This window comes from Novosphingobium sp. BF6, from assembly GCF_058273105.1.
Genome location: NZ_CM177775.1, coordinates 672,497 through 725,524 on the forward strand (window position 1 = coordinate 672,497; position 53,028 = coordinate 725,524).

Sequence of the window (53,028 nt, forward strand, 5' to 3'; positions counted from 1 at the left end):
CAGGGCGGAAAGCGCGGTATCGTCGCGCGGGGTGGTGATGCCGAGCCATTGTTTTAGCTCCGCAAGCGTCGCGGACGGCAGCACCGGCGGCGTGAGAATGACCCGGTTCATGGGGGGCTCTGATCGGGAGAAAGGAAGGCGGATGGCCCGCGCCATTCGGGGGGCAGGAAATGGCGCGGGCCGCTGCTCAAGGCGCGGGGAGCGGAAAGGATGGCACCGCTCCCCGCACGACCTGTGGCGTCAGGCCGTGATCTTGAGCAGCTTGATCGCGTCGGAATCGAGCACCTGCCCGCCGATTCGCTTGGTCGCGTAGAAGTGGACGAAGGGCTTGTTGGTGAAGGGATCGCGCAGGATCGAGGTCGCGCTGCGCTCGGCGATCAGGTAGCCCGCGCGGAAGTTGCCGAAGGCGATCGGCAGGGCGCCCGCGGCGATGTCCGGCATGTCCTCGGCCTCGACCACCGGATAGCCGAGCAGGCGGTTCGGCTGGCCGTCCATCAGGCCCGGCTGCCAGAGGAACGAGCCGTCGGCGGCCTTGAGCTTGCGGACGACGGCCAGGGTCTTCGCGTTCATCACCCAGCTCGCGCCCTGGCGGTGGCCGCTCTTCAGCGCATGGACGAGGTCGATCAGCTTGAGTTCCGGCGCACTGTCGAAGCCGGTGGCATGGCCCGAGGCAAGGAACTGGAGCGTGCCGAAAGCGCGGGTCGCATCCGCCGTCGCGGCATTGGGGGCGGTGAGGAAGCCCTTGGGCTGGTTGGTGCCGCTGCCGCTGACGAAGGCGGCGCCTTCCGCGCGGGCGAACTCCATGGCGATCTCGTCGGCCAGCCACGACTGGATGTCGAAGGCCGCATCGTCGAGCATGGCCTGGCTCGCTGCCGGGTTGGCGTAGAGTTCACCGGCGGGCGGGGCGATCTCGGCGAAGTTCGGGGTGGCGGTTTCGGCGCGGGCGCCGGTCTCGCTCACCCAGCCCGAGGCGGTGCCGCCGGTGGTCACGAGCTTGCGATAGCCCGCCGAGCCGGTCTGCACGATCTGCGCGATCGCGCGGATCGGGCTGATCGACCTCAGGCGCGCCGAGATCAGCGCATCGACCTCGCGCGGGACCGCATAGCCACCGTCCGCGAGCACGGTTCCGGACAGCGACTTGATCTCGGTCTCGCGGCCCAGGCGCAAGTAGCCGTCGACGAAGCCCTTCACTTCGAGACTGGCGGGGGCGGCGCCTTCGATCACCGGACGGGCGGCGGCGCGGCTGACGCGGTCGAGCCGGGCCTTCACGTCGGCGACGTCGCCGCGCAAGCTCTCGACGGCGGCTTCGGTGGCGTCCTGACGGGCGACGAGATCGAACGAGGCGTCGAGCGCTTCGGCGGGAACAGGGGATTCCATCGGGCAGGGACCTTTCGGTTGAAGCCGCCGGTTCGGGCGGCAGGGAAATGGGAGAGCGAGGAAATCAGGAGATCAGGTGCACCCGCGCGCCGTGCTGCATCGGGTTGGTGACGAGGCTGACCTCGAACAGCTCCAGATCGAGCAGTTCGCGGCCCTCGGCGCCGGTGCGGCTGGCGCGGGCGCGGTAGCCGAACGAGAGGCCGGTCACCGTGCCGCGCCGCAGCGCGAGACCAGCGGCGCCGTCCGGGTTGTCCACCGAGGCCACGACGCGCAGGCCGCGCTCATCCTCGGCGGCGGTTTCGATCCAGCCGATCCGTAGGTCGGGCCGGTGCTGCCAGAACAGCGGCAGCGGATCGCGCCGCTCTGCGAGAGTCCGGGCGAAAGCGCCGGGGCGGATCAGGTCGCGCCCGGCGTCGCGCCTGCCGAACAGCGCGGCGTAGCCCGCGAAGCGCAAGGCGTGCTGAGCCTGTCGGAGCATCATCGCAGCAGCTCCCCGACGCCGAGGCGCACCGCGAGGCCGAGCAGCAGCAGCGCCAGCACCCCGCGCACGATCCAGCCGATGGCGGCGGCCTGGGCGCTGGCCTTGGCATCGCGCCAGGCCTGGAGCAGTTCGCGCAGCTCGGAGAGGTCGCCCGGCGCGGTCGCGTCGTCGAGGCCGATCCGCGATAGCATGCGCCGCGCGCCGACTTCGCTGGCTTCCTCGACGATGGCGCGCAAGGTCACGAGTTCACTGCCTTCGCTGGTTGCCTGGGCGAGCAGCCCGGCCAGCATGTCCCTATCGTTCATGATATGTTCCCTTCATCCTTCGAAGCCGGGGCGAGGCCGAGCAGGGCGCGCTTCTCTTCGGCATCGAGGAAGTCGGCGGCGCTCACTTGCGCCCAGAGTCGCTCGCGGTCCTCGGCAAGGGCGGGCACGCGGTCGAGGTCGATCGAAAGGCACGTATCCGGGAACCACGGCGCGAGGCCTTCGCAGAGTCCGGAAAGAATCTTCCCCGCCAGCGGCAGCAGGGTGAGCCGCCAGAGCGCGCGGTTGGCCTCGCGGTAGTTCGCGTAAGTGGCGTCGCCCGGCAGGCCGAGCAGCATCGGCGGCACCCCGAAGGCCAGCGCCACGTCGCGCGCGGCGGCGGCCTTGAGGGTGGCGAAGTCCATGTCCGCCGGGGTCATCGCCATGGCCTGCCACTTGAGGCCGCCTTCCAGCAGCATCGGCCGTCCGGCATTGCCCGCACCGGCATAGGCATTGGCAAGCTCGGCCTTGAGCCGGTCGAACTGGTCGCCGGTCAGGGTCTGGCCGTCGTCCGCCTCGTAGACCAGCGCGCCGGAAGGGCGGGCGGCGTTTTCCAGCAGCTGGCGGTTCCACTGCGCGGCGGCGTTGTGAGTGGCCACGGCCTCGTCGGCGGCGGCGAGGCAGCCCGCGCCGTAGTGGTCGTCGGCCGGGTGGAAGTGGCGGATGTGGATCACGTTGGGGGCGGCGTCCTCGTCCAGCAGCGGGATCGTCAGCCGCCGCCCGGCCACTTCGTAGGCGAAGGCGGCGGGCCAGCCGTCCTCGCCCGCGACGATCGAGACGCGCTCGGGCCGCAGGGCGAAGAGTTCGACCGGACGCCCTCGCGCGTCCTTGAGCACCTGCACATAGGCATTGCCGTGAAGCAGCAGGTGGCAGGCGAGCGTCTCCAGCAGCGACTGCCCGGCGCTGGTCTCGGTGACGAGTACCATGAGCCGGGGATCGGCAGGGCGCAGCGGGGCGCCGCCGATCCCCTCGGCCACCAGACGCACGGCCCGCTGGGCGACGGGGTTTTCGAGATAGGCGCGGCGCACCGCCGAGGCATATTCGAACGGCGCCCGCCCGCCGCCGCTCTCGGCGAAGAACCAGGGCGATGCCGGGCCGCGCGCCAGCGGCACGCGGGCACTCTCGCCCTTGAAGGCGGCGAGGAGGGTATCGATGAAGGACACGGGCGAGGGTTCCTTTCAGGGAATGTCCGGAGCGGTTCGCTCCCTAGGATGCGAAATCAGGCCACCCGCACCCGAGGCGCGCCGCCTTTGCCGAGCATCAGTTCGGTCAAGGCCCAGACCAGCGCATCGGCGCGGTCGGGCGAGCGCCCCGGTCCCTGATAGGACCCTCCGGCGATCAGCCCGCACATCTCGTCTTCCAGCGCCGGGAACAGCCCGGCATGGCGGACCCGCCCGGCTTCGTAGAGCGCGGCGACCGGCTCGGCGCGGGCGACTTTGCCCCGGCTGGCGTGGACCAGCCGCAGCGGCAGCGAAAGCTGCGCCGCGCGCAGGACCGAGCCGACCATCGCGCCGCCCTGGTTGGCTTCGGCCACCACGCGGTCGGCCTGCCAGGCCTCGGCGGCCCCGGCGACGGCGCGCGCCCAGCGTTCGGGACCGGCTTTCTCCACGGAGGCATCGGCGAGGACATGGGCCATGCCGTCGGCGCCGAGGCCGACCACCACGATCCCGCAGGCATCGCCGCCGTCCGAAGCCGGAGGATCGACCCCGACGACGATTCGGGTGCATTCGGGCGCGTGGTCCTCGCGGCAGGTCTCCAGCAGCGCCCGGCTCCAGAGCGCGCCTTCGATCTCGGCGATCAGTTCGCCGTCGATCTCCTGCCGCCCGAGCAGGCTCTGCCCGAAGGAGCCGCGCATCGTGTCGAGGAAGCGGGCAGGCAGGTTGGCGGCATTGTCGAACGTGCTGCCGCGCGTCACCGCCACTTCGCCGCGCTCGCTTTCGGCGAGGAAGCGCATGACCAGTGGCACGCTGCGCGGGGTGGTGGTGGCGACGACACGCGGATCGCGGCCAAGCCGTAAGCCCATGAGCAGGTTGTCCCAGCTTGCCACCGCGCGGGCGGCGGCATTGTCCCACTTGGCGACTTCGTCGCACCAGGCATGGCTGTGCTGGGGGCCGCGCAGTGCTTCCGGCTCGGCGGCCGAATAGAGCGTCGCCTGCGCGCCATTCGGCCAGGTCAGCCGCCGCAGCGAAGGCTCGAAGACCGGCCGCCGCCACGGCGCGCCGACCGAGAGCAGGCCGCTCTCGCCCTCGACCATGACCGCGCGCGCCTCGCCGAGATGGGCGGCGACGAGGGCGATGCGCGCCTCGGGATCGTTTTCGGCGATCTCGTTGACCCATTCGGCGCCGCAGCGGGTCTTGCCGAAGCCGCGCCCGGCCATGACCAGCCAGACCCGCCAGTCGCCCGCCGGGGCCAGCTGCGAAGGCCGCGCCCAGACCCGCCAGTTCCAGCGCCATTCGCGCTGTCCGGTGGGGCCGAGCTGCACCGCGAAGCGCTCCAGTTCGGCCTCGTCGGCCTCGGTCAGCCAGTGCAGGGGATCGGCTTCAGCCATGCTCGGCCTCCTTGCGGGCTTCTGGGCGGGTTTCCGGGCGGGTTTCCAGCGCGCGCCGCGCCGTGACCTGCTCGCGCAGCTGCGCCAGCTTGGCCTGGATCGAGGCGCGGACGGCGGCAAGGTCCTCGTTCTCCCGCGACGCCCTTTCGCGCGCCACGGTCTCGCGGTGGAGGCCGAGCAGGCGCAGCGCGGTGGCGTTGTCGAACTTGACCTCACCGTCCTTGGGATCGCCGAAGCGCAGGCGGTAGAGCAATTCCATCTCCAGGTTCTCGTAGCCCTCCAGCAGGGCGGCGCGCCAGGCGCGGGCGAAATCGGGTTCGGTGCGGCGCAATCGATAGGCCCGGCCCGCGGGAACCCCGGCGGCGGCGCTGGCCGCGCTGACGTTCGAGGTCTCTGCCAGCGCGGCAAGGAACTGCGCGCGCCACTGCCCCTCGGCCGTCCCGCCGCGAGGGCACGGGTCGGCGCCGGGCGAAGCCTGGTCTGGCTCTGCCATGTGGGATCATCCCTGCTGTTGATTTGCGATGCGGTGCGAAGCGAGCCAGCGAATCAATCGCTCTCGATGTTCTTGGTTTGTACCAATTGTGGATCGCAATGTCAAGAGAGATAACCAAATGGGTTATAACTTGCTGGGGCGCTGCGGGCCTACTAAGCAAGCCACACAATTACCCGGAGAACTCGATGCTGCGCCGCCTTTACGACTGGACCATGGCTAAGGCGGCGCACCGCCATGCCGAATGGTGGTTGGCGCTGTTCGCCTTCCTGGAGGCCAGTTTCTTCCCGGTGCCGCCGCATCCGCTGCTGGGCCTGATGTGCCTGGCCGAGCCGAAGAAGGCGATTCGCTTCGCGGTGATCGCCACGCTGGCCTCGGTGACGGGGGGGCTGCTGGGCTATGCGATCGGCCACTTCGCCTACGAGGCTTTCGGCGAGGCGCTGCTGCGGGCGCTGGGGCTGGCGGACAGCTTCCCCAAGGCGGCCTGCTACCTCCGCGAATATGGCGCGGAGATCATCGTGGTGAAGGGCGCGACGCCGATCCCGTTCAAGCTGCTGACGATCACCGCCGGTTTCATCGGCATGAATCTCGCGGTGTTCATCGGTGCCTCGATCGTCTCGCGCTCGATCAGCTTCATGATCGTCGGCGTGCTGTTCCGCCTGTTCGGCGCGCCGATCAAGGCGGTGATCGACAAGCACCTCGGCAAAGTGACGGCGGCGTTCGCGGTGGCGGTGGTTGCCGGTTTCCTCGCGGTGGCCTTCCTCGGCGGCGGCACCAAGGAAGCCAACCAGAAGTGCGATCTGGCCGCCGTTACCCAGGCGGCCTGAGCGTTCCTAGCCTTCAATCACCCGCGCATGCGGGTGATGCTTGTCGATGTGCTTGCGGATGATCCTGAGGTTGCGGCTGTTCGAGCGGAACACGAAGTCGAACAGATCGCCCGCCACGGGGATCGCGCCCAGCAAGGTGTCGAAGCCGACATTGGCGGTCATGCGGGCCAGCTGCCACTTCGACATGCCGAGGTTGCGGGCCTCCCACACGAGGTACATGCCCAGCAGTCCCGCGATCACGTCTCCGGCTACCGGCACCAGACCGATTACCGCGTCGAGACCGATCTTGCGGCGGATGCCGGGCAGGGCGATGGCGCGCTCCAGCACGTATTCGAGCATTTCCACGCGGCGCAGAATCGATACCGGGTCGGTGCCGAGCGGCAGCTCCATGTCCATGCGCCGCGCGGTAGTCTGTCCAGTCGCCAAAGTCCTGCCTCTCCTCTGAAGGGCTTACCGGACTTTACTTGGGGACCCAGGCGAGCGGCATCAAGGGGTGCCAACCCCAGGTGTTCGGCGCGAAACCGGCGACGCTGCCGCGCACCAGCGACCAGCGGATCGGGGTTCCGAAGGGAATGAAGACATTGGCTGCGGTCAGTTCGGCCTCGGCTTCGGTCAGCAGGGCGGCGCGTTCGTCCGGCGTGGCGGCGGAGGCGGCTTCGGCCACCCGCGCGTCGGCATCGGCGGAGCAGAGGCCGCGCCGGGCGCTACACGACAGGCGGTTGAGGAACCAGGCGGCGCGCGGATAGCGGGCGACGTCGTCGACCAGCCGCAGGTCCGCCGTTTCCGCTTTGTCGGTGCGGACGAGGTGGACGCCGATCGCCGCGAAGTCGGCCGTGAGTTTCACCAGCAGGGTATCGGCACCGCTGCCCGAGGGCAGCCAGACGGTCAGGCGCGGCCCGCCCGCGATCGGCGCAGGGGAGGGGGACGGCGCGCCGCGACCGCCGCGAACCACCGGCGACGCGGGGGCCTCACCGGCGCGCGCTGCGCCCGAGGCTCCCGCGGCCCAGCGGCGCACCCGTGCCATGGCGAGGGCGCGGCGTTCGTCCAGCGACTGTTCGCTCCAGCGCTCGCCGATGGTGCCGAGATCGCCGTCGAGGCTGGGGCTGACGATCCGGCTCGTCGCCGACCAGCCGCCGAGGCTGAACGGGGCGATCAGGCCCTCGCGGTCGATGGCCATGGCCAGCGCCTCGCGGTTGGCGGGATCGGCCAGGAAGCCCTTGTCGCTGGCGACCTGAAGCCCGAACAGGCCGACCACCGGATCGACCTGGATCGTCCCGCGCAGGATGCCGACCGAGCGGGTCAGTGGAAAGTCCTGGATCTCGCCGCCCATGACGAGATCGACTTTGCCCGCGTTGAAGGCCTCCACGGCGGCGGGGCCGTCCAGCACCGAAAGGTCGATCCGGCGGGTGCGGCGCGGCCAGTTCTCCACGGCGGGCAGGCCGAGGCTGGCCGGGTCGATCGGCGTCAGCCGCGCCGTCCCCTTGCCACCATCCAGTCGCATCGGCCCGGCACCCCGGTCCTTGAAGCTCAGCCCCAGTTCCGGCTGGGCGAGAAGCTGGAGCAGGTAGGGCATCGGCCGGGTGAGGCGGATTTCGATGACGCGTCCGGCCATCGTACGGATCTCGTCGATCCCGGCGAGGTCGTGGGCCAGCGGGTTGTCGTCCAGCGCCTTGAGCGCAGTATCCAGCGCCTTCTTCGCGGAATCGGCGGTGAGCGGATCGCCCGAGGCCCAGTCCCCGTCGCGCAGGCGGAAGATGTAGCTCTGGCCGTCGTCGGTGACGATCCAGCGATCGGCGAGGGCGGGGATGACGCGGCCCTTCTCGTCGAAGGAGACCAGCCCCTCGACAGTCGAGGCCCTGACGAGCTGGCTTGCCAGAGTAGCGTTCTCGCCGATGTCGAAATTCTCGGGCGGGGAGCCGATGACGGCGACGCCCAGCGCCGAATTGTCGGTGCCCCCGCAGGCGCAGAGAGCCAGCGCGGCCGGAAGGACCATGGCCCGAATGGCTTTGCGCGGCGCGGACATTTCCTAGGCCTAGTCGATTTGCCGCCGGTCGCAAATGGTTCGGGCGGAAGCAGGCGCGATTTTTCCGGGGAGGTCCTGTTCAGAGTTGGTTTGGAAAATGCCCCGTCGGGCATTTTCGTTGCGGCACCGGCCCACGCCCCCACCCGACCTCCCATCAGAATACACTAGTGGGAGGTCGGGTGGGGGCGTGGGCCGGTGCCGCCAAAATCCGCCTGCGGCGGATTTTCAAACAAACTATCAGAGTTTGCGCAGGTTCTTCGGCTCGGTTGTCGCGGGGGAATACTGCGCTTCGTAGTTGCGCACGAAGTTGGGCTTTTCGTCCGGCACCGGGGCCACGGCGCCGCGCGCCAGCTTGGGATCGATTTCCTCGATGAAGGCCACGCCGAAGCGGTTTTCCTGAACCCAGGCGATCGTGCCGGGGACCCAGCCGATATTGCGGATGTTCACCGCGACCGTCGTGCCGCGCACCACCTGGACCCCGCCTTCGCCCATCATCCCGCCGGCGGAGAGGTTGCGGACCTTGATCCGGTACTCGCTGTCCAGCCCGTCGATCCGCAGGTCGGCCATGAGGAACAGGCTGTCACGCGCAATCTGGCGATTTTCGATCTGGGTCATGCGTTCTCGTCCGGCATTCGGTCCGGCAATGATATCACGAAGCCCGGCCTGCGAAAGCCCCGGTTGATGATAAGCACCGCCTCGCGCGCAAGGCACGTTTGCGGTCGATAACTATAAGGAAATGGCAAACAAAACCTTAACGCCCCGAACGACGGAAATGCCGCGCAGCCCGCCGGATCGGGGCGAAAGAATTGAAATGGCGCTTTTCTTATTCTTCGCGCGAGACCTTTTCGCGGCGCTCGTGCGCTTCCTGGGCCTCCACGGTCATGGTGGCGATCGGACGAGCTTCGAGACGGCCGAGGCCGATCGGTTCGCCGGTCACTTCGCAATATCCGTATTCACCTTCCTCGATCCGGCGCAGGGCGGAATCGATCTTGGCGATCAGCTTGCGCTGGCGGTCGCGGGTGCGCAGCTCGATGCCCCAATCGGTCTCGCTGGACGCGCGATCGTTGAGGTCGGGTTCCCGGATCGGGCCGTCCTGAAGTTGTGCCAGCGTACCGGCAGAGGCGTCGAGAATCGATTTTTTCCAGGCGAGCAGAAGCCGCCGGAAGTAGTCTTGCTGAGCCTCGCACATGTAGGCTTCGTTCTCTACGGGAACATAAGAACCGCCAAGCATGCGCTTGGCCTTGGCGAGGACATCAATTTCGTCAGCTAGGGCCGTTGCCATCCAGAGAATCTCCGCACGAATCCCCCCGGCCTGCCTACGCCCTGCGACCCCGGATTTTTCCAGTGGCCTCCCGGCAAACCGCGGTGTCGCGGCCTATAGGGCCGCCCCCTTACCTGCACAAGGCTATAACCATGGCAGTCCACAAAAAACCTGAATGCCGGATGCTGTCCCACCGGCTGATGCACAAGTTTCTTTCCCGATACTGCTGCGTAAACTTACAGGGATTGTTTCGGGTATATGCTTAACGCTTTGTTGACCAACTTGGTGCCAGCTTCCCTCCATCGGACCGTAGGGGCGGCAGACCGGGAGTGAGCCGACTATGAAACAGGCCTGGATCGCAAGCGAGCGTCTCGTCGATATCACGCAACCCGCAGGTAGGGAGGCGGGCGATCTTTTCCTGCCCGAGCGCCTTGCCGCGGCGGCCATGGGCGACGGTTCGGCCTGTTTCGACCTTGGCGTGGTGTTCTCCACCGGCAGTCACGGCGCCGCCTGCGACCTGATAGAGGCGCACAAGTGGTTCAACCTCGCCGCTGTTGCAGGAGACGGGGAAGCCGCGCAGTGCCGCGCCGATGTGGCCGAGGAGATGACCGCGCGCGAGATCGCCGAAGCCCAGCGCCGCGCCCGCCAGTGGCTGGCGGCTTCGGCGCGCGAAGCGGCCTAGGCCTTCCGGAACGGCGTCCTGCCGTCCAGCAGAAGCTGGTCGTCCGCAATGCCCGCACGCTCCTGTTCCAGGTAATCGGCGATGGCGGCGCGCAGGCCCTCGTGGACGATGTAGTGCGCCGAGACCGTCCGCACCGGCTCGTAACCGCGCGCCAGCTTGTGGCCGCCTTGCGCGCCCGCTTCCACTCGCGACAGGCCGAGCGCGATGGCGGCATCGATCGCCTGATAATAGCACAGCTCGAAATGCAGGAAGGGCTTGTCCACCACCGCCCCCCAGTAGCGACCGTATAGCGCCTCGCTGCCGATGAAGTTCAGCGCGCCCGCCACCGGCCGTCCGTCGATATAGGCGAGCACCAGCAGGATGCGGTCGGCCATCGTCTGCCCCAGTAGCGAGAAGGCCTCGCGGGTCAGGTAGGGATGGCCCCATTTGCGCGCGCCGGTGTCCTGATAGAAGGCCCAGAAGGCGTCCCAGTGCTCCTCGCGCAGATCGCTCCCGGTCAAGTGCCGGATGTCGACGCCTTCCTGCGCCTTTTCGCGCTCCTTGCGGATGTCCTTGCGCTTGCGCGAGGAAAGCGCGCCGAGAAAGCCGTCGAAATCGGCATAGCCGCGGTTTTCCCAGTGGAACTGGATATCCTCCCGCAGCAGCCAGCCCGCCGCCTCGAACAGCGGCACTTGCGCCGGTTCGATGAAAGTCGCGTGGGCGGAGGACAGGCCGTTGTCGCGGCAGATCGATTCCGCCGCGGCGATCAGCGCCGGGGCCAGTTCCGGGTGCGGCGTCAGCAGCCGGGGGCCGGTCGCCGGAGTGAAAGGCACGGCGATCTGGAGTTTGGGGTAGTACGACCCGCCCGCGCGGTGCCAGGCGTCGGCCCAGGCGTGGTCGAAGACATATTCGCCCTGGCTGTGCTGCTTGAGATAGGCCGGAAGCGCCGCTGCCAGCCGTCCGTCCGGCCCGGCGACGGTGATCGGCACCGGGGTCCAGCCGGTGCCTTCGCCGACGCTGCCCGATTCCTCCATGGCCGCGAGGAAGGCGTGGCAGACGAAGGGATTGCCGCCGCCGGTCAGGGCGTCCCATTCCGCCGCCGGGAGCCCGCCCACCGCGCCGTGGAGCCGCTCGACGAACGCGCCGTCACTCATGCCGGTTCTTCCGAGGGGCGCTCGAAGATCACTGCATCGGCGTGGAGACCGGCGCGTTCGTGATGGTCCGGGCGACGCACCGTCCAGGTCGCCACCGGCAGCCCGCGCTTGCGCTGGGCGGTGGCGAAGCGGCTGGGCAGGTCGCGGATATCATAGGCCAGAAAGTCCGGCGCGGCCTGCCAGAGCGCCGCGCGGCGCCGGATCTTGCCGGGCAGGGCGCGATCCTCGCCTTCCGAGACGATCAGCCCGCGCACCGTGTGCGGGGAATGGCGGCGAAACCAGCGCGAGACGCGCGGGTCGAAACTCATGACCGCATGGGGGCCGGTATAGCCCTCCAGCACCCGGCGCACGGCCAGGCAGAGCGCGGCGATGCGGGCGCCGCGCGAGGATTTCAGCTCGATCAGCACCGGCTGGCGGCCGTCGATCAGGTTGAGCGCCTGGCGCAGGCTGGGAATGCTCTCGGCGGTTCCGCCCAGCGTCACGACGGCAAGCTGGGCGGCGCTGTGGCGCGCGATCGCGCCGGTCTCGCCGGTCAGGCGGTCCAGCACCGAATCGTGGAAGACCACCGGGGTGCCGTCGCCCGCGCGCTGCACGTCGAGTTCGATGCCATAGCCCTCCTCGATCGCCAGCCGGAAGGCCGCGAGCGAGTTTTCGGGAATGACCGCGCCGTGCAGCCCGCGATGGGCATAGTCGTGCCCGCCGATCCACGCGACCTTGCGCGGATCGGGCGGCGGCGAAAGCCAGCTATCAAGCAGGGCGAACGGCAACGATGGCGTCCACTTCGACGGCGGCGCCGAGCGGCAGCACCGGCACGCCGACGGCGCTGCGGGCATGTTTGCCAGCTTCGCCGAACACCGCGACCATCAGTTCCGACGCGCCGTTGGCGACTTTGGGCTGGTCGGTGAAGTCACCCGTGGAGTTGACGAAGGCGCCCAGCTTGACCACGCGCTCCACGCGGTCGAGCGAGCCGAGCGCGGCCTTGAGCTGGGCCAGGATCATCACCGCGCAGGCCTGCGCCGCCTCGACGCCCGATTCGAGGTCGACGTTCTCGCCCAGGCGGCCGGTCACCAGCTTGCCTTCGACGAAAGGAAGCTGGCCCGAGACATGGGCGAGGCCGCCCGCGACGACCACCGGCACATAAGCCGCGACCGGGGCGGCGGGTTCGGGAAGGGTCAGCCCAAGCTCGGCCAGGCGGGATTCGATTGCGCTCATCTTCGGGATCTTCCTTGTGAGGGACGGAGTCAGGATTCGGTCTTGGTCGCGTCGCTGCGCGTCAGCCAGTCGATCAGCCAAGGCGCGGCGTCCTGCCAGCGGTCGATTCGCGCATGGGCATGACCGGCGACATGGGCGCAGGCGATATGCGGGGCGAGCAGCGGCTCGGCACAGAGATGCAGGCGGCCGATCTCGGGCGCGAAGTCCGCCACCGAGCCGTGGTGCTGGGCCAGATCGTCCACGAAGACCGCGCGCGAGGGTTGGTATTCGTCGAGAATCGCCTTCAGCGCCGGACCTTTCGGTCCCTGGTTGGTGAAGACGCGCACGTCGATGCCGTGCTCCGCCAGTTGCCGGCGGCGGGTTTCCTGGCGGAAATCCATGAGATTGGTGAGCACGACGACATCGGCATGGGCGGCGATCTCGCGCATGGCGGCGACGGCGCCGTCGACCGGGGTCTGGCGGTGCATCTGGCCGTCGAAGAACTTGTTGAGCAGCGACCACATCTCCGCCTGCTCCAGCAGTTCGCCGGATTCGGTGCGGCGCATCGCCCCTGCGAACTCGCCGCGATCGAGCGCGAAAGTGACGCCTTCGTCCTCGGCCAGCCAGTCGCGGAAATGCGTGACCATGTAGAGCAGCACTTCGTCGCAGTCGGTGATGAGCAGGGGGCGGCCCGGGCGATTCGTCATGCGCCGAGCCTTTTCAGTGCGCCAACCAGCGTTTCCGGCGAAACTTCCAGCGCCTCGGCGGCGGCGACGAGGTCCGGCTCGTGCGAGCAGAGGAATTCCAGCACCGCTGCCATCGTCGCGGGCTGGCCCAGCGAGGCGCGCAAGACGTCCGGGGTCAGGCCGGTCAGCGCCAGAAAGCGCTCGGCACGGTCCTGGTCGGTCAACACCCAGCCGAGCGCGGCGAGTGCCAGAGCCTGCGGGTCCTGCGATGGGGATGGCGACTCTCGAAGAATTGTCAGTCTCGCTTGCGTGTCTTAGAGCGGGTGTCCCCGACCTAGATGGTGATCCCGCGTCGAATGGCAAAGCGTATCCTAGTTGTCGAGGACAACGACCTCAATCGGAAGCTCTTTTGCGATGTGCTCAGGAGCCAGGGCTTCGCCGTGGAGCCGGTGGCCGACGGCCTCGACGCGCTGGAGCGCGCGCGCCAGTTCGTGCCCAACCTCGTCATCATGGACATCCAGCTGCCCAATGTCTCGGGCCTGGACCTGATCGAGGCGGCCAAGAAGGACGCGGTCCTGCGCACGATCCCGGTGCTAGCCGTCACTGCCTATGCGGGCAAGGGCGACGAGGAACGCATCCGCGAGGCAGGCGCCGAAGGCTATCTCGCCAAGCCGGTGTCGATCGGGCCGTTCATGCAGGCGGTCCGCGCGCTTCTGTGATAGGGCGAATGCCGCCTGTGCTTGACTTTACCCCTCGCCGCCGCTTTTGCGCCGCAATTATCGGCCAGAGCGCCGCCCGAATATTACCGGAGTTGAAATGACCATGGACCGCGCAGAGACCTCGGCCCGCATCGCCGCGCTGATCGAGCCGTTCAACAAGAAGGGCGTCGAGATTACCGACGCGACCCGTTTCACCGACGATCTCGAATTCGACAGCCTGACCGTCATGGACTTCGTGGCCGAAATCGAAGACGGGTTCGACATCATCATCTCGATGAACCAGCAGGCCGAGATCGAGAACTACGGCCAGCTCGTCGACGCCGTGGTCAAGCTTCAGGGCTGAAGGGCTTCGCGATGACCGACATGCTCAGCGACAACGAAACCCAGGCGCATACGGACCTGTTCAGCAAGTTCGATCCCCTGATCGAAATGCGCCGCGATCTGCTTTCCACAGGCGTCACAGATCCCTTCGGCCTCGTCATGGAAAAGGTGATCTCGCCCACCGTGGCGATGTGCAACGGGCGCGAGACGATCCTGCTCGGCACCTACAACTACATGGGCATGACCTTCGATCCGGACGTGATCGCGGCGGGCAAGCAGGCGCTGGACGACTTCGGTTCGGGCACCACCGGCAGCCGCGTGCTCAACGGCACGTACGCCGGGCACAAGGCGGTCGAGGAAGCGCTATGCGACTTCTACGACATGAAGCACGCCATGGTGTTCTCGACCGGCTATCAGGCCAACCTCGGCATCATCTCGACGATCGCGGGCAAGGGTGACTACATCATCCTCGACATCGACAGCCACGCCTCGATCTGGGACGGCTGCAAGATGGGCGACGCCGAAGTCGTGCCGTTCAAGCACAATGACATCGAGGCGATGGAAAAGCGCCTGCGCCGCATTCCCGAAGGCGCGGGCAAGCTGGTCGTGCTGGAAGGCGTCTACTCGATGCTGGGCGATATCGCCCCCCTCAAGGAGATGATCGCGGTCGCCAAGAAGTACGGCGCCATGGTGCTGGTGGACGAAGCGCACTCGATGGGCTTCATCGGTCCCAACGGCCGCGGCGTGGCCGAGGACCAGGGCTGCCTCGACGATGTGGACTTCGTGATCGGCACGTTCTCCAAGTCGGTCGGCACCGTCGGCGGCTTCTGCGTCTCGAACCACCCCAAGTTCGAGATCATGCGCCTGGTCTGCCGTCCCTACGTTTTCACCGCCAGCCTGCCGCCCAGCGTCGTCGCCACCGCGACCACCTCGATCCGCAAGCTGATGACCGCTGCCGAGAAGCGCGCGCATCTCTGGGAAAGCTCGCGCACCCTGCACAAGGGCCTGACCGATGCGGGCTTCCAGCTCGGCACCGAGGAGCCGCAGAGCGCGATCATCGCCGTCATCATGCCCGATCTCGAACGCGGCGCGATGATGTGGGAAGCGCTGCTGCACGAGGGCCTCTACGTGAACCTCGCGCGTCCCCCGGCGACCCCTGCCAACATGACCCTGCTGCGCTGCTCGCTCTGCGCCGAACATTCGGCCGAGCAGGTCCAGCAGATCATCGGCATGTTCACCCGCGCGGGCAAGACCGCCGGGATTCTGGCTTGATTTGATCCGTCGTCCCGAGGTTCGCCTCGGGACGACGGTTTCCCCTTTTAATCCTTGTGGCGTTCCACCAGCTTGAGGAACGCTTCCAGCCAGCCGCCGACGAACCCGGCGGACTGTTCGCCGATTTCGCCGTCCGGGGTGATCAGGCCGTCCTTCCACTGGATGAAGGCTTCCGGCGCGCCGAGGGTCGGCATGTCGAGATAGCCGAGCACGTTGCGCAGATGCTGCTGCGCCAGCGCCGTGCCCATGGCGCCGATGGAAACCCCAATGGTCCCCGCAGGCTTGCCCGCCCAGGCGCTGTCGCCATAAGGGCGCGAGGCATTGTCGATGGCGTTCTTCAGCACGCCCGGGAACGAGCGGTTGTATTCCGGCGTCACGAAGATCACGCCGTCGCTGCTGCGCACCAGCGCCTTCAGGTCCTTCACCGACTGCGCCTGGTCGCCGTCCTGGTCCTGGTTGTAGAGCGGCAGGTTGCCGATATCGGCGAAGACGAATTCATGCCCCGAGGCGGCGGGCAGGCGAATCAGGGCCTCTGCGAACTGGCGGTTGTACGATTCGGCGCGAAGGCTTCCGACGACGATGACGATCTTCGACATGACGACTCCTCATGGCAGTTGCTGTGGGGGGACCGGTATCGGTGCAAACCGTGTCGGTTGGAAGTCCGGGAAGTCGAAAGGGTTGCGAAGGCGTGTGGCTATGGTGATCCCAGCCGTTTGAGATGGCCACGTTCCTCCGCTATGCAAACGGTATGAGAACCCTCTGCATCCTGTTCGTGATTTTGACGCTGGCAGCTTGCGGCAAGTCCGATCCCGCGCCGGGACCGGGCAGCGTCACGGTCGGCGAAGCGCGGGCACTGGGTGAGGCGGCGGAGATGCTCGACGCGCGGCCGGAGCCGACCGCCTCCCTTGCAGCGGAGAGCGAGTGAGCTTCAGTCGAAGCTGACTTTGCCGCGCCCGGCCTTGACCGAGCCGCGCAGCTTCTTGCCCTTCAGCCGCTGTTCCTTGCCCACCCGGTTGAGGCGGCTCTTGGCGCGCTTTTCGGGCAGCTTGTGGGCATCGCGCAGCATTTCCGCGAGGCGTTCGCGGGCATCGGCGCGGTTGGCTTCCTGGGTGCGGAAGCGGCGGGCGGTGAACATCAGTTCGCCGCCCGAGGTCATGCGGCTACCCGCCAGTTCCTTCAGCCGTGCGAAGACCAGTGGCGCCAGCCGCAGGGCATAGACGTTGATCCGCAGCTGGACCGCCGTCGCTACCTTGTTGACGTTCTGGCCGCCCGGCCCGGAGGCGGCGATGAAGCTCTCGCTCGCCAGGGCCTGGGCGCGGTCTATCGTGGCTTCAACCTCGCTCATTCATCGCTGAAGCCGAGCGCGGCGAAGTCCCTGGGCAGCGGGGCCACGGCAACGATCGGTTCCTTGTCGCCGCGCGGCACGGTGATACCGGCTGCGTGCAGCATCGTGCGCGGCGCGCCCTTGCTGGAGCCGTAGACCGGATCGCCGAGCAGCGCATGGCCGAGGCCGGAGGCGGCATGGACGCGGATCTGGTGGGTACGGCCGGTTTCGGGGCGGAATTCCACGAGGGTCAGCCCGTTCTTCTCGTCCAGCTTGCGCCAGTGGGTGACGGCGGGCTTGCCCTTCTTCGCCGGGATCATGCGCCAGCCGTCCTTGACGGTGCTGACCTTGGAGAGGTTGAGCGCGATCGTGCCTTCCTCTTCGGTCAGCGTACCGGCGACGATGCCGAGGTAGCGCTTCTGGACCTGCTTCTCCTCGAAGGCGGCGGAAAAGCGCTTCAGCGCCTTCGGGTTACGCGCCAGCAGCAGGCAGCCGGAGGTGTCGCGGTCCAGCCGGTGCACCGGCGCGGGCAGGCGCTGGAAGCCCAGTTTCAGCTCGTCCAGCCGGTCTTCGAGGCTCGGCCCACCGGCGCGCGGCGTATCGAGCGGGAGGCCGCCGGGCTTGTCGATGACCAGCGCTTCGCCGTCCTCGAAGAGGATTTCCAGTTCCATGTTACGTCAATGCTTTCTCTATGCGCTGCAGCGCTTCTTCGAGCCGCGCGTCGTCCGCGGCGAAACTGATGCGGAAGCCGTTCTGTCCGCCGAATGCCGAGGCCGGAACCAGCGCCACGCCGTGCTCCAGCAGGTGCAGCGTCAGCTTCACGTCGTCCCCGCCGAAGCGGTCCATGAGCGGAGTCGCGTCGATCATGCAGTAGAACGCGCCATCGGGCGAGGGCGTGGACAGGCCGGGAATCGCGTTGATCGCCGAAACGACGCTGTCGCGCCGCTGGCGGAACCGCTCGCGCCATTCGGTCAGGAAGTCCTGCGGCCCTTCGAAAGCGGCGACGGCAGCGGCCTGGCTGATCGAGCAGGGATTGCCCGAGGAATGCGACTGGAGCTTTTCCATCGCCTTGATGAGCCACTGCGGCCCGGCGGCGACACCGATGCGGAAGCCGGTCATCGCATGGCTCTTGGACACGCCGGAGACGGTCAGCATGCGGTCCGCCAGATCCGGGCAGAGGTTCGCCAGCGTCACATGCGGGCGTCCGGTATAGTTGATCGGCGCGTAGATATCGTCGGACAGCACCATCACCCGCGGGTGGCGACGCAGCACGTCGCCGATGCCGCGCAGCATGTCCTCGGGATAATAGGCACCGGTCGGGTTTCCGGGGCTGTTGAGCAGCACCCAGAGCGTGCGCGGGCCGATCTGCGCTTCCAGATCGGCGGGCGTGAAGCGGAAATTGTCCTTGGGCGAGGTGCGCAGCGGCACGACCTTGCCGCCCGCGAAACGCACGATCTCCGGATAGCTTACCCACCACGGCGAGGGCACGATCACTTCGTCGCCTTCGCCCACGGTCGCCAGCATCGCGTGGAAGATCGCCTGCTTGCCGCCCGCGCTGACCGTCACTTGCGAAGGTGGAACCTCGATGCCGAGATCGCGCCTGAAATGCAGCGCGGCGGCCTGCTTCAGCTGCGAGGTGCCGCCGACCGCCGTGTACTTGGTCTGCCCGGCGTCGAGCGCGGCCTTGGCAGCCTCGATCACATGGGGAGGGGTGTCGAAATCGGGCTCGCCGACCGAGAGCGAGATCACGTCGATGCCGGATTCGCGCAGGGCGATGGCGCGGTCGGTCATCGCGGTCGTCCCGGAGGGGGCGATGCGGGCGAGGGCAGCGGAAGTGTGCATCAGGTGAGCAGCCGTCACTTGAGGAGCTGGGCGGGCATCAGGCCGCGCAGGGCATTGCCGATCAGGAAACCGTCCGAGAGGTCGTCCAGCGTCAGGTCCGCCTCGACCGCGCGACCCTGCTCGATCAGCGAGCGGCGCAGCACGCCGGGCAGCAGGCCCAGCGCGGCGGGCGGGGTCAGCAGCACGCCGTCACGCTCGACGAAGAGACTGGTGAAGCAGCCTTCGGTCAGCAGTCCGTCATCGCGCAGGAACAGCACTTCCTGTGCTCCGGCGTTTTTACCCACGGCCAGACCGGCATTGTAGAAACCGCGATCGCTGGTCTTGTGGCGCAGGCGCCAGTCGCCGCTGTCGACCGGAAGCGGCAGCACGCCGACCGTTACCGGGCCGTCGAACTCTGCGGGTAACTCCGCCAGTTCCAGCGCATAGACGCCGCTGCGGGCAGTGACGAGGCGCAGCCTGGCGGGCGCATCGGCATCGAAGCAGAGCGCCTGGATCGCATTGCGCACGGCATGGCGGTCAAAACTGAAACCCAGCGCCTCCGCACTGGTACGGACCCGCTCCAGATGGAGTTCCAGCAGCGGAATGCCCTCTTCGGGCGTGAAACGCATCGTCTCGACAAGATCGAAACTGGCGGGTGAAGTTGCCCCTGCCGAATCTCGCACGAAACCCCCTTTGACCAGGCATTCCCGCCATTCGGGAAGCGCTTGTGAATCGGCGACCACCGCCGAACCGACACCGAGTATCGCACGGCCCGCCATGCCCTTGGCGTCCGGCGACAGACGCAAGGTGCGGATTGCCACATTGAACGCCGCATCGCCAGTAGGTTCGATGAAACCGATCGAGCCGCAATAAGGTCCGCGCGCGTGGCGTTCGACCTCGGCGATCAGCTCCATCGCCCGGATCTTGGGCGCGCCGGTGATCGATCCGCAGGGGAACAGCGCCCGCAGCAGATCGGCCGCGCCTTTGTCCGGCGAAAGGCGGGCGTGGACGGTGGAGACCATCTGGTGGACCGTCGGGTAACTCTCGATCGCGAAAGGCTGCTCCACGCGGACGCTGCCTGCCTCCGCCACGCGCGACAGATCGTTGCGCATGAGGTCGAGGATCATCAGGTTTTCCGCGCGATCCTTGGTGCTCGTGGCCAGCTCCTCGCGCAGCAGTGCGTCCTCGGCGGCGTCCTGCCCGCGCGGGCGGGTGCCCTTCATCGGGCGGACGGTGACCGTGCGCCCGTCCAGCGCGAAGAACAGTTCGGGCGAGAAGCTGAGCAGCCACTCGGCGCCGTTGCAAATGACAGCGCCATATCCGGCGGCGGCGGCGGGGCGGATCGCGGCGTAGAGCGCCAGCGGATCGCCGTGCCACGGGCCTTCCAGCGGCAGGGTCAGGTTGACCTGATAGATGTCGCCCGCCTCGATGGCACCGTGGATAGCCTCGAAGGCGCGGGTGTAGTCGCCCGTGGAGACCAGCGGGTCGAGCGGGCCGATGCCGAGTGGTCCGGGCGTGGCGTTTTCGGCCAGCCAGCGCGGAATATCGGCGGCGGGGACCGTCTCGAAGCCCGTGAAGGCGCCGAACCAGACCAGCGGGCCTGCGGTCTTGCGCAGCCCGGCAAGGCGCGGCTCCAGCGCCTGCCCCGCTTCGTAGGCGAGGTAGCCCGCCAGATGTAGCCCCTCTGCCGACAGCGCCTCGATCCGGGCGAGGGCGGGCAGCACATCCTCTTCGGTGTGGGCGACGACGATTTCCACCGGGTCGCGGTAGATGCGCGCGTCGGCTGCGCCCTCCGGGCGGGCGTCGTCGAAAAGGAAGAAGGGCTGGGACATGGCTTGGACAGCGCCTTTAGCGCCCGATCCCCGGCGGCACCAGTGCGCTTCGTCGCAAGGCTTCGGGCAAGTTCTTGGGCAAGGTTTCGGCAAAATCCCTCTCGCCCTTGCCGAAGGCGCGTTCTATCACTTTCGCACGGTGCAAGGAGGCATGAATGGAAGAGATTTTCCTGGGACTCGGTGCCAACGGTGAACGGCAGGTTCTGCAGCTGGGGCGCGCCAATCGCCACGGCCTGATCGCGGGGGCGACGGGCACCGGCAAGACGGTGACGCTCCAGACGATTGCAGAACAGTTTTCCGCCGCCGGGGTGCCGGTGTTCCTGGCCGACGTGAAGGGCGATCTTTCCGGCATCTCCATGTCCGGCAGCCCGCAGTTCAGGAACGCCGCCGTGCTGGAGGCGCGGGCGAAGGAAATCGGCCTGACCGATTACGCCTATTCCGACAATCCGGCGATCTTCTGGGACATCTACGGTGAGCAGGGCCATCCCGTCCGCACCACGATCTCGGAAATGGGGCCGCTGCTGCTGTCGCGGCTGATGGACCTCAACGATACGCAGGAAGGCGTGCTCAACGTCGTCTTCCGCTATGCCGACGAGCAGGGGCTGCTGCTGCTCGACTTGCCCGACTTGCAAGCAATGTTGGCCCATGCCGCCGAGAATGCCTCCGAGCTTTCGACGAAGTACGGCAATATCACCAAGGCCAGCGTCGGCACGATCCAGCGCCAGCTTCTGGCACTCGACAGTCAGGGCGCGGCGCAGTTCTTCGGCGAACCGGCGCTGGAAATCGCCGATTTCATCCGCTGCGACGACAAGGGGCGCGGCTACATCAACGTGCTCGCCGCCGACAAGCTGATGCGCAGCCCGAAGCTCTACGCGACGTTCCTGCTCTGGCTGCTGTCCGAATTGTTCGAGGTGCTGCCCGAAGTGGGCGATCCCGAAAAGCCGAAGCTGGTGTTCTTCTTCGACGAGGCCCACCTGCTGTTCGACGATGCCCCCAAGGCCTTGCAGGACAAGGTCGAGCAGGTCGTCCGCCTCGTCCGCTCGAAGGGGGTGGGCGTCTACTTCATCTCGCAGAACCCCATCGATATCCCGGAGGAGATCGCGGGCCAGCTCGGCAACCGCGTGCAGCACGCCCTGCGCGCGTTCACCCCGCGCGACCAGAAGGCGATCAAGGCAGCGGCGGATACCTTCCGCATCAATCCCGAACTCAACGTCGCGGCGGCGATCACCGAGTTGAAGGTCGGCGAGGCGCTGGTTTCCACGCTCGACGATCAGGGCGCGCCCACGGTGGTCCAACGTACCCTGATCGCGCCGCCGCGCTCGCGGCTGGGGCCGGTGGAGCCGAAGGAGCGGGCGATCATCCAGTCGATCAGCCCTTACGAAGGCAAGTACGACACCCCGATCAACCGCGAAAGCGCTGAGGAAGTGCTCGCCGCAAAGGCCGCCGACGCTGCCGCGACCGCACAGGAAGTGGCGGAAAAGGGCGCTTCCGAGGTCGGCAAGCAGGAACGCCGGAGCCCCAGCCTGTGGGACGGCCTGGGCGGCAAGGTCGCCAAGGCGGCGGCAGGCGCGGCGGCGGCGAGTGCCGGGTCGATCCTCGCGCAGTCGGTGCAGGGTAAGAAGAGCCGCGCCAATCCCAAGGCTTCGGCAGCCAGCGCGGCGGCGGGCACGGTGGGCGATGCTTTCGGCAAGGCCATCGGTTTTCCGGGGCTTGGCCGGTTTGCCCGAAACCTGATCGGCGGGCTGATGCGCTGAACGAAGAAGGGGCGGTCCTGTGAGACCGCCCCTTTCCCTAATTCAGAAGCTCTTCACCGCGTAGATCTTCGATAGATCGCCGCCCCATTCGCCGTTGTAGAGGTCGAGCAGGCGCTCGGCGGGAACCTTGCCGCTGGCGACGATCTGCGCGAGCGGTTCGAGGTAGCCGGTCTCGTTGTCCCCGCCCGCATTGAGGAAATTGCGCGCGGCAAGGCCGGAACGCGAGATGTCGATCACTTCCGCAGCGATCTTGCGCAGCGTGCCGCCGCCGGGAAGCGGTGCGTCGAGGCCGAGCTTCGGCACGGAATTGCGCAGCAGTTCGCGCCCTTCCATGTCCCAGTCCTTGACGAGATCCCAGGCCGCGTCGAGCGCGCCCTGGTCGTAGAGCAGGCCGACCCACAGCGCGGGCAGGGCGCAGATCCGGCCCCACGGGCCGCCGTCGGCACCGCGCATTTCGAGGAAGGACTTCAGCCGCACTTCGGGGAAGGCGGTGGAAAGGTGATCGGTCCAGTCCGACAGGCGCGGAAGCTCGCCGGGGAGCACCGCAAGCTCGCCCTTCAGGAAGTCGCGGAAGGAATGCCCGGCGGCGTCGATATACTTGCCGTCGCGGAACACGAAATACATCGGCACGTCGAGCATGTAGTCGACATAGCGCTCGTAGCCGAAACCGTCCTCGAACACGAAAGGCAGCATGCCGGTACGCGCGGGATCGGTGTCCGACCAGATGTGGCTGCGATAGGAAAGGTAGCCGTTGGGCTTGCCCTCGGTGAAGGGCGAATTGGCGAAGAGCGCGGTCGCCAGCGGTTGCAGCGCCAGCGAGCTGCGGAACTTCTTCACCATGTCCGCCTCGCTCGAATAGTCGAGGTTGACCTGGATGGTGCAGGTCCGCAGCATCATGTCGAGGCCCATGGAGCCCACGCGCGGCATGTGCCGCAGCATGATGTCGTAGCGGCCCTTGGGCATGATCGGCAGTTCGGCGCGGGTCTTGTCCGGCCACATGCCAAGGCCGAGGAAGGCCTTGCCGATGCGGTCGCCGATGGTCTTCACCTGCGCGAGGTGGCGCCCGGTCTCGGCACAGGTCTGGTGCAGGTTCTCCAGCGGCGCGCCGGAAAGCTCGAGCTGGCCCGCCGGTTCCAGACTGACGGTGCCGTCGCTGCCCTTCATGGCGATGACGTTTCCGCCCTCGATGATCGGCTCCCAGCCGAACTCGGTCAGGGCCATCAGCAGATCGCGGATGCCCCCTTCCTCGGCATAGGACGGCGCGTGGTGATCGGCCGTGTCATAGACGAACTTTTCGTGCTCTGTACCGATCCGCCACGCCTCGCGCGGCTTTTCGCCCGCAGCCATCGGCGCGGCGAGTTGGTCCAGGCTTTCGATCACCGGATCTTCGCGATCCGAAACCTCACGGGTGCTCATGGCGGCGGAGTTAGTGCGGGCTGCGTTCGGACGCTACAACTTTTTGTACCGAGCGGTTTGTTTTGTTGTGGGACTCAGTCAGAAAGGGAAGATTCCGGGGGATGATCCCCCGGACCCTCGGAATGTCTACCGTGCGCGCCATCTATCCGTCGCGGGCTCCCTGCGGCGCAGCCAATAAGTCTCCCGACGCGGCCATGAGCGCACAACGAATAGGTCGCGCGTGACCTTGACAGTTTGGGGGTGCAGGGGCGATGGCCCCTGCTTATCCTTCTTCCGACCAATCCCCGGCAACCGCCATCCAAAGCGCGGTAGCCCCGATACTCGCGGTCTCCCCGCGCAGAATCCGCGGCCCGAGGGTGATCGCCTGCGCCATAGGATGCGCGCGGACGAGCGCCCGTTCCTCATCGTCGAAGCCGCCTTCCGGGCCGACCAGCAGCGCCGCCGGGCCGGAGTGCGCGGCGAACCGGGCGGCGGCGGGTGCACCGCCGGTTTCATCGGCGAAGAACAGCGCGCGGTCCTCGGGCCAGTCGCGCAGGAGCACTTCCAGTTTCAACGGCTCGGTCACTTCCGGCAGCGCGGTGCGGGCGCATTGCTCGGCGGCTTCGGTGACGATCGTGGCCGCCCGTTCGGCATTGAGCTTGTCGGCCACGCAGCGGCGGGTGACGAGCGGCTGGATCCGGGCCACGCCGAGTTCGGTGGCCTTTTCCAGCACGAGATCGAAGTTCGGCTTCTTGAGCAGTGCGGCGCAGAGCCAGAAGTCGGGCACGGCCTCGCGTTCGCGGAGGCGGTCGCGGACTTCCAGCGTGACGTCGCGCTTGCCTGCGGCGGTGACGGCGCAGGCCCATTCGCCGGTCTGGTCGTCGCAGAGGATCACCGCGTCGCCCGGCGCGACTCGCATGACCTTGGAGAGGTAGTGCGCCTGCCCGCCTTCGATCGCGACGCTGCCGCCTTCGGCCAGGGGGCCGGTGACGAAAAGGCGCGGCGCGCTGCGCGGGGGCCAGGCGGGGGTGGCGGCCATGATCTTGTCGATGCTCCGGAAAATTGACGGCGCCCTTTTCGCGCGAAGCGGTTTTGCGTGCGACCGGACGTAGAGAGCACATGTGCTAGAGCATTTTCTAATCAGGTGGAATCACCTGATGACTCGGAAAATGCGGCAAACCAGAAACGGAGAGCAGGTGATCCGATGCAGTCGGATCACCTGCTCTCATCACGTTCGTTCATGACATCAGGCGTCCAATGGGCTAATCGTTCGGGCGTGAACGACTCTCTTCTCGTCCCCGATACGCAGCATCGCGGAATCGTTGCGGCCCTGCCCAAGACACCGCGCGCTTATGCCATGCTGGCCCGTTTCGATCGCCCGATCGGTTGGTGGCTGCTGTTCTGGCCTTGCGCCTGGGGCGTGCTGTTGGCGGGCGGCGAGGCGCGCTGGGGGCTGATCCTCTGGCTGCTGGTGGGGTCGATCGCGATGCGCGGCGCGGGCTGCGTGCTCAACGACATCGTCGACGCCGATCTCGACCGCAAGGTGGCCCGCACGGCCTCGCGTCCGGTGGCGAGCGGGCAGGTCAGCGTGAAGGCGGCCTGGGCCTGGCTGCTGTCGCTCTGCGCGGTGGGCCTCGTGGTGCTGTTCCAGTTGCGCTGGCAGGCGCAGCTCGTGGCGCTGGGCAGTGTGGCGCTGGTCGCCGCCTATCCGTTCATGAAGCGGATCACCTGGTGGCCGCAGGCCTGGCTGGGCATGGTCTTCACCTGGGGCGCGCTGGTCGGCTGGATCGAGATTCGCGGAGACCAGCTGGCGGTGATCGCCGCGCTCTATGCCGGTTCGATCTTCTGGTGCATCGGCTACGACACGATCTACGCACTTCAGGACCGCGAGGACGACGCCGTCGTTGGCATTCGCTCCTCGGCGCTGCGTCTCGGCAGCCATGTGCGGGGCGGCGTGGCGGGGTTCTACGCGCTGGCCCTGGCGTTCTGGGCGCTGGCGTTCTGGACCCTGCGGCAGGACTGGGTGGCGCTGGTGGCGCTGGTGCCGGTTGCGCTGCATCTCGGTTTCCAGATCGTCACGCTGAATACCGAGGACGGCGACAACGCCCTTGCCCGGTTCCGTTCGAACCGCGACCTTGGGCTGGTCATGGCGCTGGCCTGCTGGGTGGTAGGCAACGCCGGAATCCTATGATTCCGGCGCTCTCAGCCGTTCAATCGTAGCTTACGAGTTCGAATTCGATCCCGTCCCAGTCGAAGAAGTAAAACCGCCGTCCCGGCTCGTAGTCGGCATGGTTGAACGGTTCGAGTCCGGCGGCGATCACCACCTGCTCTGCGGCGTCGAGGTCGCTGACCACCAGACCGACGTGATTGAGCGGCGCACCCTTGCCGAAGCGCTCGCGCGGCTTCCGGTCGGTATAGACGGCGATATAGCTGAAATCCCCGCCGACATGAATCGTCTCGCCGCCATTCAGGGCGGGACCGCGCCAGCGTTCGTGCCAGCCGAGCAGGTTTTGCAGCAGCGTGGAAATCCGGTCGATGTCGCTGACCGTGATGTTGGCATGTTCGAGGCGGCCCTGGGCCATTTTCGCATCTCCTGTGCGTCACCGGACGAATCGCCGGCTTGGCCTTGATGCAACCTCAAGTTAACTTGAGATCAAGCGTCAAAATGCGAGAGATTCGTGATTCAGGACCGTTTCATTTCCATCGGCTATCTGGCGCGGCGCACCGGCGTCGCGGTTTCGGCGATCCGCTTCTACGAGGAGAAGGGCCTGCTGACCGCGCTGCGGACCAGCGGCAACCAGCGTCGCTTCCTGCGCTCCGACATCCGCCGGGTCAGCTTCGTCCTGATCGCCCAGAAGCTGGGACTCGGCCTCGCCGAGATCGAGCGCGAGCTTTCCGCCCTGCCGCAGGGGCGCACGCCAACGCTGGAGGACTGGGAGAACATCAGCCTGTCGATGCGCGAGGCGATCGACGCGAAGATTGCGCTGCTCGAACTGACCCGCCGCAAGCTGGACGAATGCATCGGCTGCGGTTGCCTGAGTCTGGCGAAATGCCGCCTCTACAATTACGGCGACGAGGCCGGAGAGCAGGGGCCGGGGCCGCGCTTCGTGCTCAAGTAGCGCTCAGATGCCGAGCGCCTTGCGCAGTTCGGCATTGATGCGTGACTGCCAGCCCTTGCCGGTGGCGCGGAACCCCTCGATCACTTCGGGGTCGAGGCGCAGCGTAACCTGCTTCTTGGGATTGTCGGAAGGGGGACGGCCGATGGACTTGAGCGTTCCGGATGCCGGACGGACCAACTTTCCGCCTTCGTAGACAGCGGCCTTTGCGAACATCTCTTCGGTCCACTCGACGTCGTCGTCATCGGGATCAATCCAGGGTTCGGATGCGGGCTTCGTGTTCGCCATGGTGTGCGTGCCTCATCGTTATGATGCGCCGGGTTCCTTCGCGCGGCGTCCAGACCAGCGACACGCGCCGACCGCGAAGCTAGCCGAAGACGCGATAACGGATTTCCCCGTAGTCCTTGCGATCGTCCACAATCTGGACGTGCATTCCCGCAAAGACGAGACCGGCGTCGGCAAGATCGAGACCTAGCTACAGAAGAATCTTTGCGCGCTTGTTCGGATCGAAGCTGATCCTTGCCGGATCTGCGCTGGATTCTTCCATGGGCGGTGTGTCTGCTTTCGCGTTTCACACCGGAGAATCGTCCATTTTTCTTCGCCGGACCAATGGAATTTATGTAACTACAAAAAGTCCGGAAGTCAATCTCATTCCGCTGCCAGCAGTTCCTCGGCGCCGACGAGATCGACGCTAACCAGCCGCGAGACGCCCTTTTCCACCATGGTCACGCCGAACAGGCGGTGCATGCGGCTCATCGTCACGGCATTGTGGGTGACGATCAGGTATCGCGTGTCGGTTTCCTGGGTCATCGCTTCGAGGAGGTCGCAGAACCGCTCGATGTTCGCATCGTCGAGCGGGGCGTCGACTTCGTCCAGCACGCAGATCGGCGCGGGATTGGTCAGGAACAGCGCGAAGATCAGGGCGACGGCGGTGAGCGCCTGCTCGCCGCCCGAAAGTAGCGTCAGCGACTGGAGCCGCTTGCCCGGCGGCTGGGCGAAGATTTCGAGGCCCGCTTCGAGCGGATCGTCCGAATCGACGAGCGCGAGGTGGGCCTGGCCGCCCTGAAACAGGCGCGAGAAAAGATGGCGGAAGTGGCCGTCCACCGCTTCGAAGGCGGCGCGCAGGCGCTCGCGGCCCTCGCGGTTGAGATTGCCGATCGAGCCGCGCAGACGGTTCACCGCCTCGGCCAGTTCCGCCTTCTCGGTGATGCTGGTGCCGAGCTGGGCTTCGGCTTCGGCCAGTTCGGTGGCGGCAACGAGGTTGACCGGGCCGATCCTCTCGCGGTCGGCCATGAGGCGCTCCATCGCGGCCATCTCGTCCTGCGCTGCGCCGACCTCGGCGGGGGCGAAGGCGAAGCGCTCGGGCAGGACCGGCGGCGGGCACTGGAAGCGCTCGCCCGAGACGCGGGTCATCTCGACGCGGCGGGCGTCCTCGTTCTCGGCGCGGGCGGCGGCACCGGCGCGGTTCTCGCGGGCGCTGGCAAGCATTTCCTGCGCGGCGGCGAGCGTGGCATCGGCCTTGCGGGCGGCATCGGTCACGAAAGCGACGGCGGCCTCCGCCTTGCCCAGTTCCTCGGCAATGCGGTTGCGGACCGCTTCGCCCTGCTCGATCTGCTCCATGAGCGAGGCGGGCTTGGCGGCGACGACGGCGCGTTCGGTCTCGATTTCCTCCAGCCGCCCGGCCATCTGGGCGAGGCGATTGGCGGCATCCCCGGCGCGCGACTGCCAGTTGCGGATATCGCCGCGTTGCGAGGCGGTGCGTTCGCGCGCGACGGCGAGACCCTGATCGTGCGAGGCGAGCGTTGCGGTCGAGATCTGGAGCGTCGCGCGGGCGGCGTCGTTCTTCTCGCGGGCGAGCACCAGCCCGGCGCGGCCCTTTTCGGGATCGGGCAGGACCGAACGCTTGCCTTCGGCGGCGGCGATGTCCCGCTCGGCCGCCTGCCGCTGCTCGGCCAGATCGCCCAGCGCGCGGTCGAGTTCGGCGCGGCGGGTCTGGTGGCGGACGCGGGCGTCCTCAGCCTGATCGGCGGCGCGCAGGGCGCTGCGCTCGGCATTGGCGGCCTCGGCAATCGCACGCTCGGCGGCGATCACGGCGGCGGCATGGGCCGAGAGTTCCTGCTGCACCGTGCCCTGCCGCGCTTCGGCGGCGGATACGGCTTCGCGCAGCGGCGGCAACTGGGCGTCGAGTTCGGCGAAGCGGTTTTCGGCTTCGAGCCGTGCAGCTTCGGCGGCACCTTCGCCGCGCGCAACGAAGCCGTCCCAGCGGCGCAGCGCGCCCGCGCGCGTGACCAGCCATTCGCCGGTGCCGAGGTCGCGGCCGTCGTCTTCCTCGACGACATGGACGAGGGCGAGGCGTGCGGCGAGTTGCGCCGGGCACTGGGTGACGTGGGCGGCAAGGCTGTCCTTCACCGCCGCCGGGGCCTGCGCTCCGGTCCAGAACCGACCATCCGCCTTGGCGACTTCGCCCAGCGGTGCCTTGGCATCGCGGCCGAGCACGGCGGCGACGGCGCGTTCGTAGCCCGGCGCGGCGCGCACGGCATCGATGGCGACCGGCAGGCCATGCGCGGCCTTGGCGCCCTTGGCGCGGGCCTCGCGGTCCTTGGTGAGGGCGGAATGCTCGCGCTCGATGCCGGTCAGGTCGGCGCGGGCGGCGGCCAGCGCCGAGGCGGCGGCATCGCGCTCGCCCTGAAGTTCGGCCTTGCGGGCCTGCTGCGCGTCCAGACCTTCGCGGGCGGCGGCGAGCGCCACGGTGGCTGCTTCGGCCTTGGCTCGTGCGTCGATGACCGCCGCGTCGAGATCGCCCGCCGCGGCCAGCGCCTCCACTTGCGCTTCGAGCCGGGCGGCTTCGGCGGCGAGCCGGTCGAGACGGCTGCGCGCCTGCGTCAGTTCGGCTTCAGCGATGCGCCATTCGGCCTCGACCCCGGCCTGCGCGGCAGTGGCCTGCGCCAGATCGAGTTCGGCGGCACGGGCGGCGCGCTCGGCGCCTTCGAGGGCATTGGCGAGGCGCGGGCGCTGGGCCTCGTCCTGTTCGAGCTGCCTTGCCCCTTCCGCCAGATCGCGTTCCAGTCGGGCGAGCGCCTCGGCGGCGTCGCGGGTCATGCGGTCGGCATCGCCGCGATCCTCGTCGAGGCGGGCCTTCTGGCGTTCGAGGTCCTTCAGCCGCTGTTCGGCGGCTTCGAGCTGGCCGGTGAGCGTGGCCATGCGGTGGCCCTGCGCGCTGGCATCGTCACGCCGGTCGGCGAGTTCGTCGCGGGCTTCCACCAGCGCTTCGGCGGCCTTGGCCTGAGCATCCTGCGCGAGCTTGGCCGCGTCCTGCGCCCCGGTCACGCGGGCCTCGGCGCCTTCGGCTTCCTTCTTAGCGGCCTCGGCGGCCTGGGCGGCATCGCGCCAGCGGGCGAAGACCAGCCGCGCTTCGGCAAGCCGGATCCGGTCGGAGAGTTCCTTGTAGCGCTCGGCGGCCTTGGCCTGACGGCGCAGGCCCGCGACCTGCTTGTCCAGCCCGGCCATGAGGTCTTCGAGGCGCGAGAGATTGGTCTCGGTGGCGCGCAGCTTCTGCTCGGCGTCCTTGCGGCGGACGTGGAGACCGGCGATTCCCGCCGCCTCTTCCAGCATGGCGCGGCGTTCGGCGGGCTTGGCGGCGATGACCGCGGCGATGCGGCCCTGGCTGACGAGCGCCGGGCTGTGCGCGCCGGTCGCGGCATCGGCGAAGACCAGCGAGACGTCCTTGGCGCGCACGTCGCTGCCGTTGATGCGATAGGCGCTGCCGGCGCCGCGCTCGATCCGGCGGACGACTTCGAGTTCCTCGCGCGTGCCGTTCGCGTCAGGCGCGGTTTCGGCCTGTAGCACGACTTCGGCGAAGGCGCGGGGCGGGCGGCTGGCGGTGCCCGCGAAGATCACGTCTTCCATGCCGCCGCCGCGCATCGACTTGGCCGAGCTTTCGCCCATGACCCAGCGGATCGCTTCGAGCAGGTTGGATTTGCCGCAGCCGTTGGGGCCGACCACGCCGGTCAGCCCCGGTTCGATGCGCAGTTCGGCGGGTTCGACGAAGCTCTTGAAACCGGTGAGCTTGAGCCGTTTTATGCGCATCGTATCTGGTTCAATTCATGACGGCGGCGCGGATCAGCGCGCGCCGGCTTCCTGGAGCTTGGGTTCGAGTTCCTTCCAGCCCATCGAGCCCAGCGTGGTGCCGTTGATGATGAAGGTCGGCGTGCCGTTGACGTTGAACTCGGTCGTCGCCTTCTGGGTCTGGTCGGCGAATGCCTTGGCCTTGGCGGCATCGCCGAGGCAGACCTTGGCCTGATCGCGCGAGATTCCGCGCGAGGCGAAGAATTCGGTCATGCCGCCGACTTCGGCGATGGCCTGCATCTGCTGGTCCTTGGGCAGGTCCTGAATCTGCTTCATCCGCGCGTCACCGGCGGACTGGAGATTCTGGAACATGTTCGGCTGCCAGGCCCAGAACTGCTCGCTGAGCGGCAGCACCGCCTCGGTCGAGCCGCACGTGGCGAGCAGCGAGGCCGGGATGTCGAAGGCGTTGAGCATGAAGTAGCGCAGCTCGTAGCTCACGCGGCCGCTGGCGACATAGTCGTCGCGCAGCTTCTCGAAGCTCTCGTGCGCGAATTCGGCGCAGTGCGAGCACGAGAGCGCGCCATATTCGACCAGCTTGATCGGCGCTTCGGGATTGCCGATGCGGTAGCCGCCTTCGGGGGTCTTGGCCACCACATCGGCCCAGGTCTTGCCGGCGGGCGGCGCGACCTTGGGCAGGGCCTGCTCCGATTTGGGCGCGTCGGTCGATCCGGCTTCCTTCTTCCCGCATGAGGCGAGGCCAAGCGCGAGCGGCGCGGCGATCATTCCAAGGGCGAGTGTGCGCAGGGCGGTCTTGCGGAGCATGGCGAATCCTTGTGAGAAGGCGGGGAAACTAGCGGAAGGCGGCAGCCGATAACAGCGCCGGAGGCAAGAGAGACGGGCGCTTTCCCACAGAAACGCGGCCCTTTTTGAAAATTCGCTGAAGGCGAATTTTGACGGCACCGGCCCTCTCCCCCACCCGACCTCCCATAGGGTACTATTGTTGGGAGGTCGGGTGGGGGAGGGGGCCGGTGCCGCAATTTCTTAGATCGAGCCCTTGCGCTTGGCGGCCATCCGGCTTTTGATCTCGGCGGAGAGACCGGCCCAGTCGTGGGCGTCGAGCAGCTTGCCGTCGAGGATGAAGCTCGGCGTCGAGTTCACGCCGTTCTTCGCCACGGTGGCCTGCTGCTGCTTGATCGTGTCGAATACCGTCTCGTTGGCGAAGCAGGCGTCGGCCTGGGTGCGGCTCATGCCCCAGGCGGCGACGCGGGTGTAGAAGTCGAGGTCGCTGGCGATGGCCTTCATGCGCTCGGGCAGGGCGCCCTGGTACCAGCGCTTCTGCTGTTCCTCGCTCATCTTCTCCAGCTTGCCCATCCAGGCGTCCTGGCTGGCGAGGAAGGCGTTGTGGCGCTGGAAGAAGCGCTTGGGATCGCCGCAGGTGGTGAGCATCGAGATCGTCAGGTCGATCGGGTTGCGCAGCAGGGTGGTGACGGTCACCACGATCTGGCCCTTGGGCACCATGGTCAGGCGCAGGGTGGGATCGGCCTCGCGGTTGAAGTGGGCGCAGTGCGGGCAGGTGTAGCTGACGAATTCGTTGAGCTGCATCTCCGCCTTGGGATTGCCGTAGCGGTGACTGCCGTCGGGATTGACGACGATCTGGTTCGCCCAGTTCGAGGCCGGGTTCGACGTGGGTGCCAGCGGCTTGTGAGCGGGCTTGGTGGCGGCGACGCTCAGCAGGGCGACGGCGGCGAGTGCGGCGAGACGCAAGGTGGACTTCATCACTGCTTTTCCTGATCTTGCTTTTGATCATCCTGGGCACCGATGCTTCGGGCCAGCGATTCGAGCACCGCGCGAAGCTCGGGATCGCCGATGTCGCGCAGCGATTCGCCCAGTTCGAAGGGTACGGGTTTGAGCGAGGGCGGAGCCGCCTTCGGCCGCGTGGCAGGCGGTGCCTTAACCTCGCCTTGCCGGATTTTCACTTTGGCGACAGCCTTGTAGCCGAAGAAGCGGTTCACCCGCTCCATGATCTCGGGCACGACGTGCTGGATCATCGGGGCATGGGCGGCGAGCACCACCAGCTGGAGAATGCCGTCGCATTTCTCGCCGGGGGGAAAGCGGATCGATTCGGGCGAACAGACGCGGGCATGGCGCAGCCCGACGATCTCGGGCCAGCGCGTCACCACGCTCGACTGCACGAAGCCGAAGCGGCGGAAAGCGGTGCGGCCAACTTCGGGCATGAGGTCGGAAATCTGGCGCGCCTGGCCGCCGCGCGCGCGCTCGAAGCGCTTGGGGGCTTCCTTCGCGGCGCTCTTGGTCGCCCCGGCGCCCGTACCAGCGCCCGCGCGCTTGGACGCCGGTTTCTTTTCTGTTCCTTTGCTCGGATGCCGTTCCATTGTGGGCGCTCCAATGCCATAGGGCGCTGATGGACGCCAGCCGCGATACGATCCCATCCAACGTTCCGGGCAAGGTTCTCGACTGGTACGACGCCCATGCCCGCACGCTGCCGTGGCGGGCGGCGCCGGGCACGCCTGCACCCGATCCTTACCGCGTCTGGCTATCCGAAGTCATGCTCCAGCAGACCACGGTCGCGGCGGTGAAGGACTATTTCGCGAAGTTCACGAGTCGCTGGCCCACTGTCACCGATCTCGCCGCCGCCTCGGACGAGGATGTCATGGCCGCCTGGGCGGGCCTCGGCTACTATGCCCGAGCCCGCAACCTGCTGGCCTGCGCCCGTGAAGTCGCGGCGCGGGGCGGGGTGTTCCCGGATACGGAGGAAGGTCTGCGCGCGCTGCCGGGGCTGGGTGCCTATACCGCCGCCGCCGTCGCCGCGATCGCCTTCGGCCGCCGTGCCGTGGTGGTCGACGCCAATGTCGAGCGGGTGGTGACGCGCCTCTTCGCGCTGGACGAGGCGCTGCCGGGCGCGCGCCCGGCGATCCGCGCGCTCACCGACACGATCACGCCCGATCTGCGCGCCGGAGACTTCGCACAGGCGCTGATGGACATGGGCGCGACCGTTTGCACTACGCGCGCGCCCCGCTGCCTGCTCTGCCCGATCGCCGCCGACTGCCGGGCGCGGGTCATGGGTGAGCCTGAGCGCTTCCCGGTCAAGGCGCCGAAGAAGGCCAAGCCGACCCGCAAGGGCCGCGCCTTCTGGATCGAGCGCGACGAGCAGGTCTGGCTGGTGCGCCGCGCCGACAAGGGCATGCTCGGCGGCATGCGCGCGCTGCCCGACGACGGCTGGTCCGCGCGCAGCGACGGCCACGGCGAGCCGCCGATCGCCGGACGCTGGGAAAGTGCCGGGCGGGTCGGCCATGTCTTCACCCACTTCGCGCTCGAACTCGGGCTTTCCGTCCATCTCGGCGAACTTCGCGGCGATCCCTCGGGCGAGGGCGAGTGGTGGCCGCTCGACCGGCTGGACGAGGCTGGACTGCCGACGCTCTTCGCCAAGGCGGCGGGTCTCGCGCTGGCGGAGATGGCATGACGCAAGTTCGCGAGCGGCTGGCGGCAGCCCTCGATCGCCGCACGCTGCTGCGCATGGCCGGTGCCGCCGGGATCGGCGCGGCGCTGATGCCGGGACTGCTCCGCGCTGCGACCCAGCAGGAGACCCTGCCCCGCGTGCGGGCCTTGCTGGAGCGCTGGACCGGAACTCCCGACCGCGCGGGCGTCTTCCCCGGCCTCGTCGCCTCGCTCGGGCTGCCGGGGCGCGAGACCGAATTCGTCGCGCGCGGCGCGCAGGGTTTCACCGACGCCACCCCGATCTCGGCGGACAGCCTGTTCCGCATCTATTCGATGACCAAGCCGATCACCGGAATCATGGCGATGCAACTGGTGGCGGAGGGCCGCCTTGCGCTCGACCAGCCGCTGCACGACGTGCTGCCGAAGTTCGCGGCGATGCAGGTGCAGGATCGCTACGACGGCTCGCTCTCGGCGCTCCACCCTGCCCCCCAGGCAATCACCATGCGCCACTTGCTCACCCATACTTCGGGGCTGGGCTATTCGATCGTCCAGACCGGTCCGATCCGCGACCTGTTGCAGGCGAAGGGCCTCGCTGCCGGGCAGATCACGCGGCTGAAGATTCCGGGCCTGACCGACTCGCCCCCGGCGCCCAGCCTCGCGCTGTTCGCCGATCGCCTTGCCGAAGTGCCGCTGGTCTACGATCCGGCGACGCACTGGAGCTATTCGCTGGGGCTAGACCTGATGGGCCGGGTGATCGAAGTCGTCAGCGGCCGCCCCTTCGATGTCCATCTGCGCGAGGCGCTGTTCGAACCGGCGGGGATGACGAGCACTTTCTTCCAGGTCCCCGCCGCCCAGGGCCACCGCCTCACCACCAATTACGCCGCGCTGGGCGAAGTGCTCGTGCCGATCGACGAGCCGGGCAGCTCGCTGTTCCTGAACCGTCCCGCGTTCCCCTTCGGCGGCTCCGGCCTCGTCAGCAGTCCGCGCGATTACGACCGGTTCCTGCGCCTGCTCGCCCAGCGCGGCATGCTGGACGGCAAGCGCGTGCTGGCGGAAAGCGCGGTCGTGACCGGGACGAGCGACCTGCTGCCGCCGGTCGAGAGCCAGTCGCCGATGCTAACGCCCGGCAGCGGCTTCGGGGCGGGCGGGCGCGTCGGCAAGGGTGCGGAGAACGGCATCTTCGGCTGGTCCGGCGCGGCGGGAACGGTGGGCATGGTCGACATGATCCGCAGCCTGCGCTCGCAGCTTTTCGCGCAGTTCATGCCGCCCAATGCGGTCGACCTCATCCCCCAGTTCCAGACTGCGCTGAAGGCCGACATCATGGCCCTGTTGGAGACGCCGCGTTGACCGATACCCGCCTGCCGAAACTGCTTCCCCCAAAGCTTCTGCCGATCGCCTTTGCCGGATCGCATCTCGACCGCGCCGACCATATCCGGGGCGATCCGGCCGCGCTGCTCGCCCTGCAAAGCAGCGAGGCGCGGCTGCTGCGGCTCGACGGGCTGGACGCGGTGCTGAAGGACGACGGCGCGCTGACCTGGGGCACGCTTGCCGAGGCCGAGCCGGGCAGCGAGATGATCTTCCTCGGCCTCGACGGGGCGGTGCCCTGTTTCGCGGAAGTGCCGCCGGAGACGCCGCCGGGCGGCCCTCACGCCACGCCGGTCAACTGGCATGCGATGGCGGTGCTCGATTCCGGCGAGCTGGCGGCCTATGGCGGCGCCCGCTCGCTGGTGAGCTGGCATTGCCACCATCGCCATTGCTCGGTCTGCGGGCATCCGACCGCGCTCGCCAAGGGCGGCTGGCAGCGCACTTGCACCAATATCGACTGCGGCGCCGAGCATTTCCCGCGCGTCGATCCGGTGACGATCATGCTCGTCGAGCACGAGGGCCGCGCGCTGCTGGGCCGCCAGCCGCGTTTTCCGGAAGGGCGCTACTCGACTTTGGCGGGCTTCGTGGAGCCGGGCGAATCAGTGGAAGAGGCGGTCGCGCGCGAGATTCACGAGGAAGCGGGACTGCGGGTCCGCGATGTGACGTATGTGGCGAGCCAGCCCTGGCCGTTCCCGTCCTCGCTGATGATCGGCTGCCATGCCGTGGCGGATGACGATGCGATCACCATCGATGAGACCGAGCTTGAGGATGTGCGCTGGTTCACGCGCGAGGAAGTGGTCGAGGCGCTGGAAGCCATCGGTCGGGGAGAGAACGGCAAGGCTTTCGGCGCGCCGCCCGCCCATGCCATCGCCCATGTGCTGATGCGCTGGTGGGTGGACCGGGGCTAGGGTTTCGTCAGCCCAGTCCTTCGCCAGCCCGCGCCACGGCGGCGGCGATGGCGCCGCGCGCTTGCGGGCTGTTGCGCCAGCAGGTCGAACCCAGCGTAGCGGAGACTTCCGCGCAGATCGCATCGGGATCGCGTTCCGCGAGATCGGCGAAAGTCGTTATGCCCAGCTCTTCCAGCCGCGCCACCACGGTCGGGCCGACGCCCTTTACCGCCAGGAGCGCCGCGCGTTCGTCCTTGCCGAAGCCCGTCATACCAGCCCCAGTTTCGCCAGTTCCCGCGCCATCGCGGGCGGCATTGCATCCCCTGCCGTCTCGCCTTCGCCGAGGTCGCGCGGGGCGTCCTTTTCGGCAAGGTAGCGCCAGCCCTGATGGGCGCGCTTGGGCTGGGTGACGACCGGGATCAGCGTGGGCGCGAGGCGAATCCACCAGCGCCCGTCCTCGCGCTGCTCGAAACCGAGGATCGGCGAACGACCGATCAGCGCATGCTCGTAGATCCAGTATAGCGAGCCACCGACCATCTCCTCCTGCCGCTTGGGCAGGTAGCGGGTGGTCAGGCGGGCCTCGCCGATGTCTCCGTGGCTTTCCAGCCAGGCGCGCAAATCCGCCGGGCTTTCGGCGGAAAAGGCGATCTTGGTCATGTGCAGCGGCATGGGCGTTAGATAGGTATCGGGAGTCGGTTTGAAAATCCGCCATAGGCGGATTTTGGCGGCACCGGCCCTCTCCCCCACCCGACCTCCCACGAGTGTATCCTGATGGGAGGTCGGCCCCTTCAGCGAAAAGGTCCCCCGGACCTTTTCGTGCTCTTCGGGACGGGAGAGGGCCGGTGCCGCTACGAAAATGCCCGGAAGGGCATTTTCAAACCTGAATCTACCCCACCAGACCGGAAACCGTCGCCAGGCCCAGGAAGACGAGGAAGCCCATTGAATCCGTCGTCATTGTCACGAAGATGGACGAGGCGATGGCCGGGTCGGCCTTGAAGCGTTCCAGCGTCAGCGGCACGAAGACGCCCGCCATGCCCGCGATCAGGATGTTCGTCATCATCGCCATGGCAATGACCAGACCCAGCGTGACATTGCCGAAAATCAGGCTCACCACGATGCCGATGACGACCGCCACCGTGCAGCCGTTGAGCAGGGCGATCGACATCTCGCGCCGCACCGCGCGCCAGGCGTTGGAGGCGGTAAGCTGGTTGGTGGCGAGCGCGCGGACGGTAACCGCCAGAGTCTGCGTCCCGGCATTGCCGCCGAGACCGGCGACGATCGGCATCAGCGTGGCCAGTGCCACCATCTTCGAGATCGTGCCTTCGAACATGGCGATCACCGAGGAAGCCAGCGTAGCGGTGAGCAGGTTGGCGATCAGCCAGCGCACGCGCGCCGAATAGGCGTCGCGAATCGGCTCGTTGATGTCGCCGTCGCCTGCGCCGGACAGCAGCAGGGTATCCTCGCCCGCTTCTTCCTGAATGATGTGGACGATGTCATCGACGGTGATCTGGCCGATCAGCCGCCCGGCATCGTCGACCACGGCGGCGGAGATCAGCGCGTATTTCTGGAAGCGTAGCGCGACTTCTTCCTGGTCCATGTCGGCCGGGATCAGGGTCTGGTCGCGCGCCATCACGTCGTAGAGCGGGATATTGCGTGGTGTGCGCAGGATCCACGAGAGCGCGCAGGTGCCGATCGGGCGGTGCATCGGATCGACGATGAACACTTCCCAGAACTCGGTGGGCAGCTCGCGGTGCTCGCGCAGGAAGTCGATGAGGTCGCCGACGGTCATCGATTCGTGAACGGCCACGAAATCGCGGCTCATCAGGCGGCCGGCGGATTCTTCCGGATAGGACAGCGCCGTCTCGATGGCGGCGCGGTCTTCCGGCTCCATCTCGGCGAGGACGGCTTGCTGGTCCTCCTCGTCGAGGTCTTCCAGCATCGCGACGGCATCGTCGGTATCGAGCTGCTCGGCGATTTCGGCGACGACGTCGGCGGGCAGGGCCTCGACCAGGGCTTCGCGCACCCAGTCGTTCATCTCGGCGATGACTTCCACGCCCATGAGGTCGCGGATGGCGCGGGCGAGGCCGAGGCGCTCGTTCTCGTCGACCAGCTCGAACAAGTCGGCGATGTCGGCGGGGTGGAGCGGTTCGACGAGGTCGTAGACGCGCTCGAAGTCCTCTTCGTCCAGCGCGTCCTTCACGCTGCGGACGAATTCGGCCTTCAGGCGGTTGTCGTCGTCGAGGCTTTCGGATTCGGGCACGTCGTGACGCGCGGTGTCTTCCGCCTGTTCCGCCGGGTCGTGCTTGAGGTCCGTTTCGCTCATGCGGGCCGGTCTACGCAGCTATTTCGCGATTGCAACAGGGGGCGGGCGGGATTGGAAAGTTTCCGAGGAAGGTGGCGGCAAGGGCACGGGTGAACGCTCCCCACGTGACATTGGCGGATCATCGCCTATATCGGGCGCCAACACCCGCCGGCTGCGGCCCCGCACCGGCACAAGGAGACCCGCAATGGCTGACGAATACCTGACGCTCACGCTCGACACCGGCAACGGCGAAGGCGGCGACGTGAAGATCAAGCTGCGCCCCGACCTCGCCCCCGGCCACGTCGAGCGCATCAAGGAACTGACCGGCGAAGGCTTCTACGACGGCATCAAGTTCCACCGCGTGATCCCCGGCTTCATGGCGCAGGGCGGCTGCCCCAACGGCACCGGCATGGGCGGTTCGGACAAGCCGGACCTTCAGGCCGAATTCAACGCCGAGCCGCACGTGCGCGGCGTCTGCTCGATGGCGCGCACCAGCTATCCGCACTCGGCGAACAGCCAGTTCTTCATCTGCTTCGACGACGCGCGCTTCCTCGACAAGCAGTACACCGTCTGGGGCCAGGTGGTCGAAGGCATGGAACTCGTCGACGCGCTGCCCAAGGGCGAGCCGCCGCGCGAGCCGGGCAAGATCGTCAAGGCGACCGTTTCGGAAGGCTGATCGGCCTTTTCGGTTTGCCGATAAAGAAAAGGGCGGTGCCGATGGCACCGCCCTTTTTCGTGGGTCACTCGGACGTGTCGGCCTTGGCCTTCTCGTCCTTCTCCAGCTGCGCTTCCGAGATGCCGAGCAGCTTTGCGAGGCGGGCCTTCTCGCTCCTGGAAAGGTCCGTGTAATTACGCGGCTCCGGCAGGCTGGCGCTGGCGGCCTTCACCTTTTCGACGATGGCGGGCATCTGTTCCATCAGCTTGGGCACGAAGCCCTGCATCTTGACCATGACTTCCGGCGACATCATGATGAGATAGGAATCGGCCGCATAGGCCCTGCCGGTCGGCGTCGCGAAGAAGGCGTTGAGTTCGCCGAGCTGCTCGGCGCTGTACTTGCCCGCATAGGCCTGGGTCAGGCCGTCGCGGATATTGGGCTCCACCTGGGTCATCAGCGGGATCATCTCGCCCATCATCGTGCGGGTGGAGATCTGCATGCGCTGCTTGAAGGCCGGATCGTAGATTTCCATGATCTCGGCCATGGAAGCCTCGCCCAGATCCTCGGTATCGACGCCGCTGAGGCCTGCAAGTTGCCTGAGCGGCAGCTTCATGGTGGAATCCATGACGGAGTCCATCATCTTGTCGAGCGTGCCGTTCATCAGCCGCGCGTAAGTGCCGAGGGGGAACACGTAGTCGACCGTCTGGCGGGCGGCGGCGATGCGGGCGGGATCGCTGACGGGCGCCGCCGTGGTTGTCGGCGCAGGCTCGGCGGCGAGGCTGGGCGTGGCCGAGGCGATGGCGGCCGCAGCGGCGGCAATGAAGAACACGAAACGCATGACGGAGCCCCCGGACAGTCGGAAAAGTCGCGGGATCATACCTGCGAAGTGCCGGTCAGAGGAATGAAATCGCCCGTCATGTCGCAAAAACGCCGTCCCCGCTTGCGCAAGGGACGGCGGGTTGAGAGCGTTACAGCCCGGCTTGCAGCAGCCACTCGTGGAAGATGCGCACCGGGCGCGATTCCAGCGCCTTGGGCTTGCAGACGAACCAGTAGCGGTAGGGGCTTTCCACATCGATATCGAACAGCCGCGCCAGGCGGTTGTCGTGGCTGCGGCGGAAGTGGTCGTCGTGCATGATCGCGATGCCGAGACCCTGCGCGGCGGCTTCCAGCACCAGCTGGCCGGAGTCGAAGCGGTCGACCGAGGCCGGTTCCAGCTTTTCGAGGCCGATCGCGTTCTTCCACGCATCCAGGCTCTGCGGCAGGTCCTGGTGGATCAGGAAGGTCTGTTTGGAGAGGATCGCCTCGTCGGGGACGGTGCCGATCTCCCGCGCCATCTCCTGCGAGGTGATGGCGTAGACCTTGTTGTGGTCGAGCTGGATGCGATAGTAGGCCGGGTCCGGCTCGGGCGAGAGGATGATCGCCGCGTCCAGCGTGTCGCCCACGCGGTCTTCCAGATGGGCGCCGGTGTCGATGTCGATATGCAGGCGCGGGTGCAGCTTGCGCAGTTCCGGCAGGCGCGGGAACAGGCGCTGGCCGCCGAACAGCGAGGGCACGCCGAGGTGCAGGCGCAGGACCTGACCACGGTCGATCTGCGATTCCACCGCTTCCGCCAGCTCTTCCAGCTTGGGGCCGACGACGTTGTAGAAGGCCTGGCCCTCGTCGGTCAGCTTCATCGACTGGTGCTGGCGGGTGAACAGGCGCTTGCCGGTGAAGTCTTCGAGCGCAGCGACGCGGCGCGACAGCGCGGAAGGCGAGAGGGCCAGTTCGTTGGCGGCGGCCTTGGCCGAACCGAGGCGGACGACGCGAACGAAGGCTTCAAGCGCGCGCAGGGGGGGGAGTCGGCGTACTGGCAATGTCTCGTCTTTTCACTCGGGGTCCGGCGCCGCCGGAAAGCGGCGCCCAAGGATCATTCGGTTTCTTCGGCCATTTCCGTGACCGGCGGATGCAGGCGCAGCCGTGTGACGCGGCGCTCGTCGCCATCGGTGACTTCGATGCGCCAGCCGCTGTCGTGGTCGAGAACGGTGCCGACGGCAGGGACCTGTCCGGCCAGGACGAAGGCGAGGCCGCCCAGCGTATCCACCGCTTCCTCGACTTCCGCGAGGCGGGGATCGATCCGTTCCGCCACATCCTCTAGTTCGACGCGGGCGTCGGCGTCCCACATACCGTTCTCTTGCGAAATTAGCAACTCTTCGGGGGCGTCGTCGTGCTCGTCCTCGATGTTACCCACGATTTCCTCGACGAGGTCCTCGATGGTGATGAGGCCGTCGGTGCCGCTGTACTCGTCGATCACCACGGCGAGGTGGGTGCGCTGGGCGCGCATGTCGGCCAGCACGTCCAGCGCGCCGCGCGCCTGTGGCACGTAGAGCGGCTGGCGCAGCAGGCTCGACCAGTCCTCGGGCGGCTGCTGTCCGCGCGCGAGAATGGGGAACACGTCCTTGATGTGGATCATGCCCTTGATGGCGTCGAGCGAGTCGCCATAGACCGGCATGCGGCTGTGGCCGTGCTCGGCGAAAGCTTCCACCACTTCGGCCCATGTGGCCGAGGCGGGGATCGCCACGATCTCGCTGCGGGGCACGGCGATGTCGTCCGCATCGTGCTCGCTGAAGTGGAGCAGGTTGCGCAGCATCTGCCGCTCGATCGAGGAAAGGTCGCCGCGGGCGAGGGCCTCGTCCTCGGTATCGCCTTCATGTTCGTTGATGACGCCTTCGATCTGCGCGCGAAGCGACTGATCGCCGTCGTTCTGGAAAAGCCTCCGAAATACACGCCAGAGCGTGCCGGTACTGTCCCCGTCTCCCGAGCCGGACTCGGTGTGGCGGCCATTGTCGGCCATCGTCTTGTAATACCCCTACAGGTTAAGTTCTGTCGCCATATGGGTCGGCAATGCCGATGAGGGCAAGAGCCTTTGTTTCAAGGGCCTCCATTGCCTCGGCATCCGCGTCCGAAATCTCGTGGTCCAGCCCGGCGAGATGGAGCAGGCCGTGGACGATCAGGTGGCTGGCATGATGCTCCACCGGCACGCCCTTTTCCCCGGCCTCGCGGGCGCAGGTCTCGAAGGCGAGGGCAAGGTCGCCCAGCATTTCCGGCGGCCCGTCGGGCGCGAGATCGAGCAGGTCGGCGCGTTCGAGCATGGGGAAGGACAGCACGTTGGTCGGCTTGTCCTTGGCCCGCCATTCGCGGTTGAGGACGTGGACTTCCTCGTCCGAAGTGAACAGCAGGCTGGCGAGCAGGCGCGGGTTGTCCAGTTCCGGGGCCACCTGCACCAGCGCTTCGAGCGCGGCTTCGGCAAGGTCGGCCCAGTCGGTGGTGGCGGGCCAGGGGGCTTCGATATCGATTTCGAGATCCATCCCCGGCCCTTTGGCGCAATTTTACCCGAGAAGCTACTCTGCCTTTGGTGCGGAAGGATCGACGTAAGGCCCCTCGTAAGCCTCGACGATACGCCCGACGATCGGGTGGCGCACCACGTCCTGCACGGTGAAGCGGGTCACGTCGATGCCCTCAACACCTTCCAAACGGCTCACCGCGTCGGCAAGGCCGCTCATGCGGTCGCCGCCGGGGATGTCGACCTGCCGGGGATCGCCGCAGACGACCATGCGGCTGTTCTGGCCGAAGCGGGTGAGGAACATCTTCATCTGCTCGCGCGTGGTGTTCTGCGCTTCGTCGAGGATGACGAAGGCATCGGCCAGCGTGCGGCCGCGCATGAAGGCGATCGGCGCGATTTCGATCTCTCCAGAGGCGAGGCGGCGTTCCACCTGCTCGGGCGGCATGCAGTCGTAGAGCGCGTCGTACAAGGGCCGCAGGTAGGGATCGACCTTGTCCTTCATGTCGCCGGGCAGGAAGCCCAGCTTCTCGCCCGCTTCCACGGCGGGGCGCGAGAGGATCAGGCGCTGGACCGAGCCGGTCATCAGCTGCGACACCGCCTGGGCCACCGCGAGGTAGGTCTTGCCCGTACCCGCCGGGCCGAGCGCGAAGATCACGTCCGAACGGGCGAGCGCGCGCATGTACTCGATCTGCATCGCCGAGCGCGGCACGATCGTCTTGCGGCGGGTGCGGATCATGATCGGCGGGGCGCCGGTATCGCCGGAGATGATCCCCTCCAGCGTTGGTTCGGCCGACATGACGATCAGCGCCTCGACGGCGCCGGAATCAAGCGCCTGGCCCTGCTCCAGCCGGTGATACATGCTTTTGAGCGTGTCGCGGGCGCGGGCGACGGCATCTTCCGGGCCTTCGATCTGGATCTTGTTGCCGCGCGCGGCAATGTAGACGCCGAGGCGATTTTCGACCTGTACGAGATTGGCATCGAACTGGCCGAACAAGGCCCCCAGCAAAGTCTGCTCGTCGAACTCGACTTCGACACGCGCCCGGCGATGTGCTTCGGGCCTGAACTGCGCCGTTTCACCGGCACGTGCTGCTTTGCGGGCCATGTGCTCCTTTCAGATGAGGATGCTTCGTTCTGTCTTGAAGATGGCTCCGCGCGCCGCTTCCTGCAAGGCGTGTCTATCGGAAAATTGCGCAGCTCATGGGGGATAACCGCCCGTTTCGGCGCGCTGCCCGGCGATTTGTCGCGGACCTGAGACAAACCTGAAACTTTCCTGCAAACAACATTTTAAGTCCGTTCATCTTGCGTGGTGCAAACCTGAACTCACAGACCGGCCAGAACCCTTCAGGGCTCTTCGGTCCGATCGGTTCAAGGAGAAGCACAATGCGCAAGTTCATCATGGCCGCCCTGGCAGCAAGCGTCATCATTCCTGCTGCGGCGGTGCCCACCATGGCCTCGGCCCAGAGCGCCCGCGAAGTCCGCGAAAGCGCCCGCGACGTCCGCCACGACGAGCGCAACCTGCGTCAGGCCCAGCGCTACGGCGACCGCCGCGACGTTCGCGAAGCCCGCCGCGACCTCAACGATTCCCGCCGCGAACTGCGCGAGGACTGGCGCGACTATCGCCAGAGCCACCGCAACGATTTCCGCCGTCCCGCCTATCAGGGTCCGCGCGGCTACCAGTATCGCCCGGTCGCCGTCGGCCATCGTTTCCAGCCGAACTATTACGGCAGCCGCTACTGGGTGAACGACTATGGCCGCTACCGTCTGCCCGCGCCGCGCGCCGGCCACCGCTGGGTCCGCTACGGCAACGACGTGGTCATGGTGAACATGCGGACCGGCCGGGTGGTCGCCGTCAACAACGGCTTCTTCTGGTAAGCCGCTAAGACAAGCCGCCGGGTCCCTGGCGGGTCGCGAGGAGCCTCCGGTGCATGCCGGAGGCTCCTTTCGTATTGCCGGGCGTTCTTCAGGGTGTTTTGGCGATGCGACGAAGCGGTCTTGCAGGCAGGACGCGCAAGCGGCTAGCCTTGCCCGATGAGAAGAACTTCTTCCGCCAGAACGGCTCTCGCACTCGCTCCGCTGCTCGCGCTCGGTCTGTCGCTGGCCGCCTGCAAGAAGGACGCCGTGCCGTCCGAACCGACCGCCTCCGCCAGCGCCGAGCCGGTCGAGGACGTCACCGAAGCCGCACCGATGACGCCGGAGGACTGGATTCGCGCCCACCACAAGGATGCGGTCTCCAGCGACCTTGGCAAGCTGCAATATGCCACTGCGGAGGTCGATCTCGACGGTGACGGGACGCCCGAAGTGCTGGTCTATCTCGGCGGGCCGATGTTCTGCGGCACCGGCGGTTGCAACCTCGCGGTGCTCAAGCGGCAGGACGGCGATCTGATCCAGGTGAGCGAGACCAGCGTGGTCCAGCTTCCGGTCGGCGTGCTGGACAGCAAGTCGCACGGCTGGCGCGATCTGGCGGTGAGCGTTTCCGGCGGCGGCATGGCCGAGGGCGTCTCGCGCCTGCGCTTCACCGGCAGGCGCTATCCCGGCAATGCCAGCGCGGAAGTGAGCGCGAACGCGGCACCGATAGCCAAGCCGCTGATCGCGGAGGACGCGCTGAAGTCGCTGGATTGAGGGTCGTCGGGCGGCCTGTTCGGCACGCACCATTCCCGCAGTAAGCCATCGTCATCCTGAACTTGTTTCAGGATCCATTTCTGACCATCGACGGCGGGTCGATCGGCACGATGGATCCTGAAACAAGTTCAGGATGACGGTAGTGCGAGGGGCAACGGCCAGTGCGTGGGTGAAGGGTTCGTTCTCGCCGCCTAAGCCGTCAACCAGCGCCGGAAGGCGGCATTGACCGCTTCCGGCTGCTCCATCGGTGCCATGTGCCCGGCATCCGCGATCACCTCTTAGACCGCGCCCGAAGCGGACTGGATGAGCGCCTGCACCATTTCCTCGGCCAGACGCGGCGGGGTGAGGGCGTCCGCCTCGCCGACCATGACCATTGTCGGAACCGTCACCGTTCCGAGCGTTTCCAGCGAATCCGCGCGGTCGATGATCGCCGCCTGCTGGTCCATGTAAGTGCCGAAACCGACGCGCAGGGCCATCTGCACGACCTCCTCGAACAGCGCCTCCGGACAATCCGGCGCGACCAGCTGGCGCAGCGACCCGCGCAGCACATGCTCGAACCCGCGCGACCGGGCCGTGGCGATGGCGGCGCGGCGCAGCGCGGCCTGTTCCTCGCTATCGGCGCGGGCATTGGTATCGACGAGGGCGAGCCGCGTGACCCGCTCCGGCGCGCGGCGCCAGATCTCCATCGCGACGTAGCCACCCATCGAGAACCCGGCGATGGCGAACCGCTCCGGCGCGGCGTCGAGCACGCGGCTGGCCATCAGTGCGATCGAATCGTCCTTCAGCGTATCGCCGACGGTCACCTCCGCGATGTCGGCAAGCCCCGCGATCTGCTCCTGCCAGACGTGCCGGTCGCAGGACAGCCCCGGAACCAGAACCAGCGCCTGCCTCCCGGTCACGCGGCCACGGTCTCCAGCAGCCTGCCGGAAACGGCGTTGTAGCCGCTGTCCACCAGCTCCACCCTGACCAGATCGCCCACTGCGACATCGCCTTCGAAATAGACCGATTGCAACCATGGCGACTTGCCCAGCCACTGGCCGGGCAGCTTGCCCTTGCGCTCGACCAGAACCTCGCAGGTCTTGCCGACCGAGGCTGCGTTGAAGGCGGTCTGGTCGCGGCCCAGCGCGGCTTGCAGGCGCATGATGCGCTCGGTCATCACTTCGGCGGGCACCTGCCCGGCCATCGTTGCGGCGGGAGTCCCGGCGCGGGGGCTGTACTTGAAGCTGAAGCACTGCGCGTAGCCGACCGCATCGACCAGCGCGAGCGTCTCCTCGAACTCGGCATCGGTCTCGCCGGGGAAGCCGACGATGAAGTCGCCCGAAAGCGCGATATCGGGCCGCGCCGCGCGCACCCGTTCGAGCACCTTCAGATAGCTCTCGGCGGTATGGCTGCGGTTCATCGCCTTCAGCACGCGGTCGCTGCCCGCCTGCACCGGCAGGTGGAGGAACGGCATCAGCTTCGCCACCTCGCCATGCGCGGCGATCAGGCCTTCGGTAAAGTCGTTGGGGTGGCTGGTGGTGTAGCGGATGCGGACGAGATCGGGGATTTCGGCGAGTTCGCGGATCAGCCCGTCGAGACCGACCTTGCGCCCCTTCGCATCCTCGCCCGTCCAGGCATTGACGTTCTGCCCGAGCAGCGTGATCTCCCGCGCCCCGGCATCGACCAGCCGCAGCGCCTCGTCGATCAGGTCGGCATGGGGCCGCGAAACCTCGGCGCCGCGCGTGTAAGGAACGACGCAATAGGTGCAGAACTTGTCGCAGCCTTCCTGCACGGTGAGGAACGCGGTCGGACCCGAACGCCGGCGACGGGGCAGGGCGCCGAACTTGGTCTCGGCGGGCATGTCGGTATCGGTGACGCGCTTGCCCTCTGCGGCGACGCGGATCATCTCCGGCAGGCGGTGATAGGCCTGCGGGCCGACCACCATCTTCACCGCAGGCGAACGCTTCATGATCTCGTCGCCCTCGGCCTGCGCGACGCATCCCGCCACCGCGATCAGCGGCGAGGAACCGTCCGTCCGGCGCAGGCGGCCGATGTCGGAATAGACCTTCTCCGCCGCCTTTTCCCGGATATGGCAGGTGTTGAGCACCACCAGATCGGCCTCCTCGCCTTCCGGCGCGGCCGTGATGCCCTGCTCGGTCAGCAACTCGCCCATGCGCTCGCCGTCATAGACGTTCATCTGGCAGCCGAAGCTCTTGACCCGGTAGGTCCTAGGGATCTCGATGGAAGGCATGGCCGCGCCGATACACGCATTTCGGGCGGTTTTGAAGGGTAGTAGGAAGAGAAGATTTCCGGGGGATGATCCCCCGGACCCTCGGAATGTCAGCCTTGCGTGCCGTTTCTTCCTCGCGCTGCACTTGCGGGGTGGGATGGGAAAGGCCTTCGGCCGAGGCTGGACCAGTCAATGCCGCAACGGTCGCACCGACCCTGAACGAGGAGACGCCCCTCCCGTCGTCCCCCCTTCGCGGGGACGACGGGAGGGGCGGAGAAACAACCTCTCGCCTCCCACTTGGTCATCCTGAAACGAGTTCAGGGTGACGGCAGTGAATCCGGAAAAGCAGCCTATGTTCAGGCTTGCCGGGTTTTAACCCCACCCCGCTCAGGCTGAGCTTGTCGAAGCCCGCCCGCAACGCCAGACCAACATCCCGATGGCATTCCACACCTACATCCTGCGTTGCCGCGACGGAACGTATTATGTCGGCCATACCGATGACCTCGAACGTCGTATCGCCCAGCACCAGAGTGGCGCGCTCCCAGGTTACACGGCCCGACGCCTGCCCGTAGTCTTCCTGTGGGCACAGGATTTCCAGACCCGTGACGAGGCCTTCGCGGCAGAACGCAAACTCAAGGGCTGGAGCCGTGCCAAGAAGGAAGCGATGATGGCCGGGGATTGGGTACTGGTCAGTCAACTGGCTCGTAGCGCCACGCCGCAGGGGGCTTCGACAAGCTCAGCCTGAGCGGGGGGAGAGGGTGGCCATATGGTTGGCGGTTGTTCCGCTTCAGAGGACGAGGCAGCAGATATGCGGGCGTATCCATAAACCCCACCCTCCACCCACCCCCAAACCATTTTCCTACAACCACCCCCTCGCGATACCTTGCGCGGCATGACCCAGCCCCGCACCCGTCGCCCCAATTCCCATTACCGCTGGACCAAGGCCAAGGCGCTCGCCTTTCTGGACTTGCTCCACGAGGGCCGCTCGGTCGCGGCGGCGGCGCGGGAGGTGGGGATGAGTCGCCAGTCCGCCTATCGCCTGCGCGCGCGGCTGGGCGAGGGCTTCACCGCCGTCTGGCACGAGGCGCAGCGCCGTGCAGCGATCCGCCCGAAGATGCTTCAGGGCGGTATAAGGTGATACTTCCGGCACAAGGCGACAGTTTTCCCCTGGACCATGTCAACCGGACTGTCACCTTGCAGCCTGTTCCCCTTTCGCCGCAGTTACGCTATCCGCGCGCGTTATGAGCGATAACCAGACCCTTTACGCCGCCTTCGCAGGCCACCTCAACGCCGCGCTCGATGCGCTCGAAGCAGCGGGCACGCTGCCCGGCGGGTTGAAGCGAAGCGCGATCACGGTCGAGCCGCCGCGCGATCCCTCGCACGGCGACCTTTCGACCAATGCGGCCATGGTCCTCTCCAAGCCCGCAGGCATGAAGCCGCGCGATCTGGCCGAGGCGCTGGTGGCACAGCTGTCGAAGCTCGATGCGGTGACTTCCGCCGAGATCGCCGGGCCGGGCTTCATCAACTTGCGCCTCTCGGCCGCGACCTGGATCGCCGAACTGCGCGCGATCGGCGCGCTGGGGTCGAGCTATGGCCGTTCGGCGATGGGCGGCGGCACCACCGTCAACGTCGAATATGTCTCGGCCAACCCGACCGGCCCGATGCACATGGGCCACTGCCGCGGCGCCGTGGTCGGCGATGCGCTGGCTACGCTGCTGGAGTTCGCGGGCCACAAGGTCATCAAGGAATATTACGTCAACGACGCCGGTGCGCAGGTGCAGGTGCTCGCCCGCTCGGCCCACGTCCGCTACCGCGAGGCGCTGGGCGAGGCGGTCGGTTCGATCCCCGAAGGTCTCTATCCGGGCGACTACCTTGTTCCGGTCGGCCAGCAGCTCGCGAACGAATTCGGCAACAAATACGTCGCGGCCCCCGAATCGGAATGGCTGACGCTGTTCCGCGAAAAGGCCGTCGCCGCGATGCTGGTGATGATCAAGCAGGACCTCGCGCTGCTCGGCATCCACCACGACCTGTTCTCCTCGGAAGCCGAGCTTCAGGCCTCGGGCAAGCCGGACGAGGCCGAAGCCTGGCTGCGTTCCAAGGGCCTTGTCTATGACGGAGTGCTCGAAGCGCCCAAGGGCAAGACGCTGGAAGACTGGGAAGCGGTGGAACTGCCGCTGTTCAAGTCGACCCAGTTCGGCGACGATCAGGACCGCCCGATTAAGAAGTCCGACGGCACCTGGACCTACTTCGGCGCCGACCTCGCCTACCACTTCCAGAAGGCCCAGAGCGCCGACGCACTGGTGGACATCTGGGGCGCGGACCACGCAGGTACCGTGAAGCGGATCAAGGCCGCCGTCGCCGCCATGACCGGCGCCGATGGCGAACCGACCCCGTTCGAGATCAAGCTGGTCCAGATGGTCCAGCTGCTGCGCGACGGCGAGCCGGTGAAGATGTCCAAGCGTTCGGGCAACTTCGTCACGCTGGCCGAAGTCGTGACGGAAGTGGGCAAGGACGTGGTGCGCTTCACCATGCTGACCCGCAAGCCGGAAGCGCAGATGGACTTCGATTTCGCCAAGGTGGTCGAAGCCTCGAAGGACAACCCGGTGTTCTACGTGCAATACGCCAATGCCCGCGTTCACTCGACCTTGCGTAAGGGTGAAGCGGAAGGCGGCTTCAAGCCCTCGGGCGAGCATCTCGAACTGCTGGGCGAAGAGGAACTCGAACTGGTCAAGCTGGCCGCGCAGTTCCCCCGCATCGTCGAGGCTGCCGCCGCCGCGCGCGAGCCGCACCGCATCGCCTTCTTCCTCGGCGATGTCGCCGCGGCCTTCCACGGCTACTGGAACCTCGGCAACGAGCGCGTCGAAAAGCGCTTCGTTAACGCTGCCGACGCTAACCTGACCGGCGCACGGCTTTTCCTGGCCGCGCAGATCGGGCAACTTGTCCGCAATGGCCTCGCGCTGCTCGGCGTCGAGGCAGTGGAGGAAATGTAAGTCATGGCGAATTGGGGCCAGAATCAGGAAGGCGAGGACCGGGACGGCGAAAGCCGCAGCGGGTCCTTCCATGACGACCTGAACGCGGGGCGCTCCGCCTCCGGTTTCGAGGGCGCGGAGCAGGCTCCCCGCAAACTCGAACTCGGTGACGAGGACGTGCGCCTGCCCTGGCTCGAAGGCGAGGATGAAGAGTTCGAGGACCAGCAGGGCGGCGGCTCCGGCCAGACCCTGCTGCTCGTCGGCCTTGCCGTCGCCGCCATCCTCGTGATCGTCGGCGGCATCTGGTGGGCTACCCGCCAGAAGTCGGAACAGCCGCTGGTCGCCAGCGGCGGCGTGATCGAGGCGCCCAAGGAACCCTACAAGACGCGCCCGGAAAATCCCGGCGGCGATGTCGTGGCGGGCACCGGCGACACCAGCTACGCGGTCGCCGAAGGTCAGTCCCGCATGCCGCAGATCGGGCAGGGCGAGGCCGACAATGCCCCGGCGCCGCAGCCATCGCCCCAGCCTTTGCCCTCTGCGAGCGCTTCGGCCAAGCCGGAGCCGGTCGTGACCGGCGTGGGGGTGCAGGTCGGCGCCTATACCTCGAAGCCCACCGCCGAAGCGGGCTGGAACGCGCTGAAGGTACAGTATCCCGCGCTGTCCGGCGTGAGCCACCGCATCGTCGAAGGACAGGCGGATATCGGCAAGGTCTACCGCCTCCAGGCCGTGCCCGGCGATCTCGCAGCGGCGCGGGCGCTGTGCAGCGGGATGAAGTCGGCTGGGCTCAGTTGTCAGGTTAAGCAGTAAGGAAGGGAAGAGCAGGGGCCATCGCCCCTGCACCCCCAAACTGTCGAGGTCACGCCCTGCCTTAGCCGTTGCGAGCCCATGGCGGCGTCGGGAGACTTAATGGCTGCGCCGCAAGGAGCGCACGGCGGATAGGTAGTGCGCGAGGTCGCCAATTCCGAGGGTCTGGGGGATCTCCTGAGCTTGTCGAAGGGCCCCAGGACTTCTCCCTTCCCTGTCCACACTTCCCGAATCCGGAATTCTTGCGAAAACCGCAGAATCCTGCGACCAAGCACGCTTATGACACCCGCGATCTTCGGCCTTTCCGGGCTGACCCTCAGCGCCGACGAGCGCGCGTTCTTCCGCGATGCCGATCCGGCCGGCTACATCCTGTTCGGCCGCAATGTGCAGGACCGCGAGCAGCTTCGCGCGCTGACCGATGATTTGCGCGCCATCCATGGGCGCGAGCGGCTCTACATCACCATCGACCAGGAAGGCGGGCGCGTCGCGCGGATGAAGCCGCCGGTGTGGTCAGCCTATCCGCCGGGCGGGGCGTTCGACAGGCTCTACGATCTTGCTCCGGCCAGTGCGATCGAGGCGGCGCGGGACAATGCCGAGGCGCTCGGGTTGGACCTTGCCGAAGTGGGCGTGACTGCCGACGCGCATCCGCCGCTCGACATACGCCACCCCGGCGCGCACGACATTGTGGGGGACCGTTCTTTCGGCGGCGACCCGATGCGCGTCGCGGCGCTGGGCCGGGCGACGTTGCAGGGGCTGGCGCGGGCCGGGATCGTCGGCTGCGTGAAGCACATCCCCGGCCATGGCCGCGCGATGGCGGACAGCCACAAGGAACTGCCGACCGTCGAGGCGAGCGAGGAAGAGCTGGAAATCGATATCGAGCCTTTCCGCACTTTGAAGGACGTGCCTTTCGCGATGACCGCGCATGTCCGCTACACGGCGTGGGACGCGGAGAACCCGGCGACGCTCTCGCCTTTCGTGATCCGCGAGATCATCCGCGAGCGCATCGGCTTCACCGGCCTGCTGATGAGCGACGACCTCGACATGCAGGCGCTGTCCGGCAGCGTGCCCGAGCTTGCGGAGCGCTCGATCGCGGCGGGCTGCGACATTGCGCTCAATTGCTGGGCGAAGATGGACGACATGATCGGCATTGCGAACCGCGTTCCGGCGATGAGCGCGCAGGCGCTCGAAAAGCTGGACCTTGCGCTGGCCTCGGTCGTGGGGGCGCAATCCACCGGAACCCACGCGGAACTGCTCGCCCGTCGCGACGCTCTGCTGGCGCTGGCGGGTTGAGCATGGACGCGCCTTCCGAACTTCCCCTCGATCTTCCTGCTGCCGACGGCGGCTGGGAGGGCGAGGAGCGGGCCGAAGCCCGCAAGGAAGCGCTCTATCTGGAGATCGACGGCTGGGAAGGCCCGCTCGATCTACTGCTCGATCTCGCGCGGCGGCAGAAGGTGGACTTGCGCCGGATCTCGATCCTCGAACTGGTCGCCGCCTATCTCGACTATATCGACCGGGCCGAGGCGCTGCGGCTGGAACTGGCGGCGGACTATCTGGTGATGGCGGCCTGGCTTGCCTACCTGAAGTCCTCGCTGCTGCTGCCCAAGGACGAGCAGGCCGATCCCAGCCCCGAGGAACTGGCCTTGCGGCTGCAACTGCGCCTGCAACGGCTCGGTGCGATGCGCGAGGCGGCGGCGCGGCTGATGGGGCGCAACCGGCTTGGCCGTGACGTCTTCGCGCGCGGCGCGCCGGAAGGGCTGCGGGTGGAGCGCAAGTCGGCCTGGCAGTGCTCGTGGTACGATCTCGTGCGCGCCTATGGCGACGTGAAA

Annotated in this window: 61 protein-coding genes (2 of these 61 only partly in view); 22 read left to right on the plus strand and 39 right to left on the minus strand. The window is 67.3% G+C overall.

Annotated features, from left to right (window positions below):
• The 7 genes from AC4D6D_RS03320 to AC4D6D_RS03350 form a co-directional block, all read right to left on the minus strand.
• A protein-coding gene (locus AC4D6D_RS03320) for a head-tail connector protein (protein WP_491326486.1) crosses the window boundary here: on the minus strand, positions 1-111 show its beginning. The gene continues 438 nt to the left of window position 1, outside the view; 111 of the gene's 549 nt are visible here — the first part of the coding sequence; the start codon lies at positions 109-111; the stop codon falls past the left edge of the window.
• Positions 112-240: 129 nt separating this feature from the next.
• A complete protein-coding gene (locus AC4D6D_RS03325; protein ID WP_491326487.1) occupies positions 241-1,377 on the minus strand; it encodes a phage major capsid protein in 1,137 nt (378 codons plus the stop codon).
• A gap of 64 nt (positions 1,378-1,441) precedes the next feature.
• A complete protein-coding gene (locus tag AC4D6D_RS03330; protein WP_491326488.1) occupies positions 1,442-1,858 on the minus strand; it encodes an HK97 family phage prohead protease in 417 nt (138 codons plus the stop codon).
• Positions 1,855-2,163, minus strand: a complete 309-nt coding sequence (locus AC4D6D_RS03335; RefSeq protein WP_491326489.1) for a DUF6127 family protein — start codon at positions 2,161-2,163, stop codon at positions 1,855-1,857. Before AC4D6D_RS03335 ends, AC4D6D_RS03330 begins: the two co-directional genes overlap by 4 nt.
• A complete protein-coding gene (locus tag AC4D6D_RS03340) occupies positions 2,160-3,323 on the minus strand; it encodes a phage portal protein (RefSeq protein ID WP_491326490.1) in 1,164 nt (387 codons plus the stop codon). Before AC4D6D_RS03340 ends, AC4D6D_RS03335 begins: the two co-directional genes overlap by 4 nt.
• Positions 3,324-3,379: 56 nt before the next feature.
• Entirely contained in the window at positions 3,380-4,708 is a 1,329-nt protein-coding gene (locus tag AC4D6D_RS03345; RefSeq protein ID WP_491326491.1) for a DNA-packaging protein, read from the minus strand.
• Positions 4,701-5,201: a hypothetical protein gene (locus tag AC4D6D_RS03350; protein ID WP_491326492.1), complete on the minus strand. Its 501-nt coding sequence runs from the start codon at positions 5,199-5,201 to the stop codon at positions 4,701-4,703. Before AC4D6D_RS03350 ends, AC4D6D_RS03345 begins: the two co-directional genes overlap by 8 nt.
• Positions 5,202-5,386: 185 nt before the next feature.
• Between AC4D6D_RS03350 and AC4D6D_RS03355 the strand changes: the two genes are divergently transcribed.
• Positions 5,387-6,025 carry a YqaA family protein gene (locus AC4D6D_RS03355; RefSeq protein ID WP_491326493.1) on the plus strand — a complete coding sequence of 213 codons (639 nt, stop codon included), beginning with the start codon at positions 5,387-5,389 and terminating at the stop codon, positions 6,023-6,025.
• A 6-nt stretch (positions 6,026-6,031) separates the two neighbouring features.
• Here the strand turns inward: AC4D6D_RS03355 and AC4D6D_RS03360 are convergent, their stop codons facing one another.
• The 4 genes from AC4D6D_RS03360 to dksA all read right to left on the minus strand — a co-directional run bounded on the left by AC4D6D_RS03360 (position 6,032) and on the right by dksA (position 9,330).
• The gene (locus AC4D6D_RS03360) at positions 6,032-6,421 is read right to left on the minus strand and encodes a DUF4112 domain-containing protein (RefSeq protein ID WP_491327190.1); all 390 of its coding nucleotides are present in this window, start codon (positions 6,419-6,421) and stop codon (positions 6,032-6,034) included.
• A 64-nt stretch (positions 6,422-6,485) separates the two neighbouring features.
• The gene (locus AC4D6D_RS03365) at positions 6,486-8,048 is read right to left on the minus strand and encodes an ABC transporter substrate-binding protein (RefSeq protein WP_491326494.1); all 1,563 of its coding nucleotides are present in this window, start codon (positions 8,046-8,048) and stop codon (positions 6,486-6,488) included.
• A 237-nt stretch (positions 8,049-8,285) separates the two neighbouring features.
• Positions 8,286-8,663, minus strand: coding sequence for a PilZ domain-containing protein (locus tag AC4D6D_RS03370; protein ID WP_491326495.1), 378 nt, complete (start codon positions 8,661-8,663; stop codon positions 8,286-8,288).
• A gap of 208 nt (positions 8,664-8,871) precedes the next feature.
• Positions 8,872-9,330: an RNA polymerase-binding protein DksA gene (gene dksA / locus AC4D6D_RS03375; protein ID WP_132264661.1), complete on the minus strand. Its 459-nt coding sequence runs from the start codon at positions 9,328-9,330 to the stop codon at positions 8,872-8,874.
• 319 nt (positions 9,331-9,649) lie between these two features.
• On the opposite strand from dksA, the gene AC4D6D_RS03380 reads away from it, so the two are divergent.
• A complete protein-coding gene (locus AC4D6D_RS03380; RefSeq protein WP_491326496.1) occupies positions 9,650-9,991 on the plus strand; it encodes an SEL1-like repeat protein in 342 nt (113 codons plus the stop codon).
• On the opposite strand, the gene AC4D6D_RS03385 is transcribed toward AC4D6D_RS03380, so the two are convergent.
• Genes AC4D6D_RS03385 through AC4D6D_RS03405 form a run of 5 tightly spaced genes read right to left on the minus strand, consistent with a single transcriptional unit; the run spans position 9,988 to position 13,228 of the window.
• Positions 9,988-11,124, minus strand: a complete 1,137-nt coding sequence (locus AC4D6D_RS03385) for a GNAT family N-acetyltransferase (RefSeq protein WP_491326497.1) — start codon at positions 11,122-11,124, stop codon at positions 9,988-9,990. The genes AC4D6D_RS03380 and AC4D6D_RS03385 overlap by 4 nt on opposite strands.
• Positions 11,121-11,891: a glycerophosphodiester phosphodiesterase family protein gene (locus AC4D6D_RS03390; RefSeq protein ID WP_491326498.1), complete on the minus strand. Its 771-nt coding sequence runs from the start codon at positions 11,889-11,891 to the stop codon at positions 11,121-11,123. Before AC4D6D_RS03390 ends, AC4D6D_RS03385 begins: the two co-directional genes overlap by 4 nt.
• Positions 11,872-12,336, minus strand: coding sequence for a RidA family protein (locus tag AC4D6D_RS03395; protein ID WP_491326499.1), 465 nt, complete (start codon positions 12,334-12,336; stop codon positions 11,872-11,874). Before AC4D6D_RS03395 ends, AC4D6D_RS03390 begins: the two co-directional genes overlap by 20 nt.
• 29 nt (positions 12,337-12,365) lie before the next feature.
• Positions 12,366-13,022, minus strand: a complete 657-nt coding sequence (locus AC4D6D_RS03400; protein ID WP_491326500.1) for an HAD family hydrolase — start codon at positions 13,020-13,022, stop codon at positions 12,366-12,368.
• Positions 13,019-13,228, minus strand: a complete 210-nt coding sequence (locus AC4D6D_RS03405) for a DUF3572 family protein (RefSeq protein ID WP_491326501.1) — start codon at positions 13,226-13,228, stop codon at positions 13,019-13,021. Before AC4D6D_RS03405 ends, AC4D6D_RS03400 begins: the two co-directional genes overlap by 4 nt.
• Positions 13,229-13,357: 129 nt before the next feature.
• On the opposite strand from AC4D6D_RS03405, the gene AC4D6D_RS03410 reads away from it, so the two are divergent.
• The 3 genes from AC4D6D_RS03410 (at position 13,358) to spt (ending at position 15,313) form a co-directional block, all read left to right on the plus strand.
• The gene (locus AC4D6D_RS03410) at positions 13,358-13,720 is read left to right on the plus strand and encodes a response regulator (protein ID WP_147216554.1); all 363 of its coding nucleotides are present in this window, start codon (positions 13,358-13,360) and stop codon (positions 13,718-13,720) included.
• Positions 13,721-13,823: 103 nt separating this feature from the next.
• On the plus strand, positions 13,824-14,063 hold the full coding sequence (locus AC4D6D_RS03415) for an acyl carrier protein (protein WP_054442290.1): 240 nt from the start codon (positions 13,824-13,826) through the stop codon (positions 14,061-14,063).
• An 11-nt stretch (positions 14,064-14,074) separates the two neighbouring features.
• Positions 14,075-15,313: a serine palmitoyltransferase gene (gene spt, locus AC4D6D_RS03420; protein WP_491326502.1), complete on the plus strand. Its 1,239-nt coding sequence runs from the start codon at positions 14,075-14,077 to the stop codon at positions 15,311-15,313.
• A 47-nt stretch (positions 15,314-15,360) separates the two neighbouring features.
• On the opposite strand, the gene AC4D6D_RS03425 is transcribed toward spt, so the two are convergent.
• Positions 15,361-15,909: an NADPH-dependent FMN reductase gene (locus tag AC4D6D_RS03425; protein ID WP_491326503.1), complete on the minus strand. Its 549-nt coding sequence runs from the start codon at positions 15,907-15,909 to the stop codon at positions 15,361-15,363.
• A gap of 152 nt (positions 15,910-16,061) precedes the next feature.
• Here AC4D6D_RS03425 and AC4D6D_RS03430 point away from each other — a divergent pair, with 152 nt between their 5' ends.
• Entirely contained in the window at positions 16,062-16,238 is a 177-nt protein-coding gene (locus AC4D6D_RS03430; protein WP_491326504.1) for a hypothetical protein, read from the plus strand.
• A 3-nt stretch (positions 16,239-16,241) separates the two neighbouring features.
• On the opposite strand, the gene arfB is transcribed toward AC4D6D_RS03430, so the two are convergent.
• From arfB to pabB, 4 genes are read right to left on the minus strand one after another with little or no spacing between them, the layout of a single operon-like run.
• The gene (gene arfB / locus AC4D6D_RS03435; protein WP_491326505.1) at positions 16,242-16,658 is read right to left on the minus strand and encodes an alternative ribosome rescue aminoacyl-tRNA hydrolase ArfB; all 417 of its coding nucleotides are present in this window, start codon (positions 16,656-16,658) and stop codon (positions 16,242-16,244) included.
• Complete coding sequence (locus tag AC4D6D_RS03440; RefSeq protein ID WP_491326506.1) at positions 16,655-17,308, minus strand: RluA family pseudouridine synthase; 654 nt, start codon at positions 17,306-17,308, stop codon at positions 16,655-16,657. Before AC4D6D_RS03440 ends, arfB begins: the two co-directional genes overlap by 4 nt.
• A gap of 1 nt (position 17,309) precedes the next feature.
• Positions 17,310-18,479, minus strand: a complete 1,170-nt coding sequence (locus tag AC4D6D_RS03445) for a pyridoxal phosphate-dependent aminotransferase (RefSeq protein ID WP_491327191.1) — start codon at positions 18,477-18,479, stop codon at positions 17,310-17,312.
• A gap of 14 nt (positions 18,480-18,493) precedes the next feature.
• Positions 18,494-20,290: an aminodeoxychorismate synthase component I gene (gene pabB, locus AC4D6D_RS03450; RefSeq protein WP_491326507.1), complete on the minus strand. Its 1,797-nt coding sequence runs from the start codon at positions 20,288-20,290 to the stop codon at positions 18,494-18,496.
• A gap of 155 nt (positions 20,291-20,445) precedes the next feature.
• On the opposite strand from pabB, the gene AC4D6D_RS03455 reads away from it, so the two are divergent.
• Entirely contained in the window at positions 20,446-22,044 is a 1,599-nt protein-coding gene (locus AC4D6D_RS03455; RefSeq protein WP_491326508.1) for a helicase HerA-like domain-containing protein, read from the plus strand.
• Between the two features lie 42 nt (positions 22,045-22,086).
• Here the strand turns inward: AC4D6D_RS03455 and AC4D6D_RS03460 are convergent, their stop codons facing one another.
• Both AC4D6D_RS03460 and AC4D6D_RS03465 read right to left on the minus strand, forming a co-directional pair.
• The gene (locus tag AC4D6D_RS03460) at positions 22,087-23,460 is read right to left on the minus strand and encodes a glutamate--cysteine ligase (RefSeq protein ID WP_491326509.1); all 1,374 of its coding nucleotides are present in this window, start codon (positions 23,458-23,460) and stop codon (positions 22,087-22,089) included.
• 262 nt (positions 23,461-23,722) lie between these two features.
• Entirely contained in the window at positions 23,723-24,478 is a 756-nt protein-coding gene (locus AC4D6D_RS03465) for a 16S rRNA (uracil(1498)-N(3))-methyltransferase (RefSeq protein ID WP_491326510.1), read from the minus strand.
• A 237-nt stretch (positions 24,479-24,715) separates the two neighbouring features.
• Between AC4D6D_RS03465 and ubiA the strand changes: the two genes are divergently transcribed.
• Positions 24,716-25,630: a 4-hydroxybenzoate octaprenyltransferase gene (gene ubiA / locus AC4D6D_RS03470; protein WP_491326511.1), complete on the plus strand. Its 915-nt coding sequence runs from the start codon at positions 24,716-24,718 to the stop codon at positions 25,628-25,630.
• Between the two features lie 19 nt (positions 25,631-25,649).
• Here the strand turns inward: ubiA and AC4D6D_RS03475 are convergent, their stop codons facing one another.
• A complete protein-coding gene (locus AC4D6D_RS03475; protein ID WP_491326512.1) occupies positions 25,650-26,021 on the minus strand; it encodes a VOC family protein in 372 nt (123 codons plus the stop codon).
• A gap of 96 nt (positions 26,022-26,117) precedes the next feature.
• Between AC4D6D_RS03475 and soxR the strand changes: the two genes are divergently transcribed.
• Positions 26,118-26,558, plus strand: a complete 441-nt coding sequence (gene soxR, locus AC4D6D_RS03480) for a redox-sensitive transcriptional activator SoxR (protein ID WP_147216579.1) — start codon at positions 26,118-26,120, stop codon at positions 26,556-26,558.
• 3 nt (positions 26,559-26,561) lie between these two features.
• Here soxR and AC4D6D_RS03485 read toward each other — a convergent pair whose 3' ends face one another.
• Entirely contained in the window at positions 26,562-26,843 is a 282-nt protein-coding gene (locus tag AC4D6D_RS03485; protein ID WP_491326513.1) for a BrnA antitoxin family protein, read from the minus strand.
• Between AC4D6D_RS03485 and AC4D6D_RS03490 the strand changes: the two genes are divergently transcribed.
• On the plus strand, positions 26,833-27,030 hold the full coding sequence (locus AC4D6D_RS03490) for a hypothetical protein (RefSeq protein WP_491326514.1): 198 nt from the start codon (positions 26,833-26,835) through the stop codon (positions 27,028-27,030). The genes AC4D6D_RS03485 and AC4D6D_RS03490 overlap by 11 nt on opposite strands.
• Positions 27,031-27,203: 173 nt before the next feature.
• On the opposite strand, the gene smc is transcribed toward AC4D6D_RS03490, so the two are convergent.
• The 4 genes from smc to AC4D6D_RS03510 form a co-directional block, all read right to left on the minus strand.
• Positions 27,204-30,641, minus strand: coding sequence for a chromosome segregation protein SMC (gene smc / locus AC4D6D_RS03495; RefSeq protein WP_491326515.1), 3,438 nt, complete (start codon positions 30,639-30,641; stop codon positions 27,204-27,206).
• Between the two features lie 33 nt (positions 30,642-30,674).
• Positions 30,675-31,442 (minus strand): DsbA family protein, encoded by a 768-nt coding sequence (locus AC4D6D_RS03500; protein WP_491326516.1) that lies wholly within the window; start codon positions 31,440-31,442, stop codon positions 30,675-30,677.
• Positions 31,443-31,661: 219 nt separating this feature from the next.
• Complete coding sequence (locus AC4D6D_RS03505) at positions 31,662-32,396, minus strand: DsbA family protein (protein WP_491326517.1); 735 nt, start codon at positions 32,394-32,396, stop codon at positions 31,662-31,664.
• Positions 32,396-33,010, minus strand: a complete 615-nt coding sequence (locus tag AC4D6D_RS03510; RefSeq protein WP_491326518.1) for a DUF721 domain-containing protein — start codon at positions 33,008-33,010, stop codon at positions 32,396-32,398. Before AC4D6D_RS03510 ends, AC4D6D_RS03505 begins: the two co-directional genes overlap by 1 nt.
• A gap of 29 nt (positions 33,011-33,039) precedes the next feature.
• Between AC4D6D_RS03510 and AC4D6D_RS03515 the strand changes: the two genes are divergently transcribed.
• From AC4D6D_RS03515 to nudC, 3 genes are read left to right on the plus strand one after another with little or no spacing between them, the layout of a single operon-like run.
• Positions 33,040-34,098 carry an A/G-specific adenine glycosylase gene (locus AC4D6D_RS03515; protein ID WP_491326519.1) on the plus strand — a complete coding sequence of 353 codons (1,059 nt, stop codon included), beginning with the start codon at positions 33,040-33,042 and terminating at the stop codon, positions 34,096-34,098.
• Positions 34,095-35,420 carry a serine hydrolase domain-containing protein gene (locus tag AC4D6D_RS03520; RefSeq protein ID WP_491326520.1) on the plus strand — a complete coding sequence of 442 codons (1,326 nt, stop codon included), beginning with the start codon at positions 34,095-34,097 and terminating at the stop codon, positions 35,418-35,420. The genes AC4D6D_RS03515 and AC4D6D_RS03520 overlap by 4 nt, the downstream gene beginning before the upstream one ends.
• Complete coding sequence (nudC, locus tag AC4D6D_RS03525; protein WP_491326521.1) at positions 35,417-36,346, plus strand: NAD(+) diphosphatase; 930 nt, start codon at positions 35,417-35,419, stop codon at positions 36,344-36,346. The genes AC4D6D_RS03520 and nudC overlap by 4 nt, the downstream gene beginning before the upstream one ends.
• 7 nt (positions 36,347-36,353) lie before the next feature.
• Here the strand turns inward: nudC and AC4D6D_RS03530 are convergent, their stop codons facing one another.
• The 3 genes from AC4D6D_RS03530 to mgtE all read right to left on the minus strand — a co-directional run bounded on the left by AC4D6D_RS03530 (position 36,354) and on the right by mgtE (position 38,648).
• Positions 36,354-36,596, minus strand: a complete 243-nt coding sequence (locus AC4D6D_RS03530; RefSeq protein WP_491326522.1) for a helix-hairpin-helix domain-containing protein — start codon at positions 36,594-36,596, stop codon at positions 36,354-36,356.
• Positions 36,593-36,994, minus strand: a complete 402-nt coding sequence (locus AC4D6D_RS03535) for a DUF1489 family protein (RefSeq protein WP_465146206.1) — start codon at positions 36,992-36,994, stop codon at positions 36,593-36,595. Before AC4D6D_RS03535 ends, AC4D6D_RS03530 begins: the two co-directional genes overlap by 4 nt.
• A gap of 217 nt (positions 36,995-37,211) precedes the next feature.
• Entirely contained in the window at positions 37,212-38,648 is a 1,437-nt protein-coding gene (gene mgtE, locus AC4D6D_RS03540) for a magnesium transporter (protein WP_491326523.1), read from the minus strand.
• Between the two features lie 184 nt (positions 38,649-38,832).
• On the opposite strand from mgtE, the gene AC4D6D_RS03545 reads away from it, so the two are divergent.
• Positions 38,833-39,303: a peptidylprolyl isomerase gene (locus tag AC4D6D_RS03545; RefSeq protein ID WP_147216601.1), complete on the plus strand. Its 471-nt coding sequence runs from the start codon at positions 38,833-38,835 to the stop codon at positions 39,301-39,303.
• 64 nt (positions 39,304-39,367) lie between these two features.
• Here the strand turns inward: AC4D6D_RS03545 and AC4D6D_RS03550 are convergent, their stop codons facing one another.
• The 5 genes from AC4D6D_RS03550 to AC4D6D_RS03570 all read right to left on the minus strand — a co-directional run bounded on the left by AC4D6D_RS03550 (position 39,368) and on the right by AC4D6D_RS03570 (position 43,703).
• A complete protein-coding gene (locus AC4D6D_RS03550) occupies positions 39,368-40,120 on the minus strand; it encodes a DUF2059 domain-containing protein (protein ID WP_491326524.1) in 753 nt (250 codons plus the stop codon).
• 130 nt (positions 40,121-40,250) lie between these two features.
• Complete coding sequence (locus AC4D6D_RS03555) at positions 40,251-41,135, minus strand: LysR substrate-binding domain-containing protein (protein ID WP_147216605.1); 885 nt, start codon at positions 41,133-41,135, stop codon at positions 40,251-40,253.
• 53 nt (positions 41,136-41,188) lie between these two features.
• Positions 41,189-42,112 (minus strand): hemolysin family protein, encoded by a 924-nt coding sequence (locus AC4D6D_RS03560; protein WP_491326525.1) that lies wholly within the window; start codon positions 42,110-42,112, stop codon positions 41,189-41,191.
• Positions 42,113-42,134: 22 nt separating this feature from the next.
• Positions 42,135-42,626, minus strand: coding sequence for an rRNA maturation RNase YbeY (ybeY, locus tag AC4D6D_RS03565; protein WP_491326526.1), 492 nt, complete (start codon positions 42,624-42,626; stop codon positions 42,135-42,137).
• Positions 42,627-42,659: 33 nt separating this feature from the next.
• Positions 42,660-43,703, minus strand: a complete 1,044-nt coding sequence (locus AC4D6D_RS03570) for a PhoH family protein (protein ID WP_147216611.1) — start codon at positions 43,701-43,703, stop codon at positions 42,660-42,662.
• Positions 43,704-43,981: 278 nt separating this feature from the next.
• Between AC4D6D_RS03570 and AC4D6D_RS03575 the strand changes: the two genes are divergently transcribed.
• Together AC4D6D_RS03575 and AC4D6D_RS03580 are read left to right on the plus strand one after the other, a co-directional pair.
• Complete coding sequence (locus AC4D6D_RS03575; RefSeq protein ID WP_491326527.1) at positions 43,982-44,473, plus strand: RcnB family protein; 492 nt, start codon at positions 43,982-43,984, stop codon at positions 44,471-44,473.
• Between the two features lie 156 nt (positions 44,474-44,629).
• Entirely contained in the window at positions 44,630-45,220 is a 591-nt protein-coding gene (locus tag AC4D6D_RS03580; protein ID WP_491326528.1) for a COG3650 family protein, read from the plus strand.
• 278 nt (positions 45,221-45,498) lie between these two features.
• Here the strand turns inward: AC4D6D_RS03580 and AC4D6D_RS03585 are convergent, their stop codons facing one another.
• Together AC4D6D_RS03585 and miaB are read right to left on the minus strand one after the other, a co-directional pair.
• The gene (locus AC4D6D_RS03585) at positions 45,499-46,119 is read right to left on the minus strand and encodes an alpha/beta fold hydrolase (RefSeq protein WP_491326529.1); all 621 of its coding nucleotides are present in this window, start codon (positions 46,117-46,119) and stop codon (positions 45,499-45,501) included.
• Positions 46,116-47,450: a tRNA (N6-isopentenyl adenosine(37)-C2)-methylthiotransferase MiaB gene (miaB, locus tag AC4D6D_RS03590; protein ID WP_491326530.1), complete on the minus strand. Its 1,335-nt coding sequence runs from the start codon at positions 47,448-47,450 to the stop codon at positions 46,116-46,118. Before miaB ends, AC4D6D_RS03585 begins: the two co-directional genes overlap by 4 nt.
• 415 nt (positions 47,451-47,865) lie before the next feature.
• On the opposite strand from miaB, the gene AC4D6D_RS03595 reads away from it, so the two are divergent.
• From AC4D6D_RS03595 to AC4D6D_RS03620, 6 genes are all read left to right on the plus strand, one after another.
• Positions 47,866-48,174, plus strand: coding sequence for a GIY-YIG nuclease family protein (locus tag AC4D6D_RS03595; RefSeq protein ID WP_491326531.1), 309 nt, complete (start codon positions 47,866-47,868; stop codon positions 48,172-48,174).
• A 147-nt stretch (positions 48,175-48,321) separates the two neighbouring features.
• Positions 48,322-48,567, plus strand: a complete 246-nt coding sequence (locus AC4D6D_RS03600) for a helix-turn-helix domain-containing protein (protein WP_491326532.1) — start codon at positions 48,322-48,324, stop codon at positions 48,565-48,567.
• Between the two features lie 103 nt (positions 48,568-48,670).
• On the plus strand, positions 48,671-50,419 hold the full coding sequence (gene argS / locus AC4D6D_RS03605; RefSeq protein ID WP_491326533.1) for an arginine--tRNA ligase: 1,749 nt from the start codon (positions 48,671-48,673) through the stop codon (positions 50,417-50,419).
• A gap of 3 nt (positions 50,420-50,422) precedes the next feature.
• On the plus strand, positions 50,423-51,205 hold the full coding sequence (locus AC4D6D_RS03610; protein ID WP_491326534.1) for an SPOR domain-containing protein: 783 nt from the start codon (positions 50,423-50,425) through the stop codon (positions 51,203-51,205).
• 276 nt (positions 51,206-51,481) lie between these two features.
• Complete coding sequence (nagZ, locus tag AC4D6D_RS03615; RefSeq protein WP_491326535.1) at positions 51,482-52,492, plus strand: beta-N-acetylhexosaminidase; 1,011 nt, start codon at positions 51,482-51,484, stop codon at positions 52,490-52,492.
• Between the two features lie 2 nt (positions 52,493-52,494).
• Positions 52,495-53,028, plus strand: the 5' portion of a protein-coding gene (locus tag AC4D6D_RS03620) for a segregation and condensation protein A (RefSeq protein WP_491326536.1). Its footprint extends 279 nt past the window's final position; 534 of the gene's 813 nt are visible here — the first part of the coding sequence; the start codon lies at positions 52,495-52,497; its stop codon lies beyond the right edge, outside the window.

Bases quoted from the DNA above. Each gene is read 5' to 3' on its own strand.
- AC4D6D_RS03325 (WP_491326487.1), bottom strand. From the start codon at position 1,377: ATGGAATCCCCTGTTCCCGCCGAAGCGCTCGACGCCTCGTTCGATCTC.
- AC4D6D_RS03330 (WP_491326488.1), bottom strand. From the start codon at position 1,858: ATGATGCTCCGACAGGCTCAGCACGCCTTGCGCTTCGCGGGCTACGCC.
- AC4D6D_RS03335 (WP_491326489.1), bottom strand. From the start codon at position 2,163: ATGAACGATAGGGACATGCTGGCCGGGCTGCTCGCCCAGGCAACCAGC.
- AC4D6D_RS03345 (WP_491326491.1), bottom strand. From the start codon at position 4,708: ATGGCTGAAGCCGATCCCCTGCACTGGCTGACCGAGGCCGACGAGGCC.
- AC4D6D_RS03350 (WP_491326492.1), bottom strand. From the start codon at position 5,201: ATGGCAGAGCCAGACCAGGCTTCGCCCGGCGCCGACCCGTGCCCTCGC.
- AC4D6D_RS03355 (WP_491326493.1), top strand. From the start codon at position 5,387: ATGCTGCGCCGCCTTTACGACTGGACCATGGCTAAGGCGGCGCACCGC.
- AC4D6D_RS03360 (WP_491327190.1), bottom strand. From the start codon at position 6,421: ATGGACATGGAGCTGCCGCTCGGCACCGACCCGGTATCGATTCTGCGC.
- AC4D6D_RS03365 (WP_491326494.1), bottom strand. From the start codon at position 8,048: ATGTCCGCGCCGCGCAAAGCCATTCGGGCCATGGTCCTTCCGGCCGCG.
- AC4D6D_RS03370 (WP_491326495.1), bottom strand. From the start codon at position 8,663: ATGACCCAGATCGAAAATCGCCAGATTGCGCGTGACAGCCTGTTCCTC.
- dksA (WP_132264661.1), bottom strand. From the start codon at position 9,330: ATGGCAACGGCCCTAGCTGACGAAATTGATGTCCTCGCCAAGGCCAAG.
- AC4D6D_RS03380 (WP_491326496.1), top strand. From the start codon at position 9,650: ATGAAACAGGCCTGGATCGCAAGCGAGCGTCTCGTCGATATCACGCAA.
- AC4D6D_RS03385 (WP_491326497.1), bottom strand. From the start codon at position 11,124: ATGAGTGACGGCGCGTTCGTCGAGCGGCTCCACGGCGCGGTGGGCGGG.
- AC4D6D_RS03395 (WP_491326499.1), bottom strand. From the start codon at position 12,336: ATGAGCGCAATCGAATCCCGCCTGGCCGAGCTTGGGCTGACCCTTCCC.
- AC4D6D_RS03400 (WP_491326500.1), bottom strand. From the start codon at position 13,022: ATGACGAATCGCCCGGGCCGCCCCCTGCTCATCACCGACTGCGACGAA.
- AC4D6D_RS03410 (WP_147216554.1), top strand. From the start codon at position 13,358: ATGGCAAAGCGTATCCTAGTTGTCGAGGACAACGACCTCAATCGGAAG.
- AC4D6D_RS03415 (WP_054442290.1), top strand. From the start codon at position 13,824: ATGGACCGCGCAGAGACCTCGGCCCGCATCGCCGCGCTGATCGAGCCG.
- spt (WP_491326502.1), top strand. From the start codon at position 14,075: ATGACCGACATGCTCAGCGACAACGAAACCCAGGCGCATACGGACCTG.
- AC4D6D_RS03425 (WP_491326503.1), bottom strand. From the start codon at position 15,909: ATGTCGAAGATCGTCATCGTCGTCGGAAGCCTTCGCGCCGAATCGTAC.
- AC4D6D_RS03430 (WP_491326504.1), top strand. From the start codon at position 16,062: ATGAGAACCCTCTGCATCCTGTTCGTGATTTTGACGCTGGCAGCTTGC.
- arfB (WP_491326505.1), bottom strand. From the start codon at position 16,658: ATGAGCGAGGTTGAAGCCACGATAGACCGCGCCCAGGCCCTGGCGAGC.
- AC4D6D_RS03440 (WP_491326506.1), bottom strand. From the start codon at position 17,308: ATGGAACTGGAAATCCTCTTCGAGGACGGCGAAGCGCTGGTCATCGAC.
- AC4D6D_RS03445 (WP_491327191.1), bottom strand. From the start codon at position 18,479: ATGCACACTTCCGCTGCCCTCGCCCGCATCGCCCCCTCCGGGACGACC.
- pabB (WP_491326507.1), bottom strand. From the start codon at position 20,290: ATGTCCCAGCCCTTCTTCCTTTTCGACGACGCCCGCCCGGAGGGCGCA.
- AC4D6D_RS03455 (WP_491326508.1), top strand. From the start codon at position 20,446: ATGGAAGAGATTTTCCTGGGACTCGGTGCCAACGGTGAACGGCAGGTT.
- AC4D6D_RS03460 (WP_491326509.1), bottom strand. From the start codon at position 23,460: ATGAGCACCCGTGAGGTTTCGGATCGCGAAGATCCGGTGATCGAAAGC.
- AC4D6D_RS03465 (WP_491326510.1), bottom strand. From the start codon at position 24,478: ATGGCCGCCACCCCCGCCTGGCCCCCGCGCAGCGCGCCGCGCCTTTTC.
- AC4D6D_RS03475 (WP_491326512.1), bottom strand. From the start codon at position 26,021: ATGGCCCAGGGCCGCCTCGAACATGCCAACATCACGGTCAGCGACATC.
- AC4D6D_RS03485 (WP_491326513.1), bottom strand. From the start codon at position 26,843: ATGGCGAACACGAAGCCCGCATCCGAACCCTGGATTGATCCCGATGAC.
- smc (WP_491326515.1), bottom strand. From the start codon at position 30,641: ATGCGCATAAAACGGCTCAAGCTCACCGGTTTCAAGAGCTTCGTCGAA.
- AC4D6D_RS03500 (WP_491326516.1), bottom strand. From the start codon at position 31,442: ATGCTCCGCAAGACCGCCCTGCGCACACTCGCCCTTGGAATGATCGCC.
- AC4D6D_RS03505 (WP_491326517.1), bottom strand. From the start codon at position 32,396: ATGAAGTCCACCTTGCGTCTCGCCGCACTCGCCGCCGTCGCCCTGCTG.
- AC4D6D_RS03510 (WP_491326518.1), bottom strand. From the start codon at position 33,010: ATGGAACGGCATCCGAGCAAAGGAACAGAAAAGAAACCGGCGTCCAAG.
- AC4D6D_RS03515 (WP_491326519.1), top strand. From the start codon at position 33,040: ATGGACGCCAGCCGCGATACGATCCCATCCAACGTTCCGGGCAAGGTT.
- AC4D6D_RS03520 (WP_491326520.1), top strand. From the start codon at position 34,095: ATGACGCAAGTTCGCGAGCGGCTGGCGGCAGCCCTCGATCGCCGCACG.
- AC4D6D_RS03530 (WP_491326522.1), bottom strand. From the start codon at position 36,596: ATGACGGGCTTCGGCAAGGACGAACGCGCGGCGCTCCTGGCGGTAAAG.
- AC4D6D_RS03535 (WP_465146206.1), bottom strand. From the start codon at position 36,994: ATGCCGCTGCACATGACCAAGATCGCCTTTTCCGCCGAAAGCCCGGCG.
- mgtE (WP_491326523.1), bottom strand. From the start codon at position 38,648: ATGAGCGAAACGGACCTCAAGCACGACCCGGCGGAACAGGCGGAAGAC.
- AC4D6D_RS03545 (WP_147216601.1), top strand. From the start codon at position 38,833: ATGGCTGACGAATACCTGACGCTCACGCTCGACACCGGCAACGGCGAA.
- AC4D6D_RS03550 (WP_491326524.1), bottom strand. From the start codon at position 40,120: ATGCGTTTCGTGTTCTTCATTGCCGCCGCTGCGGCCGCCATCGCCTCG.
- AC4D6D_RS03560 (WP_491326525.1), bottom strand. From the start codon at position 42,112: ATGGCCGACAATGGCCGCCACACCGAGTCCGGCTCGGGAGACGGGGAC.
- ybeY (WP_491326526.1), bottom strand. From the start codon at position 42,626: ATGGATCTCGAAATCGATATCGAAGCCCCCTGGCCCGCCACCACCGAC.
- AC4D6D_RS03570 (WP_147216611.1), bottom strand. From the start codon at position 43,703: ATGGCCCGCAAAGCAGCACGTGCCGGTGAAACGGCGCAGTTCAGGCCC.
- AC4D6D_RS03575 (WP_491326527.1), top strand. From the start codon at position 43,982: ATGCGCAAGTTCATCATGGCCGCCCTGGCAGCAAGCGTCATCATTCCT.
- AC4D6D_RS03580 (WP_491326528.1), top strand. From the start codon at position 44,630: ATGAGAAGAACTTCTTCCGCCAGAACGGCTCTCGCACTCGCTCCGCTG.
- miaB (WP_491326530.1), bottom strand. From the start codon at position 47,450: ATGCCTTCCATCGAGATCCCTAGGACCTACCGGGTCAAGAGCTTCGGC.
- AC4D6D_RS03595 (WP_491326531.1), top strand. From the start codon at position 47,866: ATGGCATTCCACACCTACATCCTGCGTTGCCGCGACGGAACGTATTAT.
- AC4D6D_RS03600 (WP_491326532.1), top strand. From the start codon at position 48,322: ATGACCCAGCCCCGCACCCGTCGCCCCAATTCCCATTACCGCTGGACC.
- argS (WP_491326533.1), top strand. From the start codon at position 48,671: ATGAGCGATAACCAGACCCTTTACGCCGCCTTCGCAGGCCACCTCAAC.
- AC4D6D_RS03610 (WP_491326534.1), top strand. From the start codon at position 50,423: ATGGCGAATTGGGGCCAGAATCAGGAAGGCGAGGACCGGGACGGCGAA.
- nagZ (WP_491326535.1), top strand. From the start codon at position 51,482: ATGACACCCGCGATCTTCGGCCTTTCCGGGCTGACCCTCAGCGCCGAC.